The organism is Bradyrhizobium yuanmingense (genome assembly GCF_029167105.1).
Lineage (GTDB): Bacteria > Pseudomonadota > Alphaproteobacteria > Rhizobiales > Xanthobacteraceae > Bradyrhizobium > Bradyrhizobium yuanmingense_A.
The window spans coordinates 1-56,790 of the sequence record NZ_JARFML010000019.1; the positions used below are offsets into that span (position 1 = coordinate 1).

Annotated in this window: 51 protein-coding genes (1 of these 51 only partly in view); 28 read left to right on the top strand and 23 right to left on the bottom strand. The window is 65.2% G+C overall.

Annotation, left to right across the window (positions count from 1 at the left end; translation table 11 throughout):
* From P0R31_RS23665 to P0R31_RS23690, 6 genes are all read right to left on the bottom strand, one after another.
* On the bottom strand, positions 1-272 hold a 272-nt coding region (locus P0R31_RS23665), incomplete at its 3' end, for a transposase (protein WP_275516601.1).
* Between the two features lie 290 nt (positions 273-562).
* On the bottom strand, positions 563-1,165 hold the full coding sequence (locus P0R31_RS23670) for a DUF4337 domain-containing protein (RefSeq protein ID WP_275516602.1): 603 nt from the start codon (positions 1,163-1,165) through the stop codon (positions 563-565).
* 339 nt (positions 1,166-1,504) lie between these two features.
* Positions 1,505-2,389, bottom strand: a complete 885-nt coding sequence (locus tag P0R31_RS23675; RefSeq protein WP_275516603.1) for an NAD(P)-dependent oxidoreductase — start codon at positions 2,387-2,389, stop codon at positions 1,505-1,507.
* A gap of 2 nt (positions 2,390-2,391) precedes the next feature.
* Positions 2,392-3,523, bottom strand: a protein-coding gene (gene prfB / locus P0R31_RS23680) for a peptide chain release factor 2 (protein ID WP_275516604.1) whose coding sequence is annotated in 2 segments (ribosomal slippage) — positions 2,392-3,453 and positions 3,455-3,523 — 1,131 coding nt in all. Because the reading frame shifts where the segments join, the coding sequence is not laid out codon by codon here.
* Positions 3,524-3,630: 107 nt separating this feature from the next.
* The gene (locus P0R31_RS23685) at positions 3,631-6,132 is read right to left on the bottom strand and encodes a penicillin-binding protein 1A (protein WP_275516605.1); all 2,502 of its coding nucleotides are present in this window, start codon (positions 6,130-6,132) and stop codon (positions 3,631-3,633) included.
* A gap of 227 nt (positions 6,133-6,359) precedes the next feature.
* Positions 6,360-7,655, bottom strand: a complete 1,296-nt coding sequence (locus P0R31_RS23690; RefSeq protein WP_275516607.1) for an N-acetylmuramoyl-L-alanine amidase — start codon at positions 7,653-7,655, stop codon at positions 6,360-6,362.
* Between the two features lie 705 nt (positions 7,656-8,360).
* On the opposite strand from P0R31_RS23690, the gene P0R31_RS23695 reads away from it, so the two are divergent.
* Both P0R31_RS23695 and P0R31_RS23700 read left to right on the top strand, forming a co-directional pair.
* The gene (locus P0R31_RS23695; protein ID WP_275516608.1) at positions 8,361-11,465 is read left to right on the top strand and encodes an Rne/Rng family ribonuclease; all 3,105 of its coding nucleotides are present in this window, start codon (positions 8,361-8,363) and stop codon (positions 11,463-11,465) included.
* Between the two features lie 66 nt (positions 11,466-11,531).
* Positions 11,532-12,764, top strand: coding sequence for an NAD(P)/FAD-dependent oxidoreductase (locus tag P0R31_RS23700; protein ID WP_275516609.1), 1,233 nt, complete (start codon positions 11,532-11,534; stop codon positions 12,762-12,764).
* Between the two features lie 10 nt (positions 12,765-12,774).
* Here the strand turns inward: P0R31_RS23700 and P0R31_RS23705 are convergent, their stop codons facing one another.
* Both P0R31_RS23705 and P0R31_RS23710 read right to left on the bottom strand, forming a co-directional pair.
* The gene (locus P0R31_RS23705; RefSeq protein WP_275516785.1) at positions 12,775-13,332 is read right to left on the bottom strand and encodes a biotin transporter BioY; all 558 of its coding nucleotides are present in this window, start codon (positions 13,330-13,332) and stop codon (positions 12,775-12,777) included.
* A gap of 89 nt (positions 13,333-13,421) precedes the next feature.
* Positions 13,422-14,609 carry a pyridoxal phosphate-dependent aminotransferase gene (locus P0R31_RS23710; protein WP_275516612.1) on the bottom strand — a complete coding sequence of 396 codons (1,188 nt, stop codon included), beginning with the start codon at positions 14,607-14,609 and terminating at the stop codon, positions 13,422-13,424.
* Between the two features lie 205 nt (positions 14,610-14,814).
* Between P0R31_RS23710 and P0R31_RS23715 the strand changes: the two genes are divergently transcribed.
* From P0R31_RS23715 to aat, 10 genes are all read left to right on the top strand, one after another.
* Complete coding sequence (locus P0R31_RS23715) at positions 14,815-16,215, top strand: M48 family metalloprotease (RefSeq protein WP_275516614.1); 1,401 nt, start codon at positions 14,815-14,817, stop codon at positions 16,213-16,215.
* 97 nt (positions 16,216-16,312) lie between these two features.
* On the top strand, positions 16,313-17,080 hold the full coding sequence (locus tag P0R31_RS23720; protein ID WP_275516615.1) for a DsbA family protein: 768 nt from the start codon (positions 16,313-16,315) through the stop codon (positions 17,078-17,080).
* 208 nt (positions 17,081-17,288) lie between these two features.
* Entirely contained in the window at positions 17,289-18,170 is an 882-nt protein-coding gene (locus P0R31_RS23725; RefSeq protein WP_275516616.1) for a DUF1236 domain-containing protein, read from the top strand.
* 226 nt (positions 18,171-18,396) lie between these two features.
* Positions 18,397-18,864 carry a type II 3-dehydroquinate dehydratase gene (gene aroQ, locus P0R31_RS23730; RefSeq protein ID WP_275516617.1) on the top strand — a complete coding sequence of 156 codons (468 nt, stop codon included), beginning with the start codon at positions 18,397-18,399 and terminating at the stop codon, positions 18,862-18,864.
* Positions 18,865-18,899: 35 nt separating this feature from the next.
* The gene (gene accB, locus P0R31_RS23735; protein WP_275516618.1) at positions 18,900-19,388 is read left to right on the top strand and encodes an acetyl-CoA carboxylase biotin carboxyl carrier protein; all 489 of its coding nucleotides are present in this window, start codon (positions 18,900-18,902) and stop codon (positions 19,386-19,388) included.
* Positions 19,389-19,470: 82 nt separating this feature from the next.
* Entirely contained in the window at positions 19,471-20,829 is a 1,359-nt protein-coding gene (accC, locus tag P0R31_RS23740; RefSeq protein ID WP_275516619.1) for an acetyl-CoA carboxylase biotin carboxylase subunit, read from the top strand.
* A gap of 106 nt (positions 20,830-20,935) precedes the next feature.
* Positions 20,936-22,462, top strand: a complete 1,527-nt coding sequence (locus tag P0R31_RS23745) for a sensor histidine kinase (RefSeq protein ID WP_275516620.1) — start codon at positions 20,936-20,938, stop codon at positions 22,460-22,462.
* Positions 22,459-22,899, top strand: coding sequence for a response regulator (locus P0R31_RS23750; RefSeq protein ID WP_275516621.1), 441 nt, complete (start codon positions 22,459-22,461; stop codon positions 22,897-22,899). Before P0R31_RS23745 ends, P0R31_RS23750 begins: the two co-directional genes overlap by 4 nt.
* Entirely contained in the window at positions 22,896-24,011 is a 1,116-nt protein-coding gene (locus P0R31_RS23755) for a sensor histidine kinase (RefSeq protein ID WP_275516622.1), read from the top strand. Before P0R31_RS23750 ends, P0R31_RS23755 begins: the two co-directional genes overlap by 4 nt.
* A 55-nt stretch (positions 24,012-24,066) precedes the next feature.
* Positions 24,067-24,747 carry a leucyl/phenylalanyl-tRNA--protein transferase gene (gene aat, locus P0R31_RS23760; protein ID WP_275516623.1) on the top strand — a complete coding sequence of 227 codons (681 nt, stop codon included), beginning with the start codon at positions 24,067-24,069 and terminating at the stop codon, positions 24,745-24,747.
* Between the two features lie 12 nt (positions 24,748-24,759).
* Here aat and P0R31_RS23765 read toward each other — a convergent pair whose 3' ends face one another.
* On the bottom strand, positions 24,760-25,776 hold the full coding sequence (locus P0R31_RS23765) for a DUF2155 domain-containing protein (RefSeq protein ID WP_275516625.1): 1,017 nt from the start codon (positions 25,774-25,776) through the stop codon (positions 24,760-24,762).
* Positions 25,777-25,980: 204 nt separating this feature from the next.
* Here P0R31_RS23765 and P0R31_RS23770 point away from each other — a divergent pair, with 204 nt between their 5' ends.
* Together P0R31_RS23770 and P0R31_RS23775 are read left to right on the top strand one after the other, a co-directional pair.
* Positions 25,981-27,039, top strand: a complete 1,059-nt coding sequence (locus P0R31_RS23770; protein WP_275516627.1) for a Na+-dependent transporter — start codon at positions 25,981-25,983, stop codon at positions 27,037-27,039.
* Positions 27,040-27,068: 29 nt separating this feature from the next.
* Positions 27,069-27,323, top strand: coding sequence for a PepSY domain-containing protein (locus P0R31_RS23775; protein ID WP_275516787.1), 255 nt, complete (start codon positions 27,069-27,071; stop codon positions 27,321-27,323).
* A 93-nt stretch (positions 27,324-27,416) separates the two neighbouring features.
* Here the strand turns inward: P0R31_RS23775 and P0R31_RS23780 are convergent, their stop codons facing one another.
* On the bottom strand, positions 27,417-28,355 hold the full coding sequence (locus P0R31_RS23780) for a GlxA family transcriptional regulator (protein WP_275516629.1): 939 nt from the start codon (positions 28,353-28,355) through the stop codon (positions 27,417-27,419).
* 104 nt (positions 28,356-28,459) lie between these two features.
* Here P0R31_RS23780 and P0R31_RS23785 point away from each other — a divergent pair, with 104 nt between their 5' ends.
* Positions 28,460-29,146: a DJ-1/PfpI family protein gene (locus P0R31_RS23785; RefSeq protein ID WP_275516630.1), complete on the top strand. Its 687-nt coding sequence runs from the start codon at positions 28,460-28,462 to the stop codon at positions 29,144-29,146.
* A 458-nt stretch (positions 29,147-29,604) separates the two neighbouring features.
* On the opposite strand, the gene P0R31_RS23790 is transcribed toward P0R31_RS23785, so the two are convergent.
* Positions 29,605-30,012, bottom strand: coding sequence for an NADH:ubiquinone oxidoreductase subunit NDUFA12 (locus P0R31_RS23790; protein WP_225132265.1), 408 nt, complete (start codon positions 30,010-30,012; stop codon positions 29,605-29,607).
* A gap of 241 nt (positions 30,013-30,253) precedes the next feature.
* Here P0R31_RS23790 and P0R31_RS23795 point away from each other — a divergent pair, with 241 nt between their 5' ends.
* The 5 genes from P0R31_RS23795 (at position 30,254) to P0R31_RS23815 (ending at position 37,059) form a co-directional block, all read left to right on the top strand.
* The gene (locus tag P0R31_RS23795; protein WP_275516632.1) at positions 30,254-30,961 is read left to right on the top strand and encodes a BA14K family protein; all 708 of its coding nucleotides are present in this window, start codon (positions 30,254-30,256) and stop codon (positions 30,959-30,961) included.
* A 242-nt stretch (positions 30,962-31,203) separates the two neighbouring features.
* Entirely contained in the window at positions 31,204-31,626 is a 423-nt protein-coding gene (locus P0R31_RS23800) for a response regulator (RefSeq protein WP_275516633.1), read from the top strand.
* Positions 31,623-33,881, top strand: coding sequence for a CHASE3 domain-containing protein (locus P0R31_RS23805; RefSeq protein ID WP_275516635.1), 2,259 nt, complete (start codon positions 31,623-31,625; stop codon positions 33,879-33,881). Before P0R31_RS23800 ends, P0R31_RS23805 begins: the two co-directional genes overlap by 4 nt.
* A gap of 397 nt (positions 33,882-34,278) precedes the next feature.
* Complete coding sequence (locus P0R31_RS23810) at positions 34,279-35,250, top strand: ABC transporter substrate-binding protein (protein WP_275516637.1); 972 nt, start codon at positions 34,279-34,281, stop codon at positions 35,248-35,250.
* 9 nt (positions 35,251-35,259) lie between these two features.
* Positions 35,260-37,059 (top strand): adenylate/guanylate cyclase domain-containing protein, encoded by a 1,800-nt coding sequence (locus P0R31_RS23815; RefSeq protein WP_275516639.1) that lies wholly within the window; start codon positions 35,260-35,262, stop codon positions 37,057-37,059.
* 19 nt (positions 37,060-37,078) lie between these two features.
* Here P0R31_RS23815 and P0R31_RS23820 read toward each other — a convergent pair whose 3' ends face one another.
* The gene (locus tag P0R31_RS23820) at positions 37,079-37,975 is read right to left on the bottom strand and encodes a DMT family transporter (RefSeq protein ID WP_275516641.1); all 897 of its coding nucleotides are present in this window, start codon (positions 37,973-37,975) and stop codon (positions 37,079-37,081) included.
* Between the two features lie 772 nt (positions 37,976-38,747).
* Between P0R31_RS23820 and P0R31_RS23825 the strand changes: the two genes are divergently transcribed.
* The 4 genes from P0R31_RS23825 (at position 38,748) to P0R31_RS23840 (ending at position 44,655) form a co-directional block, all read left to right on the top strand.
* A complete protein-coding gene (locus P0R31_RS23825) occupies positions 38,748-42,518 on the top strand; it encodes a vitamin B12-dependent ribonucleotide reductase (protein ID WP_275516643.1) in 3,771 nt (1,256 codons plus the stop codon).
* Between the two features lie 188 nt (positions 42,519-42,706).
* Positions 42,707-43,321 carry a hypothetical protein gene (locus tag P0R31_RS23830; protein ID WP_275516644.1) on the top strand — a complete coding sequence of 205 codons (615 nt, stop codon included), beginning with the start codon at positions 42,707-42,709 and terminating at the stop codon, positions 43,319-43,321.
* On the top strand, positions 43,318-43,887 hold the full coding sequence (locus P0R31_RS23835) for a hypothetical protein (RefSeq protein WP_275516646.1): 570 nt from the start codon (positions 43,318-43,320) through the stop codon (positions 43,885-43,887). The genes P0R31_RS23830 and P0R31_RS23835 overlap by 4 nt, the downstream gene beginning before the upstream one ends.
* A 252-nt stretch (positions 43,888-44,139) precedes the next feature.
* Positions 44,140-44,655 (top strand): ParB N-terminal domain-containing protein, encoded by a 516-nt coding sequence (locus tag P0R31_RS23840; RefSeq protein WP_275516647.1) that lies wholly within the window; start codon positions 44,140-44,142, stop codon positions 44,653-44,655.
* Positions 44,656-44,858: 203 nt separating this feature from the next.
* Here P0R31_RS23840 and P0R31_RS23845 read toward each other — a convergent pair whose 3' ends face one another.
* On the bottom strand, positions 44,859-45,125 hold the full coding sequence (locus P0R31_RS23845) for a DUF2312 domain-containing protein (protein ID WP_275516648.1): 267 nt from the start codon (positions 45,123-45,125) through the stop codon (positions 44,859-44,861).
* Positions 45,126-45,426: 301 nt separating this feature from the next.
* On the opposite strand from P0R31_RS23845, the gene P0R31_RS23850 reads away from it, so the two are divergent.
* Positions 45,427-46,149: a phasin family protein gene (locus tag P0R31_RS23850; protein ID WP_275516649.1), complete on the top strand. Its 723-nt coding sequence runs from the start codon at positions 45,427-45,429 to the stop codon at positions 46,147-46,149.
* Between the two features lie 185 nt (positions 46,150-46,334).
* Here P0R31_RS23850 and P0R31_RS23855 read toward each other — a convergent pair whose 3' ends face one another.
* Positions 46,335-46,637 (bottom strand): hypothetical protein, encoded by a 303-nt coding sequence (locus P0R31_RS23855; RefSeq protein ID WP_275516650.1) that lies wholly within the window; start codon positions 46,635-46,637, stop codon positions 46,335-46,337.
* 305 nt (positions 46,638-46,942) lie between these two features.
* Here P0R31_RS23855 and P0R31_RS23860 point away from each other — a divergent pair, with 305 nt between their 5' ends.
* Entirely contained in the window at positions 46,943-47,941 is a 999-nt protein-coding gene (locus P0R31_RS23860; RefSeq protein ID WP_430516856.1) for a hypothetical protein, read from the top strand.
* A 189-nt stretch (positions 47,942-48,130) separates the two neighbouring features.
* On the opposite strand, the gene P0R31_RS23865 is transcribed toward P0R31_RS23860, so the two are convergent.
* The 5 genes from P0R31_RS23865 to P0R31_RS23885 all read right to left on the bottom strand — a co-directional run bounded on the left by P0R31_RS23865 (position 48,131) and on the right by P0R31_RS23885 (position 51,820).
* A complete protein-coding gene (locus P0R31_RS23865) occupies positions 48,131-48,634 on the bottom strand; it encodes a hypothetical protein (RefSeq protein ID WP_036033716.1) in 504 nt (167 codons plus the stop codon).
* 224 nt (positions 48,635-48,858) lie between these two features.
* Complete coding sequence (locus P0R31_RS23870) at positions 48,859-49,899, bottom strand: acyl-CoA desaturase (protein WP_275516651.1); 1,041 nt, start codon at positions 49,897-49,899, stop codon at positions 48,859-48,861.
* 208 nt (positions 49,900-50,107) lie between these two features.
* Positions 50,108-50,389, bottom strand: a complete 282-nt coding sequence (locus P0R31_RS23875) for a hypothetical protein (protein ID WP_036033721.1) — start codon at positions 50,387-50,389, stop codon at positions 50,108-50,110.
* Between the two features lie 261 nt (positions 50,390-50,650).
* A complete protein-coding gene (locus P0R31_RS23880; RefSeq protein WP_275516652.1) occupies positions 50,651-51,310 on the bottom strand; it encodes a cell envelope biogenesis protein TolA in 660 nt (219 codons plus the stop codon).
* Between the two features lie 105 nt (positions 51,311-51,415).
* Complete coding sequence (locus P0R31_RS23885; RefSeq protein WP_275516653.1) at positions 51,416-51,820, bottom strand: VOC family protein; 405 nt, start codon at positions 51,818-51,820, stop codon at positions 51,416-51,418.
* A 385-nt stretch (positions 51,821-52,205) separates the two neighbouring features.
* On the opposite strand from P0R31_RS23885, the gene P0R31_RS23890 reads away from it, so the two are divergent.
* Positions 52,206-52,556 (top strand): zinc ribbon domain-containing protein YjdM, encoded by a 351-nt coding sequence (locus P0R31_RS23890; protein ID WP_275516654.1) that lies wholly within the window; start codon positions 52,206-52,208, stop codon positions 52,554-52,556.
* 6 nt (positions 52,557-52,562) lie between these two features.
* Here P0R31_RS23890 and P0R31_RS23895 read toward each other — a convergent pair whose 3' ends face one another.
* Positions 52,563-53,483, bottom strand: coding sequence for a DMT family transporter (locus P0R31_RS23895; RefSeq protein WP_275516656.1), 921 nt, complete (start codon positions 53,481-53,483; stop codon positions 52,563-52,565).
* 189 nt (positions 53,484-53,672) lie between these two features.
* Positions 53,673-53,876, bottom strand: coding sequence for a hypothetical protein (locus P0R31_RS23900; protein ID WP_275516657.1), 204 nt, complete (start codon positions 53,874-53,876; stop codon positions 53,673-53,675).
* A 243-nt stretch (positions 53,877-54,119) separates the two neighbouring features.
* On the opposite strand from P0R31_RS23900, the gene P0R31_RS23905 reads away from it, so the two are divergent.
* The gene (locus tag P0R31_RS23905) at positions 54,120-55,427 is read left to right on the top strand and encodes a hypothetical protein (protein WP_275516658.1); all 1,308 of its coding nucleotides are present in this window, start codon (positions 54,120-54,122) and stop codon (positions 55,425-55,427) included.
* A gap of 4 nt (positions 55,428-55,431) precedes the next feature.
* Here the strand turns inward: P0R31_RS23905 and pdxY are convergent, their stop codons facing one another.
* Together pdxY and P0R31_RS23915 are read right to left on the bottom strand one after the other, a co-directional pair.
* Positions 55,432-56,250, bottom strand: coding sequence for a pyridoxal kinase (gene pdxY, locus P0R31_RS23910; RefSeq protein ID WP_275516660.1), 819 nt, complete (start codon positions 56,248-56,250; stop codon positions 55,432-55,434).
* Between the two features lie 55 nt (positions 56,251-56,305).
* Positions 56,306-56,790, bottom strand: partial view of a TetR family transcriptional regulator gene (locus P0R31_RS23915; RefSeq protein WP_275516661.1) — the 3' portion only. The gene runs 148 nt beyond the window's last position; the window shows 485 of its 633 coding nt (coding positions 149-633); its start codon lies beyond the right edge, outside the window; it ends in the stop codon at positions 56,306-56,308.

Genomic DNA, 56,790 nt, shown 5'->3' on the forward strand with positions numbered 1-56,790 from the left:
ACATTGCGCCCGGCCTCTCGTTCCAGCCGCCGACTCGACTGTACCCGGTTCAGATAGCCGTAGATGTAAAGCTTAAGGAGCACCGAGGGATGGTACGACGGCCGACCCGTGGCCGCCGGCTCCACACCCTCAAAGCCCATCTCAGCCAAACCGAGCGCATCGACAAATACGTCGATCACGCGAACTGGGTTGCTCTCGTCAATGAAGTCATCGAGGCATTCGGGCAACAGCGTCCGCTGCCCACGATCCGCCTCTTCAACGAAGCGCCTCATCGATTCCCCCAAAGAATCACAGGAGAATCATAACAGCAGTCCAGTGTTTTCACACAGCCAGGGTCAGAAGCGTCGGTTTGCCCGCGAGCGCGCGATGTCTGGTCTGGCCCCGACTACGGTCGTACTGAACGTCGCCTCCATCTTCGCCTAAGGGCCCTCAGCGGTCATCGTCGTGAAGGCCAGCTACAGGCCACAAGCGGACCTATCAAAGGCCCGCGCCCGCCTGCTTCCCAACCTCATGAACATCCAGCGCGCTAACAGCACTTGCACCGCCAACCGCGTGCGGATCTCTATGCTGCCAGAAACGGTATCTCAATTGCCAGTGTGTAGCCGTTGACCATCAGCAGGCCACCCGCGGCACCGACGATGCCGCCTACGATCGCGAGCCACGGCAGCGTCGCGACGATCGAGACCGAGATCAGCACGATGGCGATCTGCAGAAGAGCTTCGGCGTAGTCGAAGTAGGGATCCTGCTTCAGTGCATGGTCGCGCTTGCTCTCGTATTCCTTGGCCTTTGCCATCAATTCCTTCTTGCCCTCCTGCGTCTCGGGCTCGGACTCGTAGCGTGCCGCCGTCTTGCGATAGGCCTCCGCTTTTGCCTTCAGGGCCGTCCTGGCCTCGGGGTTGAGGCTTCCGTCCTGCAGGAACGCCAGTTCGATCGCGTCGGCCGCGAGGTTATAGTCGGTCTGGCGGATGTTCTTGGCCTGGTAGAAGGCATAGTGGTTCGCGGCATAGATGTTGTTGTTGGTCGCCTCCTTGCCGGCATTGGCGCCGCCAAGCCCGGTGATGGCCAGCAGCATCGCCAGAATGGCGATGCCGACCGCCGCGCGCTGCTTGAAGCGGTCGTTCTCCTTCTCCTGATCCATCATATCCGCGGCGTCTTCGGCTTTCATCGATCGGCTCCTCCTCGGTCCTAAAAAGCGCAGGCACGATAAACAACGGCGTTATGTCACTATCGCGACGCACGAGCACGTTGATTTTTCCGCAGAATGCGGCAGGCGCGATCGGTCATGCGAAGGGATTGGCAATTCCCACGCACCGATCAAGGTTTACGCAAACGTTCGGAGTGCTTCAGTAAAAGCGTCGCAAGAACGGCGCGCCTTTACGGCAGAGAAGTCGATCAATATGAGGTCGAAACAGCCGCAGGGCCAATACAAACGGGCCGGTCCGGGTCAGAAGCCGCCGAACACCTGCAAGGTCGGAGTCTTCCGCTTTGCGTTGCCAGGCCGAAGTTATGAGGCAGGCGTCTTTGGCCGCGACACCAGCTCGATCATCCTGCCTTCGTCGTCATCCGGCATCGCTGCCTTGGCCTGCGCGTAGGCCTCGACTGCGGCGCGCGCGACCAGCGGCTTGCCTGCGAGCAGGCTTTCGGCGAGCTTCACCGCATAAGCGGCATCCTTGTGCCGCAGTGCCGCCGTGAACGTCGCGCCGGAAAAATCGCGGGCGACCATGCGCTTGGAATGACGCGCTACCTGCGGGCTCGCGGCCACGCCTGCCTGGATCGATTCCAGCACCAGGTTCATGTCGAGCCCGGCCTGCTCGGCAATCGCAAGGCCCTCGGCGAGGCCGGCGATCTGGATCGCGCCCATGAGATTGTTGATGAGCTTGTAGACCGTGCCGGAGCCGACCGCGCCGAAATGGCGGATGGTCGAGCCGATCGGCGTCAGATACGGCCGCGCGCGCTCGAGATCTGCCGCGTCGGCGCCAACCAAGAGCGTCAACTTGCCGGCCGCCGCCGCGTCCGGCAATCCCGTCACGGGGCAATCGATGTAGATCAGCCCGCGCGCGTTGAGCTCACGGCCCATCTCGCGGGCATGGTCATAGGAGACGGTGGAGCATTCGATCGCGATGGTGCCGGCCTTCGCCGTCTTTGCCGCTCCTTGCGGCCCCAGCCAGACCGCGCGCGAGGCCTCGTCGTCGGCGACCATGGTCACGACCGCGTCGGCATCGATCGCGGCGTCTTCCGGCGAGGTCGCCCAGATCGCGCCGCGCGCGATCAGGTCCGCGGCCTTTGCCTTGCTGCGATTCCAGACCGTCACCGTGAAGCCGGCATCGAGGTAGCGGCCGGCCATGCCATGGCCCATCCGCCCGAGCCCGATGAAGGCGACGCGGGGCATGGCTAGTCCACGTCCTCGACGTCGCCGGCGGTGGTGCCGAAGGCGCGCTGCGCCAGCGTCGCGGCCATGAACTCGTCGAGCTCGCCATTGAGCACGCCCGACGTGTCGGAGGTCTGCACGCCCGTGCGCAAATCCTTCACCATCTGATAGGGCTGCAGCACGTAGGAGCGGATCTGGTGGCCCCAGCCGATGTCGGTCTTGGCGGCCTGGTCGGCGGCGGCCTTCTCCTCGCGCTTCTTGAGCTCGATCTCGTAGAGCCGCGCGCGCAGCATGTCCCAGGCCTGCGCCCGGTTCTTATGCTGGGAGCGGCCGGCCTGGCAGACCACGGCAACGCCGGTCGGGATATGCGTCAGGCGCACCGCGGATTCGGTCTTGTTGACGTGCTGGCCGCCGGCACCGCCCGATCGCATCGTGTCGACGCGGACGTCGGATTCCTTGATGTCGATCTTGATGCTGTCGTCGATGACGGGGAACACCTGCACGCTCGAGAACGAGGTGTGCCGCCGCGCGTTGGAATCGAATGGCGAGATGCGCACCAGGCGGTGCACGCCGGCTTCGGTCTTCAGCCAGCCATAGGCATTGTGCCCGGAGACCTGGATGGTCGCCGACTTGATGCCGGCCTCTTCGCCCTCGGACTCTTCGAGGTACTCGACCTTGAAGCCGTGGGTTTCGGCCCAGCGCGTGTACATGCGCAAAAGCATCTGCGCCCAGTCCTGGCTCTCGGTGCCGCCGGCGCCGGCGTGGACTTCGAGGTAGGAATCGAAACGGTCGGCTTCGCCCGACAGCAGCGCCTCAAGTTCGCGCCGCGCCACTTCCTTCTTCAGGTTCTTCAGCGCAGCTTCGGCTTCCGCGACGACGCCCTCATCGCCCTCGGCCTCGCCGAGCTCGATCATGCCGATGTCGTCTTCGAGCTCCTGCTCGACCTTGCCGATGCCTGAGAGCGAATCCTCCAGCGAGGTCCGCTCCTGCATCAGCTTCTGGGCTTTCTGGGGGTCGTTCCAGAGATTGGGGTCTTCTGCGAGCTTGTTCAGCTCAGCGAGGCGCGCCGTCGATTTCTCGACGTCAAAGATGCCTCCTCAGCAGCCCGACTGACTGCTTGATCTCTTCTACCAACCGTTCGATTTCGGCGCGCATATCGTTCTCTGTCTTGCGGAATCCCGCGTGCAGTTCGAGAGGGGATGTAGCGGCGGCGGTCGCAAAGCGCAACCGCCCGAACCGTGATCGTCGGCCTTATCCGCGGCCTACCACAACCCGCCGGTGCCCGGCCGGAAGAGGAAGCCGGAATCCGGCTGCTGCTGCTGCACCGGCATGCCGCGCCCTTCGGCGTCGGCAACGCCGATGACCGAATAATTGTCCGGCGGCGCCGTGCCCGGCTTGAAGGCTTCGAGGATGGTTCCCCCGGTCTCGCCGGGGCCGGCGCGCATGCCGGTCTTGGCGACGACGCGGACCAGCTTGATGCCGGCGGGCACCTTGAAGGGGACCGCAGGCTTGTCGGCGAGCGCGAGCTTGAGGAAGTCACGCACGATCGGAGCCGCGAGATGGCCGCCGGTCGCCGCATTGCCCTTGCCGAGCGGACGCGGCTTATCATAGCCCATGTAAACTGCGACTGCGATGTCCGGCGAGAACCCGACGAACCAGGCGTCCTTGGCCTCGTTGGTGGTACCGGTCTTGCCGGCGACGGGCTTGCCGACCTCCTTGATCACCGTGGCCGTACCGGACTGCACCACACCCTCCATCAGCTCTGTGATCTGATAGGCGGTCATGGAATCCAGCACCTGCTCGCGGCGGTCGATCAGCTGCGGCTCGGGCTGGTTCTTCCAGCCACCCGGCGCGTCGCAGCCGCGGCATTCGCGCTGGTCGTGCTTGAAGATGGTGCGGCCGTAGCGGTCCTGGATGCGGTCGATCAGCGTCGGCTTCACGCGGCGGCCGCCATTGGCGAGCATCGAGTACGCCGTGACCATGCGCATCGCCGTGGTCTCGCCGGCGCCGAGCGCGTAGGACAGATAGTTCGGCAGCTCGTCATAGACGCCGAAGCGGCGGGAATATTCGCCGATCAGGGGCATGCCGATGTCCTGCGCGAGGCGCACCGTCACGGTGTTGAGCGATTGCCGCAGCGCATTGCGCAGCGTCACCGGTCCCTGGAACTTGCCCGAGGAGAAGTTTTCAGGCCGCCACACGCCGGCGCCCTGCCCCTGGTCGATCTCGATCGGCGCGTCGAGCACGACGGTCGAAGGCGTGTAGCCGTTATCGAGCGCGGCCGAATAGACGATCGGCTTGAACGACGAACCGGGCTGCCGGTAGGCCTGCGTGGCGCGATTGAACTGGCTCTGGTCGAACGAGAAACCGCCGACCATCGCGAGCACGCGGCCGGTCCAGGGATCCATCGCCACCATCGCGCCGGAGACTTCCGGAATCTGGCGAAGCCGGTACTGGCCCTCGACAGGGTGGCCGTCCTTGTAGAGGGGATCGGCATAGATGACGTCGCCGGGCTGGAGCACTTGCGACACCGCCGTCGGCGTCTTGCCTCTCGTGCCGCCCTGCAGCGGCCGCGCCCAGCGCACGCCGTCGACCGTGACGATGCCGGTCTCGCGCTGCTTGCTCACCGCGCCGCCGAGCTCGCGGCCAGGCTGAAAGCCGATCCGTGCCGACTGATCGCTGGTCTCCAGCACCACCGCCATGCGCCAAGGCGAGATGTCGGACAGCGACTTGATCTCGGCGAGCTTCACGCCCCAGTCGCCCGAAATGTCGAGCTTGCTGATGGCGCCGCGATAACCCTGCTGCTCGTCATAATTCACGAGGCCGGCGACCATGGCCTTGCGCGCCATGACCTGGATCTTCGGATCGAGCGTGGTGCGAACCGACAGGCCGCCCTCGTAGAGCTTCTTCTCGCCGTAGCGCTCGAAAATGTCGCGGCGGACTTCCTCGGCGAAATATTCGCCGGCAAAGGTGTGGGCGCCGTTGGAACGGCTGGTGACGGCGAGCGGCTCCTTGCGCGACTTGTCGGCGTCGGCCTGCTTGATCCAGCCGTTTTCCACGAGACGGTCGATCACGTAATTGCGGCGCTCGATGGCGCGGTCGCGGTTGCGGACCGGATGCAGCGTCGCCGGCATCTTCGGCAGCGCCGCCAGATAGGACGCTTCCGCCACTGTCAGCTCGTTCACCGACTTGTCGAAATAGACCAGCGAGGCCGCCGCGATGCCGTAGGCGCCGAGGCCGAGATAGATCTCGTTGAGATACAGTTCGAGGATCTTGTCCTTCGAATAGGTCTTCTCGATGCGCATCGCCAGCAAGGCTTCCTTGATCTTGCGGGAGAAGGAGACCTCGTTGGTGAGCAGGAAGTTCTTGGCGACCTGCTGCGTGATCGTGGACGCACCCTGCGGACGGCGGTTGGAGCCGTAGTTCTGCAGATAGAGCAGGCCTGCGCGAGCCATGCCGGTGTAGTCGATGCCGCCATGCTCGTAGAAATTCTTGTCCTCGGCCGCGAGGAACGCGTTGATCACGAGCTTCGGCACCGCCTGGATCGGCAGATACAGCCGCCGCTCCTTGGCGTATTCGCCGACCAGCGAACCGTCGACCGCGTGCACACGCGTCATAACGGGCGGCTCGTAATCCTGAAGCTGAGAGTAGTCCGGCAAGTCCTTGGAGAAATGCCAGATCAGGCCTGCCACGGCCCCGACGCCAACAAGGAACACCACTGTTCCCGCGGCGAACAGGAAGCCCATGAACCGCACCAGCAAGCGCATTATTTGTTTATCCGTTCAAACTCTGGATCAGCCCAGTATCAGCCCTTTGGCACACAAAACGGCACCAACCTCACGCCGCGAATTCACCGGCTTACGCAATCACATCGAGGCCGGACTTAAGACGCTTGCCGAACAGGTTCTCGCCGATTCCGGAACCCTCTACCGGTTTCTATAAAGCGTCCGCTGTGGCCAAACTAGGGCCTTTGGGCCGGGAGGAACAAACCGGCTCAGTTCGACGTCCCCGCCGTGGCCATCCGCTTGGTCAAAAACCCATCGATCGCCTGGGCCATCGAGCCCACGGCGCGGGAGCGCCAGCCCTCGGAGACCAGCTGCTCGAGATCGCCCTTGTTGGAGACGTAGCCGATCTCGACCAGCACCGATGGCACGTCGGGCGCCTTCAGGACCCGGAAGCCGGCGGATTTCAGGGGATGCTTGTGCATTCGCACCGTCTGCTTCATTTCGCTCATCAAATGGCGGGCGAAACGGTTTGAAAAGGTGCGGGTTTCCCGCTGTGTGAGGTCGATCAGGATGTCGGCGACGTCGGTCGGCTCCTCCGCGAGGTTGAAGCCGGCGATCGCATCGGCGCGGTTCTCCGCATCCGCCAGCCGCTGGGCCTCGGCGTCGGAGGCCTTGTCGGAGAGCGTATAGATGGTCGCGCCCTGTGCATCGCCCTCCGCTCGCGGCAGCGCATCGGCGTGGATCGAGACGAACAAGGCCGCCTTGAGATTGCGGGCGATCTTGGTGCGGTCATTGAGCGGAACGAAGGTGTCGTCGTCCCGCGTCATGACCACGCGGTACTTGCCGGCTTTTTCCAGCTTGTCGCGGAGCGCCAGGCCAAAGGCCAGCACCAGGTTTTTCTCGCTCTCGCCGCTCGACTGCGTCCCGTTGTCGATGCCGCCATGGCCGGGATCGATCACCACCACCGGGCGAGTATCAGCCTTCTGCTGCGCGCCATCCGGGGCCGCGGCACTGGGAACCGTGGCAGGCGGCGCTTCAGCGATCGCGGGCCGCAGCTCGGGACGGTTTTCGGGGGCACTTGACGACACGAAGGCGGTGCGGTCGACCTCCTCCAGCTCGAGCACGAGCCGGGCCGGTTGGCCGTTGGCCGCCTCCAGCACGTAGGATTTGGCGATCTTCGCCGGCCCGGTCAGGTCGAACACGATTCGCGAGCCGCCGGGCATGACGAGCCCGTAGCGGAAGGCCTTGACCAGCCCCCGTCCCCCGCTTCCGGTCCCGGCGGGCAGCTGAAAATTGACCTGCGGCACGTCGACCACCACGCGGTAGGGGTCGGCCAGCGTGACGGCGCGGAAGGTGACGGTCTGGTCGAGGTCGAGAATGAAGCGGGTCTGCTTGCCGTCGCCGGCCAGGCGGGCGGCCGAGGCGACCGGAAAATTCGCCGCAACGGCAGCGGGTTGCAACCGGCTCTCGGCGGCGATCAGGCGCGAGGAATCAGCACACGGCAATGCCGCGATGCACAGCAACACGCCCCCTAGCAAAACCCGTCGATTTGTGCGGCTCGCCACCGATTCCGTGCCTCCGAGCAGCTCTCTTAACGCAATAGAACCACAGGGTTAATCGATCCTTAATGACGGAAATGCGAAACTCGGCGACTGTGACCGCCGTGCGACGCTCCCTTGCACGGATGGCTCATTCCTCGTATGTACGGAATGCTGACGGCCGATATTTCCGGTTGTGTCGCATTCAGCCTCCCGGTGCAGCGCCGGAACTCTCAACGTTTGAGAATTCCAGCGTTTTCCGCTTCCCTCTATGACCAGCGCGGTGCGCGGCAGCGAGGTGGAGCGGGTCGAGCCCCGGCGGCGGACGGTCTCGGGCTACCTCTCATGTTGCCGGGACGGTTCTGACAGCGGCGTAACCCATTACCCGGTCCCTTGATCCCAAGGGGGCGGTTCGTGATCCCCAAGGCGAGCGCGCTCGCGCCGTGCCTGGCCAGCAGCAACTGATTGAAGGGCGGCCTCGCCGCCCAGTGTTTCATACGGGCCGACGCTTGATGCGCCAGACTGTGCCGACGAAATCTGAAGGAGCATTCGCGACGCTGCGGAGTGACAATCCCGCGCGTCGCAATGGTCCTGACGCTTCCGGTTCGGCAAGGCGCGAGAGACGGCGTTTCGGCCTTCCCCTCACCCCCGAATCAGGTGGACCGTCGCGTCACCCGCCGGCGCGATACGCGCCCACGGCTTATCGCGTCCGCCGCCGCCAAGAGTTAAGACATGCCCAACAAGATGTTGATCGATGCCACCCACCCGGAGGAGACCCGGGTCGTCGTGGTCCGCGGCAATCGCGTCGAAGAGTTTGACTTCGAGACTGCGCAACGCAAGCAACTGCGCGGGAATATCTACCTCGCCAAGGTCACAAGGGTCGAACCCTCGCTCCAGGCCGCCTTCGTCGAATATGGCGGCAATCGCCACGGCTTTCTCGCCTTCAGCGAAATCCATCCCGACTACTACCAGATCCCGGTCGCAGACCGGCAGGCGCTGATCGAGGCCGAGGAACAGGCCCATCGCGAGGCCGAGGAAGAGAGCGAGAACCGCTCGCACGGCCGTCGCCGCTCGCGGCACCGCAATGCCCGCCGCCGCGGTCATGGCGAGCGCGTGCGCAGCGACATCATCGAAGGTCTCGAGGCCGGCGCCGATCCCGCCGCCCAGCCGGTCGAAGGCGCCGCGCTGCCGGAGCATGCCGAGGGCGAGCATCTGCACGCCGATAGCGAGCATCACGGCGAGCACGAGGGCCACGATCATGGCGACCATGATCATGACGAAGATCGTCATGCCCACGATGACGAGCACCATCACGCTCGCGACGATGCCCCCGGCCGCGAGGACGAGCGCGATCATCACGAACATGAACACGCCGACGAGACGTCCGCGCCTGTCGCGGCGGTCGGCGCCGAGCCCGCGGTCGAGACCGTTGCCGAGCCGCAGCCGGCTCCAAGCTTCGAGACTTCCGCTCCCGAAGCTCACGCCGCGGAAGCGCAGGCGGAGCCTCTGGCGGAAGCCGTGACATCGGCCGCCGAACCGGCCGATGCCGTCTACGCCGCCGGCGAAAGCACGGAAGCCCCGCAAGCGGACGCCTTGGAAGCAGCCGAGGAGGAGGACGACGAGGACGAGGACGGCGAGGATGCCGAAGAGGAAGTCGTCGAGTCCGTCGGCGGCGACGACGTGCTGGAGGAAGTGCCGGAGCGCACCTTCCGCCCGCGCCGCCAGTACAAGATCCAGGAAGTCATCAAGCGCCGCCAGGTGATGCTGGTGCAGGTCGTCAAGGAAGAGCGCGGCAACAAGGGCGCGGCGCTGACGACCTATCTCTCGCTCGCCGGCCGCTACGCCGTCCTGATGCCGAACACCGCACGCGGCGGCGGCATCAGCCGCAAGATCACCAGCGCGCAGGACCGCTCGCGCCTGAAGGAAGTGGTGCAGGACCTCGACGTGCCCGAGGGTATGGGCATCATCCTGCGCACCGCGGGCGCCGCCCGCACCAAGCCCGAGATCAAGCGCGACTTCGAATATCTGATCCGGATGTGGGAGACGGTGCGCGACCTCACGCTGAAATCGCAGGCCCCGACCCTCGTCTACGAGGAAGGCTCGCTGATCAAGCGCTCGCTGCGCGACCTCTACAACAAGGAGATCGACGAGATCCTGGTCGCCGGCGAAGCCGGCCACCGCGAGGCCCGCGACTTCATGAAGATGCTGATGCCCGCCAATGTCGGTGCGGTGAAGCAATATCGCGACGGCCAGCCGCTGTTCTCGCGCATGGGCGTCGAGAGCCAGCTCGATGCGATGTTCTCGCCGACCGTGCAGCTGCGCTCCGGCGGCTACATCGTCATCAACCAGACCGAGGCGCTGGTCTCGATCGACGTCAACTCGGGACGATCGACGCGCGAGCACCATATCGAGGACACCGCGCTCAAGACCAACATGGAAGCGGCTGAAGAGGTCGCCCGCCAGCTGCGCCTACGCGACCTCGCCGGCCTGATCGTCATCGATTTCATCGACATGGACGAGAAGCGCAACAACCGCGCGGTCGAGCGCAAGCTGTCCGATTGCCTCAGGCAGGATCGCGCGCGCATCCAGGTCGGCCGCATCTCGCATTTCGGCCTGCTCGAGATGTCGCGCCAGCGCATCCGCGCCAGCGTGCTGGAATCTTCGACCGATCCGTGCCCGCATTGCGGCGGCACCGGCCACGTCCGCTCGGTGTCCTCGGTGGCGCTGCAGCTCCTGCGCGGCCTCGAAGAGATCCTGATGAAGGGCGCCACCCACAATCTCGTGGTCCGCACCCGCACCGACGTCGCGCTCTATGTGCTGAACCACAAGCGCGGCCATCTGCGCGATCTCGAGAACGGCTTCAAGGTCACGCTGTCGGTGATCGCCGACGCGAGCGTCAGCGGCCCGCAGGCCTATGTGATCGACCGCGGCGAGCAGGTGCATACGCTCGAAGCCGCCAAGGCGCTGCTCGTTGCGCAAGCCGCTGCGAGCCCGCCGGCACCGGCCGAAGAGGCCTATGACGACGAGGACGGCTTCGACCTGGAGACGGAATCCGAGGTCGAAACCGACGAGACCGAAGGCCTTGCCGACGAGCAGGCTGGCGGCGAGGCAGCCTCGGAGCAGGACGGCCAGCGCCGCAAGCGCCGTCGACGCCGGCGCGGCCGCGGCGGCCCGCGCGAAGGAGAGTTGCGCGAGGATACGGCGCCGACGGTGCCTGAGCCCGCGATGATCGCCGGCGAAAGCGAGGAGGAGACCGAGTCCGAGCAGGACGGTGAGGAAGGCGAGGAACAGGCCGCCCGTGGCGAACAGCAGGGCAGCGGTGATCGCCGGCGCCGGCGTGGTCGCCGCGGCGGTCGCCGCCGTCGCGGTGCCGGCGAGGAAGGTCTTGCCGGCTCCATCAGCGACGAGCTCGGCACCAACCCGCCGCCGGAAGCTGCCGACGCGGTGGCCGATTTCGACGGCCTCGGCAGCCAGGCTTCGCCCTCGATCGCGCAGGCCGAGCCGACCGGCGAGCCGCAAGTTGCGGAACCCGAGCCGCACGCCGAGATCCAGACCGAGGCGCCGGCCCAGCCGGAGCCCGCTTCCGCCGCGACGACCGCAACGCCGGACGAAGAGCCAGCCGGCGACAGGTCCGCGCGGCGCCGCTCCACCGTGCGCGAAAAGGTGAGCTTCCTGGCGAGCAGCCAAGCGGAGCCCGCAACACCGGCGGCGGAGGCGACCGAGCCGGTTGCTGCACCCGCGCCGGCATCTGAGCCCGCGCCGGAGGCGGCAAGCGAAACCCCGGCCGCCCCACGTCGTGCCGGCTGGTGGTCACGTCGTTTCGGCGGCGGCGAGTAAAGGGACAAATGGAATTGAAACCGCCCGGCCCAACCGGGCGGTTTTGTTTTGATGAGGTCAGTTGCGATGCAAAGCGCGATCATTCTCGGCGGCGGCATGGTGGGAGTCGGCGCCGCGCTGCATCTGCAGCGGCGCGGCTGGTCGGTGACGCTGATCGATCGCAGGGAGCCGGGCCGCGAGACCAGCTACGGCAATGCCGGAATGATCCAGGCCGAGGCGGTACGCCCCTATCCGATGCCGCGCGACCTCGCTTCGCTTTTGAAGATCGCGACCGGCCGCACCAACGACGTGCGCTACAGCCTCTCCTCGCTGCATCTCCACATCGAGCCCCTGCTCCGTTACTGGTGGCATTCGGCGCCGAAGCGGCATCGCGAGGCGATCGAGGCGTGGGCACGGCTGATCGCCTACGCAACGGCCGAGCACGACATCCTGATCCGCGAGGCGCATGCCGACAATCTCATCCGCCGCGCCGGCTACCGAGCGCTGTTTCGCGATGCCGCTTCACTGGATCTCTCGGTCAAGGCCGCCGAGGAAGATCAGCGCGACTTCGGCGTGAACTATCGCGTGCTGTCGGGCAGCGAGCTTGCCAGAGCCGAGCCGATCCTGCGCGACGATCTGCCCGGCGCGATCCACTGGCTCGACACCTGGACCGTGTCCGATCCCGGCGCGCTGGTCACGGCCTATGCCGAGCTGTTCGCACGGCTCGGCGGCAGGATCGTGCTCGGTGATGCGCAGTCGCTGCGACAGACCGCGACCGGCTGGTCGGTGGACACCGACCAAGGCCGCATCGACGCTGCGCACGCCGTCGTGACGCTCGGGCCGTGGTCGCCTGATTTATTGTACAAATTCGGCTATCGCATCCCGCTGGTGCGCAAGCGCGGCTACCACATGCATTACAGCGGCGGCGCTTCGCTCGACCTGCCGCTGGTCGACAAGGCCCGTGGCTACGCCATGGGGCCGATGGCCAGGGGCATCCGCATCACCACCGGCGCCGAATTGACCGGCGCGGACGCACTCGCAACACCAGTGCAGCTCGCCAGCGCCGAAGCCTCGGCGCGCGAGCTGATCGACCTCGGCAAGCGGGTCGAGCCGGATCCGTGGTTCGGCACGCGGCCCTGCACGCCCGACATGCTCCCGGTGCTCGGCCCCGCCCCGCGCCACCCCGGCCTCTGGATGAATTTCGGCCATGGCCATCAGGGCTTCACGCTGGGCCCTGCGACCGGACGCCTGCTCGCGGAGATGATGAGCGGCGAAACGCCTGCGGTCGATCCCACGCCGTATCGGCCGGAGCGATTTTAGCGAGCGCGTCCTATCCGCGACGCTCGACAATCCGGCGCGCCGCCGGCATCAGGGTCGCGCCGAGCGCATTCTTGACCAGCGAGGCCGCGATGAACGGCACGATGCCGACCTGCCAGGCCTTGGCGGCGCCGAGACCAAGGCCGAATGCCAGCCAGCCGAATCCGGCCGCGAGAATGACGATGTGGCCAACGGCCATCGCTGCAAACAGCAGCATCACGCTGCGATCCCAGCCGCGCTCGGCGAGCCAGCCGGTCGCGAACGCAGCCAGCACGAAGCCGAACAGATAGCCCGCGGTCGGGCCGACCAGCGGCGCGATCCCACCCACGGGGCCGGCAAACACCGGCAGCCCGAGCGCGCCTTCGGCGAGATAAGCGATCATGGTTGCGCTGCTCAGGCGCCAGCCATAGGCGGCGCCGATCATCAGCACCACCAGCGTCTGCAGCGTCATCGGGACGTAGGGCAGCGGCAGATTCACCTTGGCTGACAGCGCCATCAGCGCGGTGCCGAGCGCAATCAGCACGACGGCACGCAGCGTCCCGACGGCTTCGCCCGGCTGCGTCGGCCACATCAATGCGGCGAGAGAAGAATGTGGCGTTGCGGCGGACGGGGTGGAACGGTCAGGCACGTCGAACTCCGGAGGGCTGTCCAAACTGGCGGCTATTTAAGCCAGTGAGCGATCCGGTCAACTGCCTCCCGCATCTCATCGAGCGAACGTGCATAGGAAAAGCGGATGAATGAACGGCCGTGGACAGGGTCGAAGTCGAGGCCGGGCGTTGTCGCCACACGCGCCTGCTCCAGCATCTGCTTTGCGAATTCGAAACTGTCCGAGGTGAAGTCCGAGACGTCGGCATAGAGATAGAAGGCGCCGTCAGCCGGCAGGAATCTCGTCAGTCCGGCCTTGGGCAAACCATCGATCAGGACGCGCCGGTTTTCCTGATAGCCGTGCTTGATCGCCTCCATCTCGGCCGCGCCGTCGAAGGCGGCCTCCGCTGCGATCTGCGACAGCGCGGGCACCGAGATCGAGAGGTTCTGTTGCAGCCGCTCGATCGGCCGCACCAGGATTTCAGGCACCACCATCCAGCCGACGCGCCAACCGGTCATACAAAAATACTTCGAGAACGAATTGATCACGAGCGCGTGCTCGGACAGCGCGGCCGCCGTCACGGCCGGCAACGCGTAATCGAGCCCGTGATAGATCTCATCGGAGATGAAGCGGATGCCGGCATCTTCCGCGGCCGCGATCAGGCCGGCGAGCGCTTCACGGGACATCATCGTGCCCGTCGGATTGGCGGGGCTACCGACCAGAACACCCTTCAGCGGCGCCTTGCGATGCGCCGCGAGCAGGGCCTCGCCGGTCAGCGCGTGACGCGTTTCGTTCGTGGTCTCGATCAGCACCGGCTCGCAGCCGAGCGCGGTCAGAATATGTCGATACGGCGGATAGCCCGGCACCGTCACGGCGACGCGATCGCCAGGTTCGAACATCGAAAGGAAGGCCAAGATGAAGCCGCCCGATGAGCCCGTCGTCACCACGATCCGCTCGGGGCCGACATCGCAGCCATAGGTGTCGCGATAATGGCGCGCGATGCGCGCGCGCAGACTGGGGATGCCGAGCGCGGACGTATAGTCTATTCGTCCGGCCTCGAGCGCCGCATGGGCGGCCGCGATCGCGGTCCTGGGCGCGCCGGCCGCGGGCTGGCCGACCTCCATATGGATCACATGACCGCCGGCCGCCTCGATTCGGGCCGCCGCGGCCATGACGTCCATCACCATGAACGGGGGAACATCGCTGCGGCGGGAGGGCTCGAGCCACTGCCCCACCCGGTTCCTCAATGTCGCGTCGCGCATCGATTTCTGCTATTGGCTGGCGAACCGGTCCGTCCGGTCCGTAAACGGGGCGCTTGTGCCCCAGACTGGCCGCATTGTACGGCTCATAAGGGCACCGCTCACAAGGGCATATCGCGTATCCGGTCCGCCGCCAATCGCCAAAACCAATCACTGAACTGCTTGACCAAGATCACTTGACCGAGCCCCTTTTGACCAAGACCGCTTGATGTCGCTCCAGATCGCATTGCGCAAGACGGCCTCCGCCCTCACCGCCCTCGTCACGGCCACGGCGATCGCGCTGACGCCGTTCACGGCCGCGCGCGGACAGGCCAAGGGGCCGCCGGTCCTGCGCGACACCGAGACCGAGCAGCTGCTGCGCGAATACACGCGTCCGATCCTGCGCGTTGCGGGTCTGGAGAAGCACAACATCCAGATGGTGATCATCAACGACGGCTCGTTCAACGCCTTCGTCGCGGATGGCCGCCGCATCTTCGTCAATTGGGGTGCGATCCTGCAATCGGAGACGCCGAACCAGATCATCGGCGTGCTCGCGCACGAGACCGGACATCTGGCAGGCGGCCATCTGTCCAAGCTGCGCGAGCAGCTCGCCGCCGCCCAGACCCAGATGATCATCGCGATGCTGCTCGGCGCCGGCGCGATTGCGGCCGGCAGCACGCAGCGCAGCAGCGTAGGCAACAACGGGCTCGCCAATGCTGGCGCGGCCGCCATCGCCGCTCCGCAGGAGGTGATCCGCCGCACGCTGCTGTCCTACCAGCGCCAGCAGGAGGAGAATGCCGACCGCGCCGGCGTGAAATTCCTGGCTGCGACCCAGCAATCGCCCAAGGGCATGTACGAGACGTTCAAGCGCTTCACCAGCGAGAGCCTGTTCGCCGCGCGCGGTGCCGATCCCTACCTGCAGTCGCATCCGATGCCGGCCGAGCGCGTCGCCGCGCTACAGGAGTTCGCAAGCTCCAGCCCCTACTGGAACAAGAAGGACGATCCCGCGCTCCAGCTTCGGCACGACATGGTCCGCGCCAAGATCTCCGCCTTCATGGAGCGGCCGGAGACGGTGTACCGCCGCTATCCCCAGACCAACGACAGCCTGCCGGCGCGCTATGCCCGCGCCATCAGCACCTATCTGCACGGTGATCTGCGCAGCGCGCTCGCCCAGATCGACGCGCTGATCCAGGTGCAGCCGAACAACCCGTATTTCTACGAGGTGCGCGGCCAGGCGCTCCTGGAAAGCGGCAAGGCGGCCGAAGCGATCGCTCCCTTGCGCAAGGCCGTCGCCCTCTCGAACAACGCCCCCCTCATCGAGATGTTACTTGGGCAGGCTCTGGTCGGAACCGACAATAAGGCCTACACCGACGATGCCGTTCGGATTCTCCGCGCCGCGGTGGCCCGGGAGCCCGAGGCGGCGCTCGGTTATACCCAGCTCGCGATGGCCTATGGCCGGAAGGGAGATTATGCGGAGGCAGATCTCGCCTCGGCCCAGGCCGCATATTTGCGCGGCGACAACAAAACCGCCCGCGAGCTTGCCACGCGCGCGAAAACACGTTTCGCCGTCGGCACCCCCGGATGGGTCAAGGCCGACGACATCGTGGCGGCGAAGCCGCCGCGCAACTGACGCAAACTCGAACGACGCCCGACCACGACGTCACGACACCGGGCTTGAATCCGCCGGGACGTTTCTCGAAACCTGCTTTGGATGAGAGGATTTGACTATGCCTTCGCTGCGCCTGCTCGCTCCTGCCCTGTTCGCGCTCGCCATGTTCGGCGTAGCCGAGCCCGCCTCGGCCGACAGTTTCTCCGACAGCCAGCGCACCGAGATCGAGAAGATCATCAAGAACTATCTCGTCAGCCATCCCGAGGTACTCGAGGAGGCCATGGCCGAGCTCAGCAAGCGCCAGGCCGCGGCCGAAACGCAGAAGAACCAAGCCAGCATCGCGCAGAACGCCGAAGCGATCTTCAACTCGCCGCGCCAGGTCGTGCTCGGCAACAGGGACGGCGACGTCACCTTCGTCGAGTTCTTCGACTACAATTGCGGCTATTGCAAGCGCGCGATGGACGACATGCTGACCATCATGAAGGGCGATCCGAAGCTGAAGGTGGTGCTGAAGGAATTTCCGGTGCTGAGCCAGGGCTCGGTGGAAGCGGCGCAGGTCGGGGTCGCCGTGCGCATGCAGGATCCCTCCGGCAAGAAATATCTCGACTTCCATCAGAAGCTGCTCAGCGGCCGCGGCGCCGCCGACAAGGCCCGCGCGATGCAAGCCGCCAAGGAAGCCGGTCTCGACACGGCTCGCATCGAGAAGGACATCGCCAGCCCCGAGGTGCGCGCCACCCTCGAGGAGAATTTCAAGCTCGCCGAAGCGATGGGCATGAACGGTACGCCGAGCTACGTGATCGGCAAGCAGATCGTGATTGGTGCCGTCGGTGTTGAAAGCCTGAAGGAGAAGATCGGCATTGCCCGTTGCGGCAAGGCGACTTGCTGATCACACGTTTACGATATTGAAAAGAGCGAAGGCCGGCAGACATGCCGGCCTTTTTTCTTGCGCGGAACGTTGGCGCTTTCGTGCAAAGTCATTCATCTGGCGTTCAACAAACAAATGCCGCGGAACAGTCGAAGTTCCGGAACAACTCAAATCTCCTTTCGTTGTCGGCGCGGGCAATGACGCGAATGAACAGGTGAGGAGAATTTCGATGTTGAACCGCTTTATGATTTCGGTTGCCGCAGTCGCGCTCGTGGCGGGTACCGGTCTGGCGAACGCACAAGACAAGGGCCGCGACAGCGGCGCTGGCTCGCAGCAGATGCAGCAGTCCCAACCCTCCGGCGGCGCAGCCGAGCGCGGCGGGTCGATGGGCCGGGATTCCATGAGCCATGACAAGGGGACCGTTGGCCAGGCCGGCGGCTCCGGCGCGATGAAGTCCGAAGACAAGTCCGGCGCGATGAAGGACGAACGCCCCTCCGGCGGCGCGATGAACAAGAACGCGGCCGAGGACAAGTCTGGCACCACCAAGGGCCAGCGCACCGACGACCGCGCGCAGGGTCAGATGGACAAGTCCCAGCAGGACAAGTCCAAGAGCATGAGCCAGGACACCGGCAAGTCCGGAGCTAAGGACCAGAAGGACATGAAGGCCGAGGGCAGCAAGAGCGGCACCTCGACCACCGAGACCCAGAAGGGCACCGGCACGAGCACCAACCAGAATGTCCAAGGCCAGACCGGCACGAGCACGAACCAGAACGCGCAGGGCCAGACTGGCACCAGCTCGACCCAGAACGTCCAGGGCCAGAGCTCGACCACGGTTGGCCAGGCGGGCGCCGCTGCCAAGCTCTCGACCGAGCAGCGGACTCAGATCACGTCCGTGATCCGCGAGCAGCGCGTCGCCCCGGTGACGAACGTGAACTTCTCGATCTCGGTGGGCACCCGCATCCCGCGGGAGGGCATTACCCTGCACGCCCTGCCGTCGCGGGTCGTGAGCATCTATCCGGAGTGGCGGGCCTACAAGTACGTCCTGGTCCGGGAAGAGATCGTGATCATCGATCCGGACACCTATGAGATCGTGGCCGTCCTGAACGTCTAAGGCCGGACACCGGCAATCTCGGGGGCGGGCAGCTTGCCCGCCCCTTTGCATGCGCCCGGCAGCCACGCTTCCGCCTGGTTAACAAGCAATTTCCGTAGTTTCCGCACAGGTTTTTGCGCACTGGATGAGGCGGTTGAACCCGCCCCTGAGGCCCTTCAAGGCTTCCCCTCACGCGCTTTGTTACCTATAACCCCCGCCACGCCGAAACACCTCTTCCGGGATTGGAATGGCCGAACCTGCAACCGACACGATCCTCGTCCTGAACGGGCCGAACCTCAACATGCTGGGGACCCGGGAGCCCGACAAGTATGGCCATGCGACGCTGGCCGACGTCGAGGCGCTGTGCCGGGACACGGCCGCGACGTTCGGCCTGAAGGCGGACTGCCGGCAGTCCAACCGCGAAGGCGAGCTGATCGATTTCATCCACGAGGCGCATGCGCGCAGGATGAAGGGCATCATCATCAATGCCGGCGGCTATTCCCACACCTCGATCGCACTGCACGATGCGCTGCTCGCGGTGCAGATTCCGACGGTCGAGGTGCATGTGACCAACATCCACGCCCGTGAGAGTTTTCGTCACCATTCCTACACCGCGCGCGCGGCCTTCGCCTCGCTCTGCGGTTTCGGCATCGAGGGCTACCGCCTCGCCATCCAGGGCCTTGCCGCCAAGCTCGGCATCAAGCCCAACGTCTGACGCTCCCTTCCAACAGAACATTCGGATCAAACAACATGGCGCGCCAGCCAGACGACAAAGCAGCCGCAAAGTTTTCCAGCGAGGATTCCGCTCTCGTCCGCGAGCTGGCACTTCTGCTCGATGAGACCAGCCTCACCGAGATCGAGATCGAGCGAGCGGGTCTGCGCCTGCGCGTTGCCCGCAACATCAGCGTTGCCGCGACCATGCCGATGCAGGTGACGGCTCCTCCGGCCGCCCTGCCGGTGGCAGCAAGCCCCGCGGCCCCTGCCGCGGCCGATCTGTCGAAGCATCCCGGCGCCGTGACCTCGCCGATGGTCGGCACCGCCTATTGGGCGCCGGAGCCGGGCGCAAAGCCGTTCATCGACGTCGGTTCCAAGGTCTCGGTCGGCCAGACCCTGCTGATCATCGAAGCCATGAAGACGATGAACCAGATCCCCTCGCCGCGCGCCGGCACGGTGACGCAGATCCTGGTCGAGGACGGCCAGCCGGTCGAGTACGGCGAGCCGCTGGTGATCATTGAGTGACGCGAATGGGGAATAGCGAATAGCGAATGGCGTCAGCCTTCCCTACTCGCCATTCGCCACTCGCCATTCGCTGCAGGACAACATGTTCGACAAGATCCTCATAGCCAACCGCGGCGAGATCGCCCTTCGCATCCTCAGGGCCTGCAAGGAGCTCGGGATCGCCACCGTCGCCGTGCACTCAACCGCCGACGCCGATGCCATGCATGTGCGGCTGTCGGACGAGAGCGTCTGCATCGGGCCGCCGGCGTCCAAGGACAGCTATCTCAACGTGCCCGCCCTGCTCGCGGCCTGCGAGATCACCGGCGCCGATGCCGTGCATCCCGGCTACGGCTTCCTGTCCGAGAACGCGCGCTTTGCGGAAATCCTCGCCGAGCACAATCTGCATTTCATCGGTCCCAAGGCCGAGCACATCCGCCTGATGGGCGACAAAATCGAGGCCAAGAAGACCGCCAAGCGCCTCGGCATTCCCGTTGTGCCCGGCTCGGACGGCGCCGTCGGTCCCGACGACGATGCGATGGCGATCGCCAGGAAGATCGGCTTCCCCGTGCTGGTGAAGGCGGCGGCGGGCGGCGGCGGCCGCGGCATGAAGGTCGCGCACAGCGAGGCGGATCTCCAGGTGGCGCTGTCGACGGCGGCCAACGAGGCCAAATCCGCCTTTGGCGATGCCTCCGTCTACCTGGAAAAATACCTGCAGAAGCCGCGCCACATCGAGATCCAGATCTTGGGCGACGGCCGCGGCGGCGCAATCCATCTCGGCGAACGCGACTGCTCGCTGCAGCGGCGCCACCAGAAGGTCTGGGAAGAAGGCCCCTCGCCCGTGCTCGCCGCCGCCGCGCGGGCCAAGATCGGCGAGACCTGCGCGCAAGCGATGCGCGAGATGAAATATCTCGGCGTCGGAACCATCGAATTCCTGTTCGAGGACGGCGAGTTCTACTTCATCGAGATGAACACCCGCATCCAGGTAGAGCATCCCGTCACCGAGAGCATCACCGACATCGACCTCGTGCTGGAGCAGATCCGCATCGCCGCCGGCGGCGACCTGCCGGCCAGGCAGGACGAGGTCCAGGTCATCGGCCATGCGATCGAGTGCCGCATCAACGCCGAGAATCCGCAGACCTTCCGCCCCTCGCCGGGCCGGATCCTGCAATATCATCCGCCCGGCGGCCTCGGGGTCCGGATCGATTCCGCCGTCTACCAGGGCTACACCATCCCGCCCTATTACGACTCCCTCGTTGGCAAGCTGATCGTGCACGGCAAGACCCGCGCCGAATGCCTGATGCGGCTGCGCCGCGCCTTGGACGAGATGGTGGTCGAGGGCATCGAGACCACGCTGCCGCTGTTCCGCGCGCTGGTGCGCGAAGCCGACATCATCAACGGCGACTACCACATCCACTGGCTGGAGCAGTACCTGGCCGGCAAGGTGGAACCAGCGCCGCGATAATCACATCCTCTCATGGAACCCCTTGCCTCCAATTGCGTTCTGGAAGGTTGGGGCCAGTTCCAAGGGGGCGTTTTGAACTCCATTGCCTGCAGACAGGTGAACCGTCGTGACGGCTGAAGGCCAGCGACGGCGCGCGTTCTGGCAGATCCTGCTGTTCGCAGCGGGTCTTTTTGTGCTGACCGCGATCAGCGCCGGCTCCGTCTATCTCGTCAACAAGGCGCGCGAGGACAGCAAATGGGTGATTCACACCATCGAGGCTCAAAACCAGATCAACGCCCTCCTGCTGGAAATCCGGCGTGCGGAAAGCACCGCCCGAGGCTACCTGCTGACCCGACGATCGGATTTCAAGGCAGACCATGACAAGGCCGTGGCAGCGATCGTGCCTGCGCTCGACAGGCTCACACGCTTGACCGGCGACAATCCGCAGCAGCGCAAGAGCATCGAAACGCTGAGTTCGGCGATCGAGACGCGCCTCGGCCAATTCGCGCAGGAGATGGAGTTCATCCGTCAGGATCAGCCGGAAAAGGCAGCAGCGTTGGTTAGCGAACTGGCCTCTGCCGATACCACGGCCGCCATCGCCGAAGTCGCGACGGGGATGCTTCGCGAAGAGGAACGGCTGTTCCGTCTTCGCACTGTCAACTCCGACCGCAGCCAGACCCTCGCCGCCTCGATGACCGGGATCGGCTCCGGCCTCGTTGTGGTGCTGGCGCTGATCTCGATCTGGCTGGTGCGGCGTTCGGCACGCGTGCGCGATGAAGCCGAAGCGCGGCTGCGCGATGCCAACCTCAATCTGGAGGCTGTCGTCGACGAGCGCACGGCGGATCTGCGCGAAGCCAACGACGAGATCCAGCGCTTTGCCTATATCGTCAGCCACGATCTGCGCTCGCCGCTCGTCAACATCATGGGCTTCACAAGCGAGCTCGAAGAGCTCGGCGGCGACATCTTCCGCCGCATCGGCAGCCTCTCGCACGCCCCTGCGGAAGGGGCGCCGCTCGCGCCCGCCGGGCCGGGCGAGATCGCGCTCGAGGGCGCCGACAAGCAGCTCCAGGAGGATTTCTCCGAAGCGCTCGGCTTCATCAAATCGTCGATCGCCAAGATGGACCGGCTGATCTCGGCCATCCTCAACCTCACCCGCGAGGGCCGGCGCGAATTCCAGCCGGTGAAGGTCGACACGCGCGAGCTGATCGAGGCCATCGTGACGACGCTGGCGCACCAGGCCGCCGAGGCGCAGGCCGAGATTCACGTCGAGCCCCTGCCGGCCCTCGTGAGCGACCGTCTCGCCCTCGAGCAGATCTTCTCCAACCTGATCGACAATGCCATCAAATATCTCAAGCCCCGCGTGCCCGGCGAGATCAGAATCCGCGGGCGGACCAAGCTCGGCTACGCTATCTTCGAGGTCAGCGACAACGGCCGCGGCATCGATCCCAAGGACCACCAGCGGATATTCGACCTGTTCCGCCGCGCGGGAACCCAGGACAAGCCCGGCCAGGGCATTGGTCTTGCCCATGTCCGTGCACTTGTGCGTCGCCTCGGCGGCACCATGTCGGTATCATCGGAACTCAACACGGGCAGCACCTTCACGATCACGCTGCCGATCGCCTGGAACGTGAGCAACCGGAACAGAGATCGATGACCCAGCCTGTCACCATCATCATGGTCGAGGACGACGAGGGCCATGCCCGTCTGATCGAGCGCAACATCCGCCGCTCGGGCGTCAACAACGAGATCGTCTCCTTCACCACCGGGACCGACGCCATGCGGCACCTGTTCGGCGCCGACGGCTCCGGGCTCGTGCAGAAGGGCAACGCGCTCCTGATCCTGCTCGACCTCAACCTCCCCGATATGACCGGGATCGACATCCTGAAGCAGATCAAGGAGAACAAATACCTGAAGGCCTCGCCCGTGGTGGTGCTGACCACCACCGACGATTCCCAGGAGATCAAGCGCTGCTACGAGCTCGGCTGCAACGTCTACATCACCAAGCCCGTCAACTACGAGAATTTCGCCAACGCCATCCGGCAGCTCGGTCTGTTCTTCTCGGTCATCCAGGTTCCGCCCGCCGCCCCATGAACCAGCGCACGCCGACACTGCTCTACATTGACGACGACGGGGCGCTGGCGCGCCTGGTCGATCGCGGCCTGACGCGGCGCGGCTTCCGGGTCGTCCATGCCGCGAGCGGCGAGGAAGGGCTCGAGCACATCCGCCGCGCCGCCGCCCAGAACAGCACCGAAGGCGGCATCGACGTCGTCGCGCTCGATCAGTACATGCCGGGCCTCGACGGGCTCGAGACGCTCGAGCAGATCATGGCGATCCCGGACGCGCCGCCCGTCGTGTTCGTCACGGCGTCGCAGGATTCCAGCATTGCGGTGACGGCGCTCAAGGCGGGAGCGGCCGACTATCTGGTCAAGGACGTCCAGGGCGACTTCATCCCGCTCCTCCACGTCGCCGCCGAGGGCGCGCTGCGCCAGGCCGAGCTGCAGCGCGCACGCGAGGAAGCCGAGGCCGAGATCCACGCCTCGCGCGACCGCTACGCGGCGCTCGCCGCCGAACGCGAGCTCCTGCTGCGCGAGGTCAACCATCGCGTCGGCAACTCGCTTCAGATCATCGCCTCGCTGCTGCACCTGCAGGCAAGCTCCGCCGCGCAGGACGAGGTCAAGGCGGCGCTGACCAACGCGATGGGCCGCGTCGCCGCGGTGGCGCAGGTGCACCGCCGCCTCTACACCTCGCAGGACCTCAAGAGCGTGGTCCTCAATCAGTATCTGGACTCGCTGCTCGAGGATCTCAGGCGGTCGGCCGAGGGCAACCGCATGTCGCGCCTGACGCTGAAGGCCGAGCCGATCGAGATCGATCCGGACCGTGCGGTCGCTGTCGGCATCATCGTCAACGAGCTGGTGATGAACGCGGTGAAATACGCCTATCCCGACGGCGCCGGCCCGATCCATGTCGAGCTGATCTCGCAAGGCGACGACCTCCTGCTCTCGATCACCGACGTCGGCGTCGGCGACAACGCCAAGGCCGATCCGCGCTCCACCGGCATGGGCCAGCGCATCGTCGCGGCCATGGCCACCAAGCTCGACGCCACGGTCGAGCGCGATCCCACGCATTCCGGAACCCGGGTCGTGCTGAAGTTCGGCCGCATGCCCGCAAGCGTCGCCAAGACCAGCACCGCTGCCGCGAGCTGAGCGGTCCGGCCGCACCCATCGCAACTGCATTGCGATCCTGCTATGATGGCAAGCCATGACTTCGCGCGACTCCGCCCCGTCTGAAATCACGCCGGCCGTGCTGCTGCGCGCTTATGCCTGCGGCATCTTTCCGATGGCGGAAAGCGCCGACGATCCGACCCTGTTCTGGGTCGAGCCGGAGCTGCGCGGCGTCATCCCGCTCGACGGCTTCCGCGTCGCCTCGCGCCTCGCGCGCACGGTGCGCTCGGATCAGTTTCGCGTCACCGTCAACACCGCGTTTAAGGCGACCATCGCCGGCTGCGCGGCGCCGCAAGTGGGCCGCGAGGACACCTGGATCAACAAGCGCATCCGCGACCTCTATGGCGGGCTGTTCGAGCTCGGCCATTGCCACAGCGTCGAAGCCTGGCAGGGCGACGAGCTCGTCGGCGGTCTCTACGGCGTCAGCCTGGGGCGGGCCTTCTTCGGCGAGAGCATGTTCCACACCGTGCGCGATGCCTCGAAGGTCGCGCTGGTGCATCTGGTCGCGCGGCTCATTCACGGCGGCTTCGAGCTGCTCGACACCCAATATGTCACCGAGCACCTGAAGAGCTTCGGCGCCGTCGAGATCTCGCGCCGACGCTACACCGCCCTGCTCGACAAGGCGCTGGCCGGCGCGCCCGGCGATTTCCTCAGGCTCTCCGCCGGCGAAGCGATCCCGGGCGCACGCGCCCTCGAGATCATCGCCTCGCGGCAATAACGAACAGCTCGGTTAGCGGCCAAATCCGGGGATGCCGAACAGGCCTGGGCGCTGCTCCGGTGGTGGCGGCGGTGGCGGCGCCGGTTGCTGCTGCTGGATCGGCGGCAGCGGCTGCGGCGGGCGCTGCTGCACCTGCTTCGGCGCGGCCTTCTTCTGCGCGGGCGGCGGTGGCGGCGGCTTGGCCGCGGCCGGATCCGGTGCCGCGGTGGCGACGGTCTGCTGCGGCTCTTTGCAGTCGGTCAGCCAGATGTCGTAGATCGGATGCTCGACGCCGTGCAGGCCGGGGCTCGCCGCATACATCCAGCCCGAGAAGATCCGCTTCACCTCGCCCTGCAAGGTGATCTCGTCGACCTCGACGAAGGCGTCGGTATTGGCGGCTTCAGTCGCCGGCCGCGTGTAGCAGGCGTTGGTCTTGACCCTGAGCGCGCCGAACTGGACGGTCTCGCCGATCTCCTCGTCGAAATTGATGATGCGCCCGGTGATCTTGTCGAGGCCGGAGAAGGTCGCCTTCTTGTTCACGATCTTCTGGGCCGGCGGCTCGGTCACGACCTCGTCGCCCGGCTGGAGGCTGGCCGGGGTCTGCGGCACGCCGCCCTTCTGCTGCGGCTGGCGTTGACCGGGCGCAGCAGGAGCGCCCGGCGGAGCGATCGCGGCGGAGGGCGGCTGGTTCGGCGGCGCAAGGGTCGAGCCCGGCGGCGGCGCCAAAGGCTGGGTCTCGACCGGCCCCGGCATCACGTTACCCTGCCGGCCCGGAGGCGGCATCGGGCGCGACGGCAGCACCCGGCCCTGCGGCGGCAGCTCCGGCACCTCTTCGTCGTCCTCGGGCATCTGCTGCGGCTGGGGCTGGCCGCGCGGAATGCTGCCGGGCGGCCGCAGCGGCGGCGGATCGGAGAAGATCGTGCCGATCTGCGCACTTGCCGGCGTCGCAGCCGTCAGTGCGGTGGCGGCCAAAAGCGCCGCAAGACCGGTCAGGGAAAAGGTTTTGAACATTTCGCGCGGCTTCAACAGCGAATCGGGCTCGTTGGACATTCTACAGGGGATACCGCCGCTCGCAGGCCCTCCGGTTAACACGCCGAATACGGCGGGGGAAGGGCGGCATCCCTGCCCGTCCCGGCCCGGTCTGGCCAGGCGGGCTCCCGAATGGGATAGTCGCGAGCCCCTCGCCGGGGCACCCCCATGGCCGAAGGCGGGCATGCCCTCCAAAGCGCCACGCACCCGACAATCCCGACAGAGATGCCCTTCCTCCTCGAAGCCGCCCTCGCCCTCCCCCTGCGCGCCCTGAGCTGGCTGGGCGGCCAGGGCACGCGCGCGGTGGCGGCGATCGCCTTCATCGCGGTCGCGGTGCCGCCGCTCGGCGCGCTGCTGCGCCCCTACGTCACCGAGGCGATCTTCCTTCTGCTCTGCATCTCTTTCATGCGCGTCGATCTCGTTGCGCTGTACGGACATCTGCGCCGGCCGGCGCTGATCGCGGCCGCCACCGCCTGGACCACGATCGGCGTGCCACTGATCGTCGCCCTTCTCGCCCAGGGGAGCGGGCTCGACAAAAGCTCACCCGGTCTCTTCCTCGCGCTGATGCTTCAGGGCATGGCTTCGCCGATGATGGCAGCGCCCGCGCTCGCGGCGCTGATCGGCCTCGACGCCACGCTGCCGCTGGTCACCCTGGTCACCGCGACCGCGCTCGTGCCCTTCACCGCCTCGCTGTTCGCGAGCCTCTTTCTCGGCGGCATGCTCAGCATCTCGCCGCTCGCGCTCGGCCTGAAGCTATCAGGCATCCTCGCCGCATCGCTGCTTGCCGCCACCATCATCCGCCGCCTGTTCGGCACCGATGCGATCCAGCGCCACAAGCAGCCGATCGACGGCTTCAACATCCTCATCCTGCTGGTCTTCGCATCCGCCGTCATGGGCGACGTGGCGCACGATTTCGTCGCCGATCCGCTGTTTGCGATCACTGTCGCACTGCTCGCCTTCGCGGTCTATTTCGCCCTGCTCGCTGTGACGACACTGATCTTTCGCCGCGCCGGCACCGAGCGCGCCTTCGCCATCGGCCTGATGGTGTCACAGCGCAATCTCGGCCTCATGCTGGCGGCCACCGCAGGCGCATTGCCGCCCACCACCTGGCTCTATTTCGCGCTGACGCAGTTTCCGATCCACCTTGCGCCCTACATGCTGATGCCGATCGCGCGGCGCTTGACGGCGCACACCACTGCGCCCGGCGGAACACAAGAGGCCGATGGTCCCTCGTCTGTGTCGCATCAACGCCGCGGAGGAACATCAATCCCAGGCCCCCGTTGAAGGCGATCATCAACCAACGGAGGTCCGCGATGAAGTTTGCAATGATGTTGGTTCTCGGGGCGCTCGCCCTGGGCTCGGCGGCGAGAGCAGATCAGCCCGGACCCGACTGGATGCCGATGGAACAAGTGAAAACCAAGGTCCTGGCGGCGGGCTATTCCGAGGTCACCAAGCTCGAAGCGGACGATGGCCAATGGGAGGGCGAAGGGGTCAAGAACGGCCAGAAGATGGAATTTCACGCCGATCCCAAGACCGGCGCCATCGTGCGCGAGAAACCGGACAAGTGAGCTTCACAAGTGAGCTTCGGCGACCTGCGCTTTCCGAGCAACGCGGGACACCTGCCATTCCGCGCCACTCGCCCAAGTCCAGTAGAAAATACCCTACCCCGCCCGCGCTGCGCGCCGCAACGCCTGCGGCGGCTGGCCATAGGCGCGGATGAAGGCGCGCCGCATGCGCTCGGGGTCGCGGAAGCCGGTTACCTCCGCTACGCGCTCGATCGCCTCGCGCGAGGCCTGCACGCGCTCCCGCGCGACTTCGAGCCTGAGCCGCTCGATCGCTTTGGACGGCGTCGTGCCGGTCTCCGCGGCGAAGGCGCGGGCAAAATGCCGGGCGCTCATGCCGGCGCGGTCGGCGAGATCCTCCACGGTCAACGGTGCATCGAGATTTTCGCGCGCCCAGGCGAGCAACGCGCCGAAGCGCCCGTTCGGCGCCTTCAGCTCCAGCAGCGACGAGAATTGCGACTGCCCGCCGCTGCGGCGGTGATAGAGCACGAGTTGGCGCGCGGTCGCCTGCGCGATCTCCTCGCCATGATCCTCGGTGACCATCGCGAGCGCGAGATCGATGCCGGCGGAGATCCCGGCCGAGGTCCAAACATTGCCGTCGCGGGTGAAAATCCGGTCCGGCTCGAACTTGATCTTCGGAAAGCGCGCGACGAACTCGCGCGTCCGTGCCCAATGCGTGGTGGCGCGGCGGCCATCGAGCAGCCCCGCCTCGGCGAGCACGAAGGCGCCCGAGCAGACGCTCGCGACCCGCACGCCGCGCCTTGACAGCCGCTGCACGAAGGCCCGCGTGATCTCGCAGCGCGCGGCCTCCGCGACGCCCATGCCGCCGGCCACGACCAGCGTCGTGATCGCGTTCGCCGTCTTGAAGTCACGCGCCATCATCTCGACGCCCGACGTGCTGCGCACCAGCCCCGGCTTGGCCGCCAGCACGCGGATGGCCGGCGACTTGCCGGACACGCGCGCCGCGATCTCGAACACCGAGATCGGACCTGCCGCATCGAGCAGTTGGAAATCCGGGAAAATGAGAATGCCGATCATGGGCCAGTCCGCCGGGCATGTCCGAAAGTGAGGGAATTATGCCATTTATGACAGAAGGGCACCATGCCATTCTGCCGGCGTCAAGCGCATTATCGGAGGCTCCCATGTCGTCACCGCTCCAGATCGGAATCCTGGTATTTCCGCGCGTCACCCAGCTCGACTTCACCGGTCCCTTGCAGGTGTTCGCGATGGTTCCGGACGCAAAGCTGCACCTGATCTGGAAGCGGATCGAGCCGGTGCCGAGCGATTCCGTGCTGACGCTGACGCCGACCACGACCTTTGCAGATTGCCCCCAGCTCGATGTCATCTGCGTGCCCGGCGGCCAGGGCACCAACGATCTTCTCAACGACGAGGACGTACTGGAATTCCTGCGCAAGCAGGCGACAGGCGCCAAGTACGTCACCTCGGTGTGCACAGGATCGCTGGCCCTTGGCGCCGCCGGCCTCTTGAAGGGCTACCGCGCCGCCACCCATTGGAGCGCAATGGAGATGCTCGCACAGTTCGGCACGACGCCGACCAAGACACGCGTCTGCGTCGATCGCAACCGCATCACCGGCGGCGGCGTCACCGCAGGCATCGACTTCGCGCTGACGCTGGTCTCGATCATGGTCGATCGCACCACGGCCGAAGCGATCCAGCTGCAGATGGAATACAATCCAGCCCCGCCATTCAATGCGGGATCGCCCGACACCGCGCCGGCCGAAGTGCTGGCGCTGTTGAGGGAGCGCGGCGCGCAAAACCAGGCGCGACGGCTCGAGGCGGTGAAGCGCGCGGCCGTGCGGGTGGCGTAAAGGATCGTGCTTGCTCTTGTACCCTGACGCAGCGCAGCGCTCTCGAGGCGATGCGGAGCATCATCCGGGAGCGGTGCGCTGCACGCTGCACCGCGTCCGGGACGCGAGGCGAACAACGACAGAAAAAGGCCGCTCGGTTTCCCGAGCGGCCTTTCCTGTCTCACGGTGGCTGCACATTCACATCGGGCGATGTCGGAGCTTCCAGACCGGGGGCCTATCTCCAGATCGAGTCCTTCCTCGGCGGCCGCTGCATCTCGGGACAGTCGCGAACTGTTGCCCGAACCGAACGCGATGGTCTCCCATCTCCGTAAGATGGGATCATTGAGCCGCATCGCCCGCCTCGCGGCAACACCTGCGCAAGCGGCATCCCCGCTGTTCCCGTTGTCCACAGCGGCGCGGCGCGGATGCACGTGCATCCGCTTTGGACGATGGTGATTCGTGAGTCGGCCGAAAGGGGCTTAGCCGGGCGTCCAGGGCTGATAGTCGCCGGTCGCCTTGGGACGCCTGCCGCTGGCAAGCGTCGAGCCGGAGGGGCGATAGGCCTTCGCCGTGCCGGTGAGATTCGGCTGGTGCGGCTTCTCCCACTCGCGCGGCTGGTAATTGATCTCAGTCGGCGGCTTGTCGACGACGTGGTGGATCCAGCCATGCCAGGACGGCGGAATCCGGCTCGCTTCCGCGTAGCCGTTATAGATCACCCAGCGCCGCTCGAAGCCGAGCGTCGGATCGATCGCCCCGCCCCGCGTGCGGTAGTAACGGTTGCCCTGCTCGTCCTCGCCGACCAGCTCGCCATACCGCTTGGTCCAGAGCTGGGTGCCAAAGGTCTGGCCATTCCACCAGGTGAAGAACTTGAGGAAGAATTGTTTCATGCGGCAAGGGCCCTGCTTCGTGGGGTCCTGATGCCATCCGGGGGGCGAAATGTCCAGTTCGGCAGGCGCGTCGGCACCCCCGCAAATCCGCCTGCCGCGCACGCCCCTGCCGCAAAGCGGACGCGATTCATTCATGCCCGGTACAGCGGCGGGACCTGAGGCTCCGTGCGCGCGCAAACCGACGTGATCCCAGGAACCCCCGCGCTTTCGTAGGGTTTGCTTTCCGGGAAAGGAGTTTACCATGAACAGTCTGAAATTGTTGAGTGCCGCCGCGACGGTGGCGTTGGTTCTTCCCTTGGCGAGCCCGAGCTTTGCGCAGCAGAGCCGTGCCGCCGCGGTCGGAGCGGGCGGTGGCGCCGCGGTCGGTGGCGGAGGTGCCGCGGTCGGTGGCGGAGGCGGCGGCTTCGGTGGTGGCGCCCGCATGGGCGGCGGCGGCGCCGCGTTCCAGGGCGGTGGCGGCGGTGTCGGGGGCGGAGCCGCAATGCGCCCGGGCGGAGGTAATTTCGCAGCCGGAGGCGCGGTCCGTCCGGGTGGTGGCAGTTTCGTCGGGGGCGCGGCAGACCGCGCCGCTATCTCGCCGAGCTTCAGCGGGACCCGCAGCGCTGCAGTCGCGGGCAACTGGCAAGGCGGCAACTGGCAAGGCGGCAGCGGCAACTGGAGCGGTCGTCACTGGCACGGCGGCCGCCACCATCACCATCGCCACGGCGGCTTCTGGCCGGGCTTCGCGGCTGGCGCCGCGATCGGCGGCCTCGGCTCCTACGCCTATTACGGTAGCGGCTACGGCTATTACGATGATCCCTACTACTACGGCTACTATGACGAGCCGACGGTCGCCGTGGTGCAGGATGGCGGTGGCGACCCCGCCTATTGCGCGCGGCGCTTCAAATCTTACGACCCTGCCTCGGGCACCTATCTCGGATACGACGGCCGTCGGCATCCTTGCCCGTAAGCAGATCGCCAAGACGAGAGGCGAAAGGCGTCGCAGCGATGCGGCGCCTTTTTTGCAATGTCTTCCTCGCCCGTTTCGGCTTCATGACCCTCGCGCGTGCACGGATACATACAAATCGATGCAAATGGACCTTTATGCACCAAACCGTGCATATCCTTGGCGATCCAATCCCAAATTGACCGGACCCACGATTCGCGGATATCACAAACCAAAGTGGGGACTTCGATCTTCTGGGAAGTGTCATGCCGCGTATTCTCGTGGTTGATGACGATCCGATGGTCGGCGCGACCATCGAGGTCCTCCTCCAACGTCAGGGCTTCGATGTCACGTTGACCGACGGCGGCGAAACGGGACTGGCTGCGCTGGAATCGCAAGCCTTCGACGTCATGCTGGTCGACATCTTCATGCCGCATATGCGCGGCTTCGAATCCATCCGCATCTTTCACGAGCGCGCCCCTGCCACGCCGCTGATCGCGATGTCGGGCTATGCCTTCGCCTCGTCCGCCTCGCCCTCTCCCGATTTTCTCCGCATGGCGCTGGAACTCGGCGCTACGCGCTGCCTGCGCAAGCCGTTCACGCCGGAAGCGCTGCTGACCACGATCCGGGAATGCCTTGCCGGCGCCGGCGAGAGCGCGCCGCCGAAGGACAAGAAAGAAGCCCCTTGATTCCAACGCAGCGCGTCATTCTCGGTACTGGACTTGCCATCCTCCTGATCATCACCGCGGCTTCGATCGCCCTCGACGTCAAGTCGCGGTCCGACGCAGCACGGGTGAACCACACCGTCGAGGTGCAGAAGAAGATCTCCGATCTGCGCGTGCTGCTGCGCCGGGCCGAGAGCGCCGCGCGCGGCTACGAGCTCTATCGCACCCAAGGCTTCAGCGACGAGTTTCAGGCGGTGCACGCCAAGATCGCGCCGGCCCTCGCCGAGCTCAAGCGCGACGTGCGCGACAGCCCCGATCAGGTCGCGCTGCTGGAGGGCACCGAGCCGCTGGCGCTGCGCCGGATCGAGATCGCCGCCACCGCGATGCGCCTGCGCGCCGCCAACGACCAGGCCGGCATTGCCGCGCTCAACAGCAGGGCCGAGGGCCGCGGCCTGATGGACAGGGTGATGGGCAATCTCGACCGTCTGAGCGCGGAGGAAGAGCGCCTGCTCGCCGCCCGCTCCCAGGATTCGCGCCGCACCGGCATCGTGCTGCTCGGCATCGACGTCGCCGGCGCCTTGCTGATCCTGCTCCTGGTCGCGTTGGTGATGCGTGAAAGCCGCCGCACGACGGGTGAGCTCCAGAGCTCGCTCGAGCAGACCCAAGCCGCCAAGACGGCGCTCGAGGCGGCGGTGGCCGAGCGCACCGAGCACCTCGTCGCCGCGCATGACGAGCTGCGCCTGTCGGTCAACGTGCTCCAGAGTACGTTTCGCAGCATGGCGGAGGCGGTGCTGGTCATCGATGTCGAGGGCACCGTGCTGCTGTCCAATCCGGCCGCCGAGCGCATGCTGGTGCATCGCACCGGCATGAACGTCGGCAATCTGCGCGCGCTGTCCGACGTGTTTCACGGCGACGGCGTCACGCCGCTTCCGGCCGACGAGCTGCCGTCGACGCGCGTGCTGCGCGGCGAGCAGTTCGAAGACCTGGAGATGATCGTCCGCCCGCACAGCGGCAACCTGCCGCGCCATCTCATGGTCAGCGGCCGGCCGATGCGGGACGGGCAAGGCAACATTTCCGGCGCGGTGCTGGTCTATCACGATGCGACGACCTCGCGCGAGACCGAGCGGCAGCTGCACCAATCGCAGAAGCTGGATGCGATCGGCAAGCTGACCGGCGGCGTCGCGCACGACTTCAACAACATGCTCACGGTCATCTCCGGCAACACCGAGACGCTGGTGGAAAGCCTGAAGGACCAGCCCGAGCTGCAGCGCACGGCCCGGCTGATCGACGATGCCGCCGAACGCTGCGCCGAGCTGATCCAGCACCTGCTGGCGTTCGCGCGCCGCCAGCCGCTCGAGCCGCGCAATGTCGACATCAACGCCGCGATCTCGGACATCGCCAAGCTCCTGCGCCCCACCCTCGGCGAGCAGATCCAGATCGAGACCGTGCTGGAGCAGGGGCCGCTGACGACCCATATCGATCCGTCCAGGCTCACCAACGCCGTGCTCAACATGGCGATCAACGCCCGCGACGCCATGCCGAACGGCGGCAAGCTGCTGCTGGAGACCCACCGCGTCGTGCTCGACGAAGCCTATGCGCAGGCCAATGCCGACGTGGCAGCGGGCCCCTACATCATGCTCGCGGTCAGCGATACCGGCACCGGCATGCCCCCCGACGTGCAGCAGAAGGCGTTCGAGCCCTTCTTCACCACCAAGGAGGTCGGCAAGGGATCCGGCCTCGGCCTCTCCATGGTCTACGGCTTCGTCAAGCAATCCGGCGGCCACATCAAGATCTACAGCGAGGAAGGCCACGGCACCACGATCAAGCTCTATCTGCCGCCGGGTGAAGGCGCCGCGGACGTCGCGGCTGGCGTCACGCCGCAGGCCGAAGGCGGCGCCGAGACCATTTTCGTGGTCGAGGACGATCCGCTGGTCCGCAACTTCGTCACCGCGCAGCTGCAGAGCCTCGGCTACAAGACGGTCGCCGCGTCCGACGGCAAGGCGGCGCTGGACCTGATCGAGGCCGGCCAGAGCTTCGACCTGCTGTTCACCGACGTCGTCATCCCCGGCGGCATGAGCGGCCGCGAGCTCGCCGAAGAGGTGGCAAGGCGCCGGCCGGGCGTGAAGGTGCTCTACACCTCCGGCTACACCGACAACGCGATCGTCCATCACGGCAAGCTGGACGACGGCGTGCTGCTGCTGACCAAGCCCTATCGGAGAAACCAGCTCGCCGAGATGATCCGCAAGGCGCTGAGCGGCGGCGGGATGGTGCCGAGCTAGCGCGTGAACTGCCGAAGGCGCGCTGCAGTCACACCGTATATGCTGCAGTCACACCATATATGAGGTCGAGGACACTGGCTCCGGACGTGAGTTCCGGTTGTCCTTGTGAGACGCCGTAGCTCGCCCGCATCCGCGCCGGAGGAGTTCCGACACCGCGCGATGCCGGGAATAAGGCCGTTTTGATCTTGATCAGGTCAGTCTCAAGCAAAAATCAAGCCCACCTCAAGGACAAATGTCTCACCAGACCAGTCTCTGAGCATGTTCTCGGCGACAAATGTTGGAGTCGGTGTCGCGAGAGTCTGCTTGCGGAGCGCGATACCAAGCGCATTCACCAGATGCACAGCTAGGATCTTGGTCTGCGGCCGGAACTGCCGGCGCAGCTTCGACAGGTGCTCGCATGAAAAGACGAGAGTTCATCTTGTTGATTGGTGGAGGACTGGCCTGGCCTGCGATCGCACGGGCGCAGGGCGGAACCAAGCTGCATCGTATCTTCTGGGTCTCGACTGAGTCCGAACCGGATCCCTTCCTGGACGGCTTTCGCGAGGGAATGCGCGCGCTGGGATACGTCGAGGGCAGGAACGTAACCTTCGAGACGCATTATGCTCCTGGAAATCCGCAGGCACTGCGCAAGATCGTCTCCGAGTTGCAGCGAGCGGATATCGACCTCGTGGTCTCGAGCGGTCCGGCGACACGCGCCATGACCGCCGTCACCGACGTCCCCGTGCTGTTTGCATTGAGCGGCGACCCCGTCGCTTTGGGTGTGGTGAAGAGCCTTTCTCACCCCGGCACCAATTTCACCGGCAGCACATTCCTGTCACTCGAGCTGGCAGGAAAGCGCGTTGAGCTGCTCAAGGACATCTATCCAAAGCTGCGAAAACTGGCGGTCTTCTCGAACACGGATCATCCGGGAGAGCCACTGGAATGGCGCGCGACCTTGGAGTCGTGCCGAAATCTCGGCATTGAGGCAACCTACGTTCCGTTCTCCGGCGCTCGCGAAATCGAGAATGGGTTGATGGCTGCCGGCAAGGTGGACGCAGAAGCTCTCCTCGTGTTTCCCGATGCTGTGACGCTGGTGCATCGCGCGAAGATTACGGAGCTTGCAATCGCGCGCCGGCTGCCTTCGATGTTTGGCTGGTCTGAATATTGTGACGCTGGAGGTCTCTTGAGCTACGGCGCAAACCAGCGCACGACCTATTTTCGGCTTGCCACTTATTCCGATCGCATCTTGCGCGGTGAAGATCCGTCAGATCTTCCGGTGATGCGTCCCGACAAGTTTGAACTGGCAGTCAATCTGAAGACAGCCAGGCTCGTGGGCATCGACCTTGATGTGTCGTCGATCCTGTTTCGCGCCAGCAAGGTGATCTCCTGAGATTAATCAATGACGGACGCTGCTGCGCAGCCCTCTTCGTGTACGATGCCCCCGCGTCGCTCGCTGTTCTGCAAGTACTTCGCGACGTTGTTTGTCGCTGCGGTCGTGCCTCTGATACTCGGCGCGGCCGTCGAGGCTTCTTTCGGCTACCGAGACCAGCGCCGCCAGATCAGCGCGGTGCTGCAGGCCGATGCTCGCGCGGCGTCCGACAGGATCGAGGCGTTCAGCGAAGGCATCCGAGATCAGCTGGGTTGGATGGTGCAGCTTCCCTGGGCTGCCGGAGGCGATGCGCAACATAAGATCGATGCCTTGCGTCTCCTCCAGCAGGTGCCTGCTATCGTTTCGGTTTCGCTCCTGGATGAGACTGGCACCGAACGGGTCTTTGTCTCCAGGCTGCTTCTGAACAGGACCGGGCGCGGCATTGATATGTCTACAGATCCCGCTGTTGTGGGCGCTCGCGCCAACAAAGTCTGGTACGGACCGGTTCAGTACCAGCGAGATTCAGAGCCCTACATGAGGATCGCGGTTGCCGGCAGCCTGCCGGAAGCGGGGGTTGCGATCGCCGAGGTCAATCTGAAGCTGATCTGGGATGTCATCGCAGCCATCAGAATTGGCGAGACCGGCTACGCCATTGTTGTCGATAACTCCGGTCATCTGATCGCACATCCCGATATCAGTCTGGTTCTGCGCGGTCGCGCCAGCTCGGGCAGTTTCGGCCGGATCAAGCATCTCGTTGGCGCGGCGAGTGGAGGGGCGGTGATAACCGGGGACCAAGGCAACCCGGTGGTGGCGCTTTCCGTTCGGGCCGCCGATGTGGGATGGACGGTGATCGCGATGCTGCCGACCTCGGAAGCCTTTGCATCAATTCGCGCGGCGTTGTGGCGATCGTCGATCCTCATCGCCTTCGGTGTTCTTATCGCGCTGGCGCTCGCCTATTGGCGCGCGCACAGAATGTCCGGTCCGATCAAGCAACTGGAAGAGGGCGTGGAGCGGATCAGAACCGGACAATTCGAGCATCGCATCAAAATCTTCAGCGGTGACGAGTTGCAGCAGCTGGCGTTGCGCTTCAATGAAATGGCTTCTGAACTGGCGATCTCGCAGCAGAAATCTGCGCGGATCGAACGGCTGAAGCAGTTCCTGCCGTCACAGGTCGCCGAGTTGGTCGAGCATTCTCATGAACTGCTCGAAGGGCAGCGACGCGAGGTGGCTGTCATTTTTGGCGACTTGCGTGGCTTCACGGCGTTCTCCACGCGCAATGAACCCGATGTCATCATGGCCGTCATGCGAGAGTACTACGAGGCCGTCGGCGCCGTGACCACTCGTCACGAGGCAACGCTCATCGGCTTTGATGGCGACGGAGTCATGCTCCTGGTTAATGCCCCGGTCGCATGCGAACAGCCGGCAACTCAAGCCGTCCGGCTCGCGATCGACCTGCAAACGACGGTGCAGTCCCTTGCCGGCAAATGGTGTGACGCCGGCCACGCGATCGGCTTTGGTGTGGGCGTTGCCATGGGACCGGCAACGGTAGGAACGGTTGGTTATAACGGTCGGCTGGACTACACGGCGATGGGAGCCGTGGTGAATCTCGCGTCACGGCTCTGCAATCTCGCAAAGGACGCGCAGATCCTGGCTGATCCCACGATCGCTGGAAGGGTCAGGGATAGCGTGCCGATGGCATCGCTGGGACAGCGGACTATCAAAGGCTACGACCGGGCTCTCGAGGTCTTTGCCGTCGCACCTGCTGACCTTCCGTCGAAACCGCCGGGCTCGGCACGACGGATGCGCGAGAAAGAGGCCCAGGACCACTGATACCCCGGCGTCCGGACGGCTAGCGCGTCGCCAGCACCACCGCCGCCAGCGTGAGCAGCAGCGCGGCGATCTGCCCTGCCCCGAGCGGCTCGCCAAGGGCGACCGCCGAGGCGACGACGCCGATCACCGGCACCGCCATGGTGCCGATCGCGGCGACCGAGGCCGGCAGGCGCGCGAGCGCTGCGAACCAGCTGACATAGGCGATGCAGAACTGCCCGACGACCGAATAGACCAGGAGCCACCAGCCGAGCGGCGTCACCTGCGACAAATGCGTGGTCTCGATCAGGAGGCCGACGATCGAGATCGGCAGGCAGCCGATCCCGATCTGCCAGGCTGCCGCCGTGAGCGGCGGCAGGTGAATCGGGTACTTCTTCGAGAGCACCGTGCCGAGGGCAAAGCCGAACGCGCCGACCAGCACCATGATGATGCCCGGCAGCTTCTCGGTGCTGGCGGCAATGCCGTTGCCGCCCATGATCGAGGCAAGCCCCGCGAAGGCCAGCACCAGGGCGAGCGTGCGCAGGACCGTGGGCCGCTCCCCGAGGACCGGCCAGGCGATGATCGAGGCCCAGACCGGCATCGTATAGGCGATCAGCGCCGCCTCGCTTGCCGGCAGCCAGAGCAGCGCAAGGCCCATCAGCACCATCCAGCCGGTGACGTTGAGCGCGGCCGCGGTGAGCAGGCGCGGCCAGATCGCGCCCTGAACGTGCAGGCTTTGCCGCCGGATCACCGCAAGCAGCGCCAGCAGCAGCGCGCCGAGCACGCCGGTGACCCCGCGCAGCGTCAAAGGCGGCAGCTCGGCGAGCAGGAATTTCGTCACCGGCCAGTTGAAGCCCCAGCCGATCGACGTGATCGCAAGGAACATCAGGCCGGCCGTGGCGATGCGCGGCCGCATGCCCGGCGTCGTCGAATCAAGCATGTCGGCTAGTCCGGCAAATCTGGCGGTCAACTTGGCCCGGATTCGCGGGTCCCACCACCGCTCTGGCGGGCATGCCTGCCCTCACCGTCCGTAGGGCTACGTGAGTCCTGCTGGCGCAATCCCATTGCTCAAAAATATACCTGCCCTGTGAACAGCGGGATGAAGGCCCCGCATCATCACGGCATGCAAATTTTTTCAGTTGGGAATCCCTGAGGACTCACTGATACTTGGGTCCAGGACAGGCGCGGCGAAGACCCCTGTTATCCCCCACAATCCACCATATTTAGTATTTGATTCAGGAACTCGCACTAGTTCTTGACGGGCGCAACGGAGAGTCCTAGCTTTCGGTCCGTTCGGCGCGAGTGAGTTTGCGTCCCGCCGGCACTCCCCCAAAGGGTCTCGCAAATCTTATCTCCGCCAGCCGGCCAAGGGCTGCGGAATGAGGGCGTGTCTGCCCTCGGAATGAGAGGCTCTTCGGGGCGCCAGAACGGGCCGGCAACAGGCTCGGATGGCATCGAAGACGAAGTGACGTTGTGGGGCGTTGAACGCATGTCGCGCACATCCCCTTGGGGGCGGATGGGTGTGGACATGCCGGCGGGATGATCGATGCGACGCATCGAGCTCGCGCCGGGAAAAAACAGGGCCGGATCCACCGGCTGAACTGCGGTGGCCCGAGGCCGAACGGCCGAAGGCGCCCGCGAGATGCAATGACGACCCGGAGACGCCCACAACGAGGGGCGGGACCGGTCAAAGAAAAGGACGGGGCAAGACCATGCGGATTGAGCGGCGCCACACCACTTCGGGACAGTCACCTTATGCGGGAATCGAATTCCGCCTGACCACGTCGGAGATTCGCAATCCCGACGGCTCGGTCGTGTTCAAGCTTGATAACGTCGAGGTGCCCGCGGAGTGGTCGCAGGTCGCCTCCGACGTTCTCGCCCAGAAGTATTTCCGCAAGGCCGGCGTTGCCGCGCGCCTGAAGAAGGTCGAAGAGGAATCCGTCCCCTCCTTCCTGTGGCGCTCCGTGCCCGACACCGACGCGCTCAATGCGCTGCCCGAGAAGGAGCGCTATGTCAGCGAGCTCTCGGCCAAGCAGGTGTTCGACCGCCTCGCCGGCTGCTGGACCTATTGGGGCTGGAAGGGCAAGTATTTCTCGACCGACGAAGACGCCCAGGCCTTCTACGACGAGCTCCGCTACATGCTCGCCATGCAGATGGTCGCGCCGAACTCGCCGCAATGGTTCAACACCGGCCTGCATTGGGCCTATGGCATCGACGGCCCCGGCCAGGGCCATTATTACGTCGACCCCTTCACGGGCAAGCTGACCAAGTCCAAGTCGGCCTACGAGCACCCGCAGCCGCATGCCTGCTTCATCCAGGGCGTCGGTGACGACCTCGTCAACGAGGGCGGCATCATGGACCTCTGGGTCCGCGAAGCCCGCCTGTTCAAATACGGCTCCGGCACTGGCTCCAACTTCTCGCGCCTGCGCGGCGAAGGCGAAAAGCTCTCCGGCGGCGGCCGCTCCTCCGGCCTGATGAGCTTCCTCAAGATCGGCGACCGCGCCGCGGGCGCCATCAAGAGCGGCGGCACCACGCGCCGCGCCGCCAAGATGGTCGTCGTCGACGTCGATCACCCCGATATCGAGACCTATATCGACTGGAAGGTGAAGGAGGAGCAGAAGGTCGCGGCCCTCGTCACGGGCTCCAAGATCAACCAGAAGCACCTCAAGGCCGTGCTGAAGGCCTGCGTGAACTGCGAAGGCTCGGGCGACGATTGCTTCGACCCCGAGAAGAACCCGGCGCTCCGCCGCGAGATCAAGCTCGCGCGTCGCTCGCTGGTGCCCGATAACTACATCAAGCGCGTCATCCAGTTTGCCAAGCAAGGCTACAAGGACATCCAGTTCGACACCTACGACACCGACTGGGACTCGGAAGCCTACCTCACCGTCTCCGGCCAGAACTCCAACAACTCGGTCTCGCTCAAGGACGACTTCCTGCGCGCGGTCGAGACCGACGGCGACTGGAATCTGAACGCCCGCACCTCGAAGAAGGTGACCAAGACGCTGAAGGCGCGCGACCTCTGGGAGAAGATCGGCTACGCCGCCTGGGCCTCGGCCGATCCGGGCCTGCACTTCAACACCACGATGAACGACTGGCACACCTGCAAGGCGTCCGGCGATATCCGCGCCTCCAATCCGTGCTCGGAATACATGTTCCTGGACGACACGGCGTGCAACCTGGCCTCGGCCAACCTGCTGACGTTCTACAACACCGAGACCAAGCGCTTCGACGTCGAGGGCTATGAGCATCTCTGCCGGCTCTGGACCGTCGTGCTCGAAATCTCCGTCATGATGGCGCAGTTCCCGTCGAAGGCGATCGCCGAGCTCTCCTACGAGTTCCGCACGCTCGGCCTCGGCTACGCCAATATCGGCGGCCTGCTGATGACCATGGGCCTGCCGTATGACTCTAAGGAAGGCCGTGCGCTCTGCGGCGCGCTGACCGCGGTCATGACCGGCATCACCTACAAGACCTCCGCGGAAATCGCTGCTGAACTGGGCACCTTCCCCGGCTACAAGAAGAACGCCGCGCACATGCTGCGCGTGATACGCAACCACCGCCGCGCCGCCCACGGCCAGTCAAACGGCTACGAGGCGCTCAGCGTCAACCCGGTGCCGCTCGACCTCGTCTCCTGCCCGCAAGGAGACCTCGTCAGCCATGCCCAGGCGGCCTGGGATGCGGCGCTCGAGCTCGGCGAGAAGCACGGCTATCGCAACGCCCAGACCACGGTCATCGCGCCGACCGGCACGATCGGCCTCGTCATGGATTGCGACACCACCGGCATCGAGCCCGACTTCGCGCTCGTCAAGTTCAAGAAGCTCGCCGGCGGCGGCTACTTCAAGATCATCAACCGCGCCGTTCCGGCGGCGCTACGCGCGCTCGGCTATCGCGAGAGCGAGATCGCGGAGATCGAGGCCTACGCCGTCGGCCACGGCTCGCTGGCGAACGCCCCCGGCATCAACGTCTCCACGCTGAAGGCCAAGGGCTTCACCGATGACGCCATCGCCAAGGTCGAGAAGGCCCTGCCGACTGCGTTCGACATCAAGTTCGCCTTCAACAAGTGGACCTTCGGCGAGGATTTCATCCGCGACCAGCTCGGCATCGGCGCTGAAGCCATTGCCGCCCCCGGCTTCGACCTGCTCCAGGCCGTCGGCTTCACCAAGCGCGAGATCGAGGCGGCCAATGTCCACATCTGCGGCGCGATGACGGTGGAAGGTGCCCCGCACCTCAAGGCCGAGCACTATCCGGTGTTCGACTGCGCCAATCCCTGCGGCAAGATCGGCAAGCGCTATCTCTCGGTCGAGAGCCACATCCGCATGATGGCGGCGGCGCAGCCCTTCATCTCGGGTGCGATCTCCAAGACCATCAACATGCCGAACGACGCCACGGTGGAGGACTGCAAGTCCGCCTACATGCTGTCGTGGAAGCTCGCCCTGAAGGCCAACGCGCTCTATCGCGACGGCTCGAAGCTCAGCCAGCCGCTCAACTCGCAGCTCATCAGCGACGATGAGGACGAGGACGATGCGGTCGAGCTGCTGCACGAGAAGCCGATGGCGGCGCGCGCCACGCATGTGGCCGAAAAGGTCGTCGAGAAGCTGGTCGAGCGCATCGTCGTGATGCGCGAGCGCGAGAAGATGCCGGATCGCCGCAAGGGCTACACCCAGAAGGCGGTCGTCGGCGGGCATAAAGTCTATCTCCGCACCGGCGAATACGATGACGGCCGTCTCGGCGAGATCTTCATCGACATGCACAAGGAAGGCGCGGCGCTGCGCTCCTTCATCAACAACTTCGCCATCGCGGTGTCGCTCGGCCTGCAATACGGCGTGCCGCTCGACGAATATGTCGACGCCTTCACCTTCACCCGCTTCGAGCCGGCGGGCCCCGTGCAGGGCAACGACAGCATCAAGTACGCGACCTCGATCCTCGACTACGTCTTCCGCGAGCTCGCGGTGAGCTATCTCTCGCGCTTCGACCTCGCCCACGTCGATCCCAACGAGACCGGCTTTGACGCGCTCGGCAAGGGCGTCGAGGAAGGCAAGGAGCCGGACGAGGACGGCGGCCACCACGCGACCAAACTGGTCTCGCGCGGCCTCACCCGCTCGCGCACGGACAACCTCGTCGTGATGCGCGGCGGCAGCACCGCCATCAGCCAGGGCAACGACAGCGCGCCCTCAGGCGGCAGCAAGGTCACGGCGATGGCGGCCCACGCCACCAGCGCCCGCCTCAGCGACGCCCTCGAAGGCGCCGTCGCCCTGAAGCAGGAAGTCCAGCACGACCTGTCGCCGACGGAGAAGCTGGAGCAGCTGCAGTGGAGCAAGGCCGGCACCGCCGCGACCGCCGCCCCCACCAAGGCCGAGCGCCGCGCGGAAGCCAAGGCCAAGGGCTACGAGGGCGAGATGTGCTCGGAGTGCGGCAACTTCACGCTGGTGCGGAATGGGACGTGCATGAAGTGCGATACGTGCGGCAGCACGACGGGGTGCAGCTAAGCCCATTGACCGGACCGAACACCCCAACTGTACCGCTGAGGCCGCTCGTACGTGAGCGGCCTCTTGCGTTGTGCGATGAAAGCAAGGCTGAGCAGTTCGTTACGGGAGGAGTACTATGGCTCCCGCCTAACGCGCGCGAAGAGGCTCGGAACGCGCTATTCCGACTGAAAGATGCTCGCGATGTCCCAATGGATGCAAAGATTCACTGCCGCATTCTGTTTAGCGGCGATGCGCGTCGCCGCTCGCCATTCCTGCATTTTTCGCCAGCAGACGCTCACGCCTTCGTGGAAGAATGCGTGAACTTGATGCTAAATTTAGGAGGGCGCTGGTTCTCTGCATGGATCGATCAAACACGCTACCCGCAACAGCTAAAGCTCGTCAACGGACTCCCATTTGACGTCAATGAAAAGCACTTGGCGGGCCTCGCCTGCTTCGCAGCAATTGCGAACATGCAACATCATGAAGGCACGACCTACCTACTAGCATTCGATACTGACCGCACGAAAATTGACTGGGGTCTCGCGCGCCTACAAGCCACACATTTCACTCGCGTCCATTCAAATGCAGTCGAGCTATCATCGGGTTACGTTTGTCTTTTGGATATGGCCGACATTTGTGCATACGCAACTGCGCAAGCAATTCTCGCCGCTCATGGCAAGCCTAACAAGAAAGCTGCGCGATTTTTGGATCTAGCGAAAAGCATGAATATCCAGACGTCGGAGTTTTGTTATCAGCAAAGAGGCGTCGGCCCGTTGGAACGAAGCAGCACCTTGGCGTCGGACGAACAGGAGAAGAAGTCGTGAAGTTTAGACTTCTCTATGAAGGTCCAATCGCACCACGACAACGAGCAAGCCTTTCCGACATTCATGCGATCCGGCTAGCTCTAGCTCCCCAACTTCGGGAACTCTGGCGGCACTCTCCTCTGCGAACCGAAGCAGAGAAGATGCTGCAGGAAGAATACGACATCCCTACAAGCAAGATCGGCATCCTTGAAACGCGCGGCACAACAGTCTTTGCGCCCCTTGTTTCGAAACGCCTGGATCTTCTCTGCGAACTTGAGATCACGTTCTTGCGACGGCAAGCACCAGGTCAACTGATCGGCGATGGTGGGGACATTGATAATCGCATCAAGACTCTTCTTGACGCCTTAGCAATGCCGCCGCCTTCACAACAGAAGCATTTCGAAAACGCAAGTTCGAGTGATCCAATCCATTGCTTGCTCCAAGACGACTCTCTAGTCACCAAACTATCAGTTGAAACCGATCGCCTTTTGAGACCCGCCAAAGGGGAATACGATTTGGTAGCAATTATCGGCACCAAGGTGACCGCGAGCCGTCTGACGTTCACAAACATGGGTCTCATCAACTAGCTCGTGGGAGGGGTAGAGCCCTTGCGAAACCCGTCATTCTGCGACGGCTCGACGGCTATTGATGGCTTTCGCTTCGCTCTACCCCACCTACGAGCTACGAGCTCGATCGCCTTAATCGCAGATTGGCTCCCACTTCGATGCTGGTCGATACCCTGCCCCCAAATTTGCCTTTGCGGTCGGGCCCTTCCCTCCTAAACTCTTGACGCCACCGGCATGGGTTCCAAAAGGCCCGGGAGAAGCGGAGTAGAAGTCATGCCCACCCCGGAAACCTTCCCGATCGAGAAGATCTTCGTTCCGACGAAGCAGAAGAAGGCCATCAAGCCAGAGACCGTCGCGGAGATCGCGGAAAGTATTCTGGACATCGGACAGCAGGCCCCCATTTCCCTTTGGCGCGACGGAGACCGCCTCGTTCTGGTCGAGGGACTGCATCGGCTCGAGGCCTGCAAGGCGCTCGGCGAGACGACCATTCTCGGCGTGCTGGTCCCGGCCGAGCTTGCCCAACACAAGCCGCAGCTCGCCGAGCGCCCCGAAGTCGAGGCCGAGCGCATCAAGATGGCGCGATTGAAACAGTTGCGACTTGAGAAGGAAGCCGCAGAGGCTGCGACGGCTGGCTTGAAGGGCGCTGGCGCATCACAGGCACAGCGCGCCCGTCCGGCGAAAGGCACCCGCGACAATCCGAAGGCAGCACCGGGCCGGATTGTGAAATCGAAACCGAAATCATTGTCGGACTGGATCACGCAGCAAAAGGGCAGCGGCGGCCGCTATTGATGGCGGACGCCGTCATTCCGGGGCGCGCCCTTGGGCGCGAGCCCGGAATCCATCGGGCGGCATGACGGGTGGCGCGATGGATTCCGGGTTCGCGCTTCGCGCGCCCCGGAATGACGGTGCTTTACTTAGGGCTGTTGCCACCGCATGACGGCCGCAATCCCAGGGATCGCGGCCATCTCTCCTCACCGATCAACCTGTCCGACTCACGCCGCCTTCGCCTGCTCCGGCGAGGCCGTCTCCATCGCGCGCATGTAGAGGTCGAGCAGGCTTTCCCGCTCGTCGCGCTCGTTCTTGTCTTCCTTGCGCAGCTTGATGATCTCCTTGAGGATCTTGGCGTCAAAGCCTTCGCCCTTGGCTTCCGCGAAGACTTCCTTCTTCTGTTCGCTCAATTCCTGCATTTCGCTGTCGAGGTTCTCGATCCGCTCGACGAAGGAACGGATCTTGCCGCCGGGAATGGTGATGTCGGACATGGTGCCTCTTTGCTGACTGAGGCCCTGAAAATGCCCGCAAAGAAATGACCAATGTGTTAACCGAGTTGCCGCACCCGATGCCATCGCGCCCGCGACCGGCAGGCATCGTCGGAGCAAGCGTAGCCCGGATGAGCGCAGCGATACCCGGGGAGACAAGCGGCAAAGAATCCCGGATTTCGCTACGCTCATTGGGGCTACCGGCTGATCGCTTTCAGTCCGCCGTTTCTATGCCGCAACGGACAACCAGGATGAAGCGTACGCCAACGGTCCGTCGTATGGCGCCCTTCTAAGGCGGCGACACATGCGGCCACCCCGCAGCTATCCGGACCGGCGACTTCTTGCCGGATACATCGAAAATGCAGCGGCAAAATCTCACCACATGGCCGCCACGCAAGCGACAGCCCAAAATCGCGATTTCAGCGCAAACGCGGCGGAGGCTCGCGGCTTCATCGATATTTGGGAGCCATTTGCAATGTTGAGTGCGGTGGACAACAAGCCAAAGGGAAAAGCCGGACGGCGCGGCGGCAAGAAGAAGGCCGGACATCGGACCGGGGCCGGCGAGCAACGCGCAAGTGCAGCGCATCAATTGCCGGATGCCCCGGCGGAGACCAAGCACGAGACCGAGCAAGAGCCTGGCCGACAGATCAGTGCGGAGATACCTTCGGCTGCAGCCTTGCCGGATGAGGCTTCCGCGATGGAGATCGCTGCAAGCCCGCCCGTCGCACCGGTCGAACCCTTCCAGGCCAGCACGCAGGCGATTGCCGACGCCTATAGCGGCTACATCAGGACCTCGCTTGAGCAAGCCTGGAATTTCCTGGGAAAGCTCGCGATGGCGCGTTCACCCGTCGAAGCCTTCGAGCTTCAGATGGCGTACGCGAAAGAGGCGTGCGACTCGTTTGTCGCCGAATCCCAGAAGATCGCCGAGCTGCAAGAACAATTGACCAGAGAAAGGGTCATGCATCTTGAGGGGTTTGTGGCGAGGCTCACCCAGACGACGCGCGAAATCCGCGCGATACGTCACTAACGGCAGCTGCCTATTGCGGCGCCGCGGCGCGTAGGGTGGGTTAGCTGGCAGTCGTGCGAAGCGCGGTCCGCCGGCGTAACCCACCACCTCTCCGCCGCCGAGATGAAAGAGGTGGGTTACGCTACGCGAACTGCGCTGCGCCGTCGGAGCTAACCCACCCTACGCGCCTAAGGACCGCCTGGAGTTCAGTACCCTGACTTCGTGCCGGTGGTCGACCCGGTGCTCGCGCCCGTGGTTTGACCCGTGGTTTGTCCTGTCGTTTTTCCTGGAGCGTAGCTCGACGCGCCGGGGCTGGTTCTCTTCGAGGACTTCGCCTGCTGCTTCTTCTTGTGTCCCGGAGCGTAGCTGGAAGCGCCCGGCTCGCCCTTCTGGGAACCCATTTGCTGCATCTCATGACCTGGCGTCTTGCTCGATACACCCTGAGCAAATACGGCCGGGGCTGTAGCCATGACAACAGCAGCCGAAAGCCCGATGATCATTGCTTTCATGTTGTCCTCCTCGAACAATCCCCCTCAAAGGAAACGGAATGGACTAGCGCCCGTTCCCCTCAGCGAACGTTCATGCGCCGCGGGGCTGGACGTCCCTTGGCGTCATTCGTTGATAAGCTTCAATCCGCTGGACTACCCTACGAAATGCGCTTTGCGCAGTCGCGGCACCAACCCCACCCTGCGCGCTCCCTCGCCCGCCATAATTTCTCCTTTGCACACGCGTTGTGTCTGATAGCAGCGAGACCTATCCTTCCCAAAGATCGGACTGCCTCCCATTGACGCCCGACGGGATGGAGAGCGCATCGATGCCTGAGACGAACGACCCCAAACCCGATACCGACAAGCCTGATGCGGCCAAGCCTGAAACCGGCAAGCCGGACGAGGCGCGCGCCGACGGTGGGCTGGCGCGGGCCTACGACAGGATCAAGAGCGCAGAGGAAGACCTGGCGCGGCTGGACCGCCTTGTTTCCGGAATGGAACGGAGCAGCGAAGCCCCGCGGACCTCGCACGCAAGCGCCGCCGCAACGGCAGCCGCCACCTCCGCAAACAAGGCGCCGACGCCGGATGCCAGGGTTCTAAACACCAAGCCTCGCGATCAGGGCCTGAAGGGAGACCGGGCGATGATGCGCGCTCTGGCTATTCTCGTGATGGCGATCGGCCTGCTCGGTGCCGCCGTCGCATCGCAATATGGCGACGAGGCGACATCGATCGGCAAGTCCATCATGGCGCGATGGGCTCCACCCGCGAGCGCACCCCCGCAAGCGACCGCCGCGGAAAGTCCGGAGCAGCCGGCGACGGTGCTGCTGGCGGCCGCGGATGAGCCGAGCCCGGTGCCTGCACCGCCGGGGCCTAAGGACGCGGAAAGCGCCCCGAAGCCCGGCGCCACGGCGGCCGAGCCGGCATCGTCCGAGCTCGCGCAATCGCTCAAGGCCATCACGAGCGAGCTTGCGAATATCAACGGCAAGCTCGAGCAGCTGAAGAGCCGCAGCGAGCAGACGCTGCGCGACCAGGCCGACACTATTCAACAGCTCAAGGCCGCGCAGGAGAAGGACGCGGCGGACAATGCGCGCCTCGCCGCGCAGGTCCAGGCGTTGCAAACGCAATTGAGCGCGTCATCGGCGCCATCCGCCTCTGCAGCCGCCAAGCCCGTCGTGCGCAGCGTGGTGAGCAACGACACGGCTGCGCGTGCCCGGGCGCACGTACCAGACGCCGCGCCACGACGGCCGAGGCCGCCGCCGCGAGGCCCCTGGATGCCGCCGCGCTATATGGCCGACCCTTATTATTACGGCGATCCGGATTGGTGAGCCCGTTTCGCGAAGGCGCGATTGGATTTGAAGTGCGTAGGGTGGGTTAGCCTGCGGCGGCGCGAAGCGCAGTCCGCTGGCGTAACCCGCCTCTTTGATTTCCGCGGAGGCAGACGTGGTGGGTTACGCTGCGCGAACTGCGCCTTGCGCAGTCGAGCAGCTAACCCACCCTACGCACCTACGCTCCCCTCAGCGTATCTCGCTCATCGTCACCTTGGCCGCGATCCCCGTCAGCTCGGGCTCTTGCGGCGCAAGCTCCTCATCGGAAGGGCCGACCGAGACTTCAGCCATTCTGCGTTTGACCTGTTCGCAGGTCTTGCGAACGTCTTCGGTGAACAGCGCGCATTCTTCGATACGCTTGAAGATCTTGCGTCCCTCTTCACGATAGCCTGCCGCCGTTTCTCGCATGAAGGCGATCGCATCATGAACCTGGGCCGTCAGCGCCTCGCATTTTTGCGCGGCGTCGATCAACTCGGTGCCCATGGCCTCGATCTCTTTTGCAGCGGACTCATAGTCGCGAATGACCGCCTCTGCACTGAGCGCACCGACCCGGGACACACCCGCGGTGTGCTCGACGTAATCAGGCAGATTAACTGAAGTAATGGAGCTTCCCGACCGGATCGAAGTGATGTCCGCTTCGAGTTGGACCAAGTTCACTCCGTCGCGTCTGTGCAATTGTTCGACACTTGCCATGACTGTCCTCCCAATACGCGCCTAGAACCCCAAGCAGCATTGGGTTTATTACGGGGATAAGTGCCGTTCTACCTCTATGTATTCTTGACAGTCTCCACTTTGCCACTTTTGCCCAATCGTCAACACTGCACGCAGAGATAACGAGCCAACAAACTTCAATTTGTCCGCGTACCTGTTCGAAGTGCACTCCCCGCCGCATCGGCGCCGGGCCATGGCGGGCACGATTACGTTCCGGGGGAGCGACGGTCGTCGGCGTCGAAGGCATTCCCGACGGCGGCGGGCGCAGGCTCGCCCCGCCCTGCATCCGCAGCACGATGGCGGCCGGCATCGCCCGCCGCGAAAATATCGTGCACCAGCCCGAGCTTCCCCAGCCCCAGGATGATCAGCCCGTTGATGTCCACCTCGTACCAGGCGTGCGAGAGATACGCATCCCGCGGAAAGCGGTGATGGTTGTTGTGCAGCCCCTCGCCGAACGTCAGCAGCGTGGTCACCAGCTCGTTGGTGGTGCCGTCATGGGTCTCGAAGCGGCGGTAGCCCCAGCGGCCGTCGCTGTGGCAAACCGAGTTCACCAGCGAGGTCGCCATCGTCATCAGGTAGCTGCGGAACAGGCCTGAGAACAGGATGCAGCCGATCATCGTGCGCACGCCGCCGAAGGCATAGCCGATGGCGCCGGGAATGATCAGCGCCGACAGCGCGTACCAGTACCAGCGCGTCCTGGTGAAGAACATCGCGATCGGGTCGGCCAGGATGTCCTTGGCGTAGTAGCTGGCGTCGGTCGTCTCGCGGTCCCACACCCAGCCGCCTTGGGCATGCGTCATGCCCTTGGCGAAACTGGAGTAGGGATTGCCGCCGCCATCGTAATAGGGGCTGTGCACGTCGCCGGGCCGGTCGGAGTGCAGATGGTGTCGCCGGTGGTTGCTCACCCATTTCAGGATCGAGCCCTGCACCGCCATGGTCGCGAGCGCGGCGAAGATCGTCCGCATCACCGGACCGCAGCGGAAGCTGCGATGCACGAAGTAGCGATGCATGAAGCCGATGCCGATCGTGGACATGATGAACGTGCCGGCGAACACCGAGACTTCGACCCAGCCGATGCCTTGCCAGAACGCCCAGACCAGCGCGGCGATCGAGCCGCCGACCATGATCGCGAAGGAGATGTAGGAATCGCGAAACTTGGCGTCGACCACCGGACCTTCGGTCAGCACGCCCGGCGGCATCTTCGGCTCCGAAAGCTGCTCCGACGCCACGCTCTCAACCACGCTCATGTCAGCCGATCCATTTACGCCAATGCACTTTTCTGCAGTGCAGCGTACAACCCCTGGTTATCAGAGGCAAGGACCCGGGCAGCCGTAGAAGCACGGGCGGTGCATTCTCTGCCGATAGAGCGTAGCGATCATGACGCAGATGCACGTCGTGCATCTGCTCAGCTCACCCACCCTCATGCGTCGGTCAGTTTCGCGTTGGTCGGTGCCTTCACCACCAATACGGCCAGCGCCATCCCTCATAGCGCACGTATGACGGCACCAGGGGCGGGCCGTAGGGATCGACCCGGTCGTCCTCGGGGCGATAGCGATAGCGTGGCACGATGTTGTAATCCCACGGCGTCGGCCTCAGCACCGGCGCGGTGACGATGAGCCGCTCCTGCGGCGCGCGAACGACGACGGCTCTCCGCGTCCGGGCTTCGGCGTCTGAGGTGGCAAGGCTGCTCAGCACCAGGGCGGTTCCGAGCGCGCAGGCGGCGGTCATCTTGGTCATGCGTTGGTCTCCTTCGCTGAAAGAGTGCAAAAGGATGCCAGGCGAGGCAAGCAAATTTCGCGCGAGATCTGGAAGATGGGCGCTGCCAGATTTTTGCGCCGCTGCCTCCGCCGTCATTGCGAGCGGAGCGAAGCAATCCAGACTGTCGCCCCGGCGGCAGTCTGGATTGCTTCGTCGCAAGGGCTCCTCGCAATGACGGCGAATATGACGCAAGAGTGGTCTGGATGAGCAACAGAACTCTCGGCTATCGGCACCTGCCTCTCACTCGCGCGCGCGGCGCAAGGCCTGATCCAGCTTCTGCCTCTGCTTGTCCCAGCGAGCCTGCTCGGCTTCGGCGCGCGCCTCGAGCGCGGCCCGCTCGGCTTCGATCGCCGCGGCCTTCGCGTCGTGCTCGCGCCGTGCCTTGTCGAGCGCTGCTTCCGCCGCGGCAACCGCCTTGTCGCGCCGCGCACGCTCCTTGGCGCGAGCGGCCTCTTCCTTGGCACGCGTTGCCTCGCGCCGCCGCTCCTCCTTCTCGAAAGCTGCGGCGGCCTTGCGAGCGGCCGCATCATCGATCTCGCGGGATGCATTCCGGGCCGTCTTGGCGGGGCGCTTCTTTGACGTCGGCTTGCTCTTGGCCTCGCTCTTGGACTTGCTCTTGGACTTGCGCTTGGGCTTGGCCTCGCCCTCGCCGAGATCGGTCGGCAGCTCCGCGCTCTCGGTGAACGGGCCGTCCGACCCCACCGGGCGCCTGAGCACCACGCCCGGCTTCGCCATGGTCGCGGCGACGACATCGGGATCGTCGGTCTCCCTGGCGACGCCCTGATGGAACAGATTGGAGCTGGCGCCCCAGGCGGCAAGCGCCGCCTTCATCGAGGGCGCGGCGATCGCCTGATCGTGGAAGCCGAGCGAGGTCTGGTAGGTCTTCAGCTTCTTTGGCATGTCGCTCCGATGTCGGCGCAGCTTTCCGCGCGCGAGCGTAGCCCGGATCGAGCAATGCACAATCCGGCACGCTCGGCGCTGGACTACGCTAGCGCTCCATCCAGGCTACGAACCTTCAAGCAACGCGTCATAGCCTTGCGCGCTGAACGCCAATAGACAAAAACCGTGCCCGAACGGATCGGCCAGCATCGCGATCCGGCCATAGGGCGCATCGCTCGCCGGCACTTCCAGGATCGCACCCGCAGCGAGCGCACGCGCGACGGCTGCGTCGACATCGTCGACGACGACGTCGATATGCACCGGCGTCCAGTGCCGCTCATAGCGGCGGCGGTCGCCGCCGGCGCCGATCGTGCCGGCCTGCTTGGTCAAGAGATACACCGGCGCCGGCCAACCGTTGAGCTCGACGAAGTCGGCGCCGAAGCGGCGGCCGACCGAGAGGCCGAAGGCTTCGGTGTAGAACGTCGTGGCTTTCGCCACGTCGGGAACGTCGATGTTGAGGAGGAAGCTCATGAGGGAACTCGTCGCAAGTTGCGAAGCGAGCGTAGCCCGGATCGAGCGTCAGCGTAATCCGGGATGGTGCCGCACACGACTGCGTTCCACCCGCTTCCATCGAAAAGCACCCCCGCCTTCGGACGAGCGCCACAATGGCATCATGCCATTGTTTTGCCCGACGGGTCAAATTTTATTCGAAATTACCGAAGTCAGGACAAACCCCAAGCAATTCCATACGGATGGCTACTGTGCATGGGGTTGTTTTCGCAACACTTGCTTGAGCCGGCCCTCGATTGCCGCTCAGGCTCAGAATCGGCCGCGAGTACCTGCCAGCTTTTCCTTGCTTTCCCGGTTCCCGCCTCTACGGTCGCGCCGCGAACGAACGAGCGAGACAAGACCCATCATGACCGACACGATGAAATGCCCGACCTGCAATTCCGAGCACGCCTATCAGGACCGCGATCTCTGGGTCTGCCCGGAATGCGGCCATGAATGGAGCGGCGCGGCGGACGCTGCCGCGGACACGGCGCAGGATACGGGCGTGCGCGATGCCAACGGCAATGTGCTCGCCGACGGCGACAGCGTCATCGTGATCAAGGATCTCAAGATCAAGGGCTCGTCCTCGGTCGTCAAGGGCGGCACCAAGGTGCGCAACATCCGCCTGCAGGACGCCAGCGACGGCCACAACATCGCCTGCAAGATCGACGGCATCGGCGCGATGAATCTGAAGTCGGAGTTCGTGAAGAAGGCGTGAGGTCCGCTAGCTTTGCCGCTGCGCCAGGTAGAACCCGCACAGCACCGTCACGAGGCCTGCCGTCTGCAGCATCGTCGGCGGCTCGCCAAGCAGCAGCCAGCCGGTGAGCAGCGTCAGCGCCGGCACGCAAGCCGGAAACACCGCGGCGCGGGCGACGCCGAGACGCTGGACCGAGACGGCGTAGAGATAGAGCGCGGCGGGGCCGGCAAGCACGCCCTGCGCCAGCGCCTGGATGGCGTTCTCGGTCATGCCGATTGATGCAATGTGCGCGAAGCCGATCGTGGCGACGTAGACCGGCACCAGCAGCAGCGACAGCACGTTGATCACGAGCGCAGCCGACACGGCCGAGACGCGCCATCGGCGCAGCATCGCGCCGAACCCGGCGAACATGAAGCCGGTGAGCACGAAGATCAGATCGCCCTGCACACCGTCGGTCCCGATATGCCCGATCGATTCCGCGCCGATCACGCCGAGGCCTCCGACGATGACGAGCGCGCCGGCGAGGCGCGAGGCGGAGATCCGCTCCTTCAGCACCACCGCCGCGAGCAGGAGGCCGCCGAGCGTCGCGCAAGAGGGCTGGATCACGCTGCCATGGCCGAGCGGGACGAACAGGAAGCCGATATACGAGATCAGCGACATCACGGGACCGCCGAGCACCATCAGCACGAGCCCCCTGCCCCAGCCGATGCCGCAGAGATCGGAGAGTCCGGCGCGCAACACCAGGGGCAGGAAGGCGATCCCCGACCAGACATAGCGATGCACCAGCAGATCGACCGGCGTGAAGCCGGCCTTGAGGCCGTGCCGCGTGGCGGCAAAGCCGAGCGCCCAGAACAGCGCCGCGGCAAGCCCGCAGGCCACGCCGAGCAGTGCCGGCGCTGCATCGTTCTTCTGAGTGAGAGCGTCGGCGCCGCTCGTCCGCTGATCCATGGATCACTCGATATGTCGGCGCGCCGAGCCGCTCAACCCACGCGGTTGCAGGTCAGGCACGCAGGCATCATCGTGGCGGGCGCTGCGGCCCGCTGCTCGACATGTGCGGCACCGAGCACGCGCACCTGAAGCGGCGAAACCGGAAATCCGTTGGCGCCGGCTGCGACGTGGCGCCTCTACAGGAGGTGCTCAGCCGCCGAGCACGTTGCCCCAGCCATCGAAGAGATAGGTCTTCCAGGCCACGGTTCCATCCGCGCCGGGCCGGCTGGCGCGCCGGTAGTCGTCGGCCTGATCGGCGGTCCAGGTGATGATCGTGTCGGAGAGACGATCGTGGAGAATGGCGGGCTCGGTGGGGTCGAAGGCGTCCATGGGACGAAGCGAGGGGTGCGTCATGGCGCCTCCAACGCACCAGCAGCAACAAAGTTGCGGCAATGGTGAATGGAACCGGGCGTTGCACCTCGGCCACAGTCGCCCCGAAAAGCCCGCACTCCCCGATTTGCGCCATTGCGCCGCCACACCGTGGCCCGAACAATCGACGTGCTGCGTGCCTTTCCGTGCAAGACTGTTTCGTCAGACTGTTTGCATCATCACTGTTCGGGCAGGATCGTTCGAGCAGACCGTTTGGAGGCAGGGATCATGAACGATCGGCGGTCTCTTCTGGTGGCGGTGTCGTGTCCCTCGGCCGTTCTCGCCGGCTGGCTGGCATTGTCTCTCTCCGCCTATGCGCCTGCGCTCATCGAAAACAGCGCCGCCAATGCGGCCGCGATCATGCGGGCCAAGGATCTCAGCCGCATCGACCTCGCCGACGTGCCGCGCGCTGCGACCCTTGAGGACCCCGTCGCCTTGGCCGCCGACATCGCGGCCACCGTCACTGCGCTGCCCGACCCTGCCGCGCCGGCAGAGGCAACGCCGGAAGAGCCCGCCTCCACCATCAAGCTTGCCTCGGCCGACCCGGCGCTGATCCTGCCGGCGGAAGCCGTGCCCGCGCCGCCGATCTTGCCTGAACCGGAGCCCGTCGTCAGCGAGGTTGCCCCCGCCCCTCTGCCCGAGCCCGTCAAGCTCGCATCCGCCGATCCCACCGAGATCGTGACGACGGACGCCTTGTCCGCCGCGGCGATCGCGAGCGGCCCCGTCGCGCCTGCGGGCAAGGCGTCCCCGCCTGCCGACAACATCGCCGTGCTCGACGAATGCTTCGTCATGGAAACCTGCATCGACCGCTACCTCTGGGCGCTCTATCAGCGCACCGCCAAGGAAGACACGATGAAGGTGCAGGAGCGGCGCGCCGTCACGATCAAGCGCAAGGGCAAGACCGTCACCGTGATGCGCAGCTTCACCAAGCTGGTCGATCAGGACTTCACCTGGAAGGATCCGCATGCGGCCGAGCGCGCCGGCATGTCGATGATGGACTACGTCATCGGCGGCATGGACAAGAGCTTCAAGCAGAAGCTGTTCCGCATGATGCTCGCGGCCGAAGCCGCCGGCCTGTCGCCGGGCATCACCAGCGCGTTCCGCGACGACTATCGGCAGTCGATCGCGAGCGGCCTGAAGGCCGCCTCCAACCGCTCCTATCACGGCGGCAGCACGCGCGGCGGCTACGGTCACGGCATGGCGGCCGACATCGTGAGCACGCAAGGCAACAGTCGGGCGCAGCGCTGGGTCTCGACTGAGATCCTGTGGAAGTGGGTCGATGCCAACGGCAAGGCGTACGGCATCGGCCGGCCCTATCTCGGCCGCGATCCGCCGCATGTCGGCCCGATCGACGGCCAGGAATATATCTCGAAGCGCGGCACCTCCGATCGCAAGGACGTTGCCGGCGCCAAGCCGAAGAAGACGCAGGGCCTCGCGAGCGCCAAGCCGCCGAAGGCTGACGTCGCGCGCGAGCAGAAGGGCCCGGCGGCCAAGCCGCAGAAATCGGCGCAATCGGCCGGCAAGCGCGCGACCTGACGGTTTACGGCTTGCGCTCCGCCATCGGCAGCGGCACCAGCCGCATCTCGGCCGAGCCGGCGTCCTGCGTGCGCACCAGCACGGCAAAGACCGTGTCGACCGCGCGCCGTACCGCCAACTCCATTGCTTCGCCCTTGGCCAGATGCGCCGCGATCAGCCCGCTGAGGAGGTCGCCGGTGCCGTAGGGGCGGATCGGCAGGCGCGGCGTCGCAAAGCGCGACAATCGCCCTTCAGTGCACAGGATCGTCTCCACCTGCCCCGCCGCCGTGTCAGCGAGGGTGCAGCCGGTGGCGACGACGGCGGTGCGGCCTGCCCCTGCCAGCACCGCGCAGGCCGCGCTGAGGCTCTCGGCGTCGGCAATTGCGGCCCCAGAGAGCAGCTCGAGCTCGAACTGGTTCGGCGTCGTCAGGTTCGCCGCCGGCAGCAACCGGTGGCGGAGCACGTCCAGGATGCCGTCCGCGACATAGACGCGGCCGTCGTCACCGATCACGGGATCGCAAAGATAGACGAGCTTCCCATTGCGCGTGCGCGCACGCTCGACGAAATCGGCGATCACGGCGGCATTGCCGGGCGAGCCTAGATAGCCGGTGACGAGCACCGCGGCCTCGTCGACCAGGCCGCGCTCCTCCACGCCCTTGAGGAGATCGGCGACGAGCTCGGTCTCCAGCACCCGCCCGCGCAGGCTCGGATAGCGCGGATGGTTGGACAGCAGCGTCGTCGGCACCGCAGCGACGTTCACGCCCTCCGCCTGCATGGCATAGGCGGCCGCGCTGTTGCCGACATGGCCGTGGACCACCTGGCTCTGGATGGAGATGACGAGCATGAAAGAGGTCCGTACGGACAAACGTGGGGCGATGCAAGTGTAGCCGGATCTCGCTTCAGCGTCGGGTCAATTCCCCCAGATAGGCGCAGAACATGTCGGCCAGCCCGTCGGCATGGCGCGCAATCTCGGCTTCGCTGCGCGGCGTTTCCGAAAATCGCTTGCCCACCTCGCTGAGCGTTGTCGTGATCAGTTCGCCAGCGAGGCCGCGCGTCGCGTTGGAAGCTTTGGGCAGCGCCTCTCGCATGAAGGCATCGACAATGCCCTTGCTGGCAGCCCGGGCCTCGCGCGCTTCGGGCGCGTCACGATAGAGCGGCGCGGCGTCGTTGAGAGCCGTTCGCATCGCAGCCTCCTCGCACTCGGAGCGGATGAAGGCATGGACCAGCGCACGCAATCGCGCCGGTGGCGGCTTGGCGCGATCGGCGAGGATACCGCGCAGCAGCTCGCTCGTATGCCGCCACTCGTCGCTCTGGAGACGAAACAGGATCGCGGCCTTGTTTGGAAAATATTGATAGAGCGACCCGACGCTCACCCCGGCCCGCT

What these genes read in the sequence shown, in the direction of transcription:
- P0R31_RS23670 (WP_275516602.1), bottom strand. Translation starts at nt 1,165, where the DNA reads ATGAAAGCCGAAGACGCCGCGGATATGATGGATCAGGAGAAGGAGAAC.
- P0R31_RS23675 (WP_275516603.1), bottom strand. Translation starts at nt 2,389, where the DNA reads ATGCCCCGCGTCGCCTTCATCGGGCTCGGGCGGATGGGCCATGGCATG.
- P0R31_RS23685 (WP_275516605.1), bottom strand. Translation starts at nt 6,132, where the DNA reads ATGCGCTTGCTGGTGCGGTTCATGGGCTTCCTGTTCGCCGCGGGAACA.
- P0R31_RS23695 (WP_275516608.1), top strand. Translation starts at nt 8,361, where the DNA reads ATGCCCAACAAGATGTTGATCGATGCCACCCACCCGGAGGAGACCCGG.
- P0R31_RS23700 (WP_275516609.1), top strand. Translation starts at nt 11,532, where the DNA reads ATGCAAAGCGCGATCATTCTCGGCGGCGGCATGGTGGGAGTCGGCGCC.
- P0R31_RS23705 (WP_275516785.1), bottom strand. Translation starts at nt 13,332, where the DNA reads ATGTGGCCGACGCAGCCGGGCGAAGCCGTCGGGACGCTGCGTGCCGTC.
- P0R31_RS23710 (WP_275516612.1), bottom strand. Translation starts at nt 14,609, where the DNA reads ATGCGCGACGCGACATTGAGGAACCGGGTGGGGCAGTGGCTCGAGCCC.
- P0R31_RS23715 (WP_275516614.1), top strand. Translation starts at nt 14,815, where the DNA reads ATGTCGCTCCAGATCGCATTGCGCAAGACGGCCTCCGCCCTCACCGCC.
- P0R31_RS23720 (WP_275516615.1), top strand. Translation starts at nt 16,313, where the DNA reads ATGCCTTCGCTGCGCCTGCTCGCTCCTGCCCTGTTCGCGCTCGCCATG.
- P0R31_RS23725 (WP_275516616.1), top strand. Translation starts at nt 17,289, where the DNA reads ATGTTGAACCGCTTTATGATTTCGGTTGCCGCAGTCGCGCTCGTGGCG.
- aroQ (WP_275516617.1), top strand. Translation starts at nt 18,397, where the DNA reads ATGGCCGAACCTGCAACCGACACGATCCTCGTCCTGAACGGGCCGAAC.
- accB (WP_275516618.1), top strand. Translation starts at nt 18,900, where the DNA reads ATGGCGCGCCAGCCAGACGACAAAGCAGCCGCAAAGTTTTCCAGCGAG.
- accC (WP_275516619.1), top strand. Translation starts at nt 19,471, where the DNA reads ATGTTCGACAAGATCCTCATAGCCAACCGCGGCGAGATCGCCCTTCGC.
- P0R31_RS23750 (WP_275516621.1), top strand. Translation starts at nt 22,459, where the DNA reads ATGACCCAGCCTGTCACCATCATCATGGTCGAGGACGACGAGGGCCAT.
- P0R31_RS23755 (WP_275516622.1), top strand. Translation starts at nt 22,896, where the DNA reads ATGAACCAGCGCACGCCGACACTGCTCTACATTGACGACGACGGGGCG.
- aat (WP_275516623.1), top strand. Translation starts at nt 24,067, where the DNA reads ATGACTTCGCGCGACTCCGCCCCGTCTGAAATCACGCCGGCCGTGCTG.
- P0R31_RS23765 (WP_275516625.1), bottom strand. Translation starts at nt 25,776, where the DNA reads ATGTCCAACGAGCCCGATTCGCTGTTGAAGCCGCGCGAAATGTTCAAA.
- P0R31_RS23770 (WP_275516627.1), top strand. Translation starts at nt 25,981, where the DNA reads ATGCCCTTCCTCCTCGAAGCCGCCCTCGCCCTCCCCCTGCGCGCCCTG.
- P0R31_RS23775 (WP_275516787.1), top strand. Translation starts at nt 27,069, where the DNA reads ATGAAGTTTGCAATGATGTTGGTTCTCGGGGCGCTCGCCCTGGGCTCG.
- P0R31_RS23780 (WP_275516629.1), bottom strand. Translation starts at nt 28,355, where the DNA reads ATGATCGGCATTCTCATTTTCCCGGATTTCCAACTGCTCGATGCGGCA.
- P0R31_RS23785 (WP_275516630.1), top strand. Translation starts at nt 28,460, where the DNA reads ATGTCGTCACCGCTCCAGATCGGAATCCTGGTATTTCCGCGCGTCACC.
- P0R31_RS23790 (WP_225132265.1), bottom strand. Translation starts at nt 30,012, where the DNA reads ATGAAACAATTCTTCCTCAAGTTCTTCACCTGGTGGAATGGCCAGACC.
- P0R31_RS23795 (WP_275516632.1), top strand. Translation starts at nt 30,254, where the DNA reads ATGAACAGTCTGAAATTGTTGAGTGCCGCCGCGACGGTGGCGTTGGTT.
- P0R31_RS23800 (WP_275516633.1), top strand. Translation starts at nt 31,204, where the DNA reads ATGCCGCGTATTCTCGTGGTTGATGACGATCCGATGGTCGGCGCGACC.
- P0R31_RS23810 (WP_275516637.1), top strand. Translation starts at nt 34,279, where the DNA reads ATGAAAAGACGAGAGTTCATCTTGTTGATTGGTGGAGGACTGGCCTGG.
- P0R31_RS23815 (WP_275516639.1), top strand. Translation starts at nt 35,260, where the DNA reads ATGACGGACGCTGCTGCGCAGCCCTCTTCGTGTACGATGCCCCCGCGT.
- P0R31_RS23820 (WP_275516641.1), bottom strand. Translation starts at nt 37,975, where the DNA reads ATGCTTGATTCGACGACGCCGGGCATGCGGCCGCGCATCGCCACGGCC.
- P0R31_RS23825 (WP_275516643.1), top strand. Translation starts at nt 38,748, where the DNA reads ATGCGGATTGAGCGGCGCCACACCACTTCGGGACAGTCACCTTATGCG.
- P0R31_RS23830 (WP_275516644.1), top strand. Translation starts at nt 42,707, where the DNA reads ATGGATGCAAAGATTCACTGCCGCATTCTGTTTAGCGGCGATGCGCGT.
- P0R31_RS23840 (WP_275516647.1), top strand. Translation starts at nt 44,140, where the DNA reads ATGCCCACCCCGGAAACCTTCCCGATCGAGAAGATCTTCGTTCCGACG.
- P0R31_RS23845 (WP_275516648.1), bottom strand. Translation starts at nt 45,125, where the DNA reads ATGTCCGACATCACCATTCCCGGCGGCAAGATCCGTTCCTTCGTCGAG.
- P0R31_RS23850 (WP_275516649.1), top strand. Translation starts at nt 45,427, where the DNA reads ATGCGGCCACCCCGCAGCTATCCGGACCGGCGACTTCTTGCCGGATAC.
- P0R31_RS23855 (WP_275516650.1), bottom strand. Translation starts at nt 46,637, where the DNA reads ATGAAAGCAATGATCATCGGGCTTTCGGCTGCTGTTGTCATGGCTACA.
- P0R31_RS23860 (WP_430516856.1), top strand. Translation starts at nt 46,943, where the DNA reads ATGCCTGAGACGAACGACCCCAAACCCGATACCGACAAGCCTGATGCG.
- P0R31_RS23865 (WP_036033716.1), bottom strand. Translation starts at nt 48,634, where the DNA reads ATGGCAAGTGTCGAACAATTGCACAGACGCGACGGAGTGAACTTGGTC.
- P0R31_RS23870 (WP_275516651.1), bottom strand. Translation starts at nt 49,899, where the DNA reads ATGAGCGTGGTTGAGAGCGTGGCGTCGGAGCAGCTTTCGGAGCCGAAG.
- P0R31_RS23875 (WP_036033721.1), bottom strand. Translation starts at nt 50,389, where the DNA reads ATGACCAAGATGACCGCCGCCTGCGCGCTCGGAACCGCCCTGGTGCTG.
- P0R31_RS23880 (WP_275516652.1), bottom strand. Translation starts at nt 51,310, where the DNA reads ATGCCAAAGAAGCTGAAGACCTACCAGACCTCGCTCGGCTTCCACGAT.
- P0R31_RS23885 (WP_275516653.1), bottom strand. Translation starts at nt 51,820, where the DNA reads ATGAGCTTCCTCCTCAACATCGACGTTCCCGACGTGGCGAAAGCCACG.
- P0R31_RS23890 (WP_275516654.1), top strand. Translation starts at nt 52,206, where the DNA reads ATGACCGACACGATGAAATGCCCGACCTGCAATTCCGAGCACGCCTAT.
- P0R31_RS23895 (WP_275516656.1), bottom strand. Translation starts at nt 53,483, where the DNA reads ATGGATCAGCGGACGAGCGGCGCCGACGCTCTCACTCAGAAGAACGAT.
- P0R31_RS23900 (WP_275516657.1), bottom strand. Translation starts at nt 53,876, where the DNA reads ATGACGCACCCCTCGCTTCGTCCCATGGACGCCTTCGACCCCACCGAG.
- P0R31_RS23905 (WP_275516658.1), top strand. Translation starts at nt 54,120, where the DNA reads ATGAACGATCGGCGGTCTCTTCTGGTGGCGGTGTCGTGTCCCTCGGCC.
- pdxY (WP_275516660.1), bottom strand. Translation starts at nt 56,250, where the DNA reads ATGCTCGTCATCTCCATCCAGAGCCAGGTGGTCCACGGCCATGTCGGC.